This is a genomic window from Moorella mulderi DSM 14980 (genome assembly GCF_001594015.1).
Taxonomy (GTDB): domain Bacteria; phylum Bacillota; class DSM-521; order Neomoorellales; family Neomoorellaceae; genus Neomoorella; species Neomoorella mulderi.
This window is the reverse complement of the sequence record NZ_LTBC01000001.1, coordinates 287,295-343,674: the sequence shown is the minus strand read 5'-3', so window position 1 is coordinate 343,674 and position 56,380 is coordinate 287,295. Positions and strand designations below refer to the sequence as shown.

General features: G+C 57.9%; 62 protein-coding genes (2 of these 62 only partly in view). 54 read left to right on the top strand and 8 right to left on the bottom strand.

Annotated features, from left to right (window positions below; all coding sequences use genetic code 11):
* From MOMUL_RS01700 to MOMUL_RS01500, 42 genes are all read left to right on the top strand, one after another.
* Window positions 1-1,037, top strand: the 3' portion of a protein-coding gene (locus MOMUL_RS01700) for a lipid II:glycine glycyltransferase FemX (RefSeq protein ID WP_062280733.1). It extends 52 nt beyond the left edge of the window; 1,037 of the gene's 1,089 nt are visible here — the last part of the coding sequence; its start codon lies off the left edge, out of view; the stop codon is at window positions 1,035-1,037.
* Between the two features lie 36 nt (window positions 1,038-1,073).
* Window positions 1,074-2,312 carry an alanine racemase gene (gene alr / locus MOMUL_RS01695; RefSeq protein WP_062280730.1) on the top strand — a complete coding sequence of 413 codons (1,239 nt, stop codon included), beginning with the start codon at window positions 1,074-1,076 and terminating at the stop codon, window positions 2,310-2,312.
* Between the two features lie 110 nt (window positions 2,313-2,422).
* Window positions 2,423-2,803, top strand: coding sequence for a response regulator (locus MOMUL_RS01690; RefSeq protein ID WP_054937464.1), 381 nt, complete (start codon window positions 2,423-2,425; stop codon window positions 2,801-2,803).
* Window positions 2,804-2,922: 119 nt separating this feature from the next.
* On the top strand, window positions 2,923-3,597 hold the full coding sequence (locus MOMUL_RS01685) for a hypothetical protein (protein ID WP_062280727.1): 675 nt from the start codon (window positions 2,923-2,925) through the stop codon (window positions 3,595-3,597).
* Window positions 3,598-3,702: 105 nt separating this feature from the next.
* Complete coding sequence (locus tag MOMUL_RS01680) at window positions 3,703-4,575, top strand: class II fructose-1,6-bisphosphate aldolase (RefSeq protein WP_062280725.1); 873 nt, start codon at window positions 3,703-3,705, stop codon at window positions 4,573-4,575.
* 37 nt (window positions 4,576-4,612) lie between these two features.
* The gene (locus MOMUL_RS15510) at window positions 4,613-4,765 is read left to right on the top strand and encodes a DUF1540 domain-containing protein (protein WP_083476726.1); all 153 of its coding nucleotides are present in this window, start codon (window positions 4,613-4,615) and stop codon (window positions 4,763-4,765) included.
* 233 nt (window positions 4,766-4,998) lie between these two features.
* The gene (fsa, locus tag MOMUL_RS01675) at window positions 4,999-5,646 is read left to right on the top strand and encodes a fructose-6-phosphate aldolase (protein ID WP_054937467.1); all 648 of its coding nucleotides are present in this window, start codon (window positions 4,999-5,001) and stop codon (window positions 5,644-5,646) included.
* A 19-nt stretch (window positions 5,647-5,665) separates the two neighbouring features.
* Window positions 5,666-6,946 carry a transcription termination factor Rho gene (gene rho / locus MOMUL_RS01670; protein ID WP_062280721.1) on the top strand — a complete coding sequence of 427 codons (1,281 nt, stop codon included), beginning with the start codon at window positions 5,666-5,668 and terminating at the stop codon, window positions 6,944-6,946.
* A 217-nt stretch (window positions 6,947-7,163) separates the two neighbouring features.
* A complete protein-coding gene (locus tag MOMUL_RS01665; protein WP_062280718.1) occupies window positions 7,164-8,060 on the top strand; it encodes a peptidoglycan DD-metalloendopeptidase family protein in 897 nt (298 codons plus the stop codon).
* A gap of 130 nt (window positions 8,061-8,190) precedes the next feature.
* Window positions 8,191-8,391: a 50S ribosomal protein L31 gene (rpmE, locus tag MOMUL_RS01660; protein ID WP_054937470.1), complete on the top strand. Its 201-nt coding sequence runs from the start codon at window positions 8,191-8,193 to the stop codon at window positions 8,389-8,391.
* A gap of 55 nt (window positions 8,392-8,446) precedes the next feature.
* Window positions 8,447-9,304, top strand: a complete 858-nt coding sequence (locus MOMUL_RS01655; RefSeq protein WP_236712940.1) for a DUF1385 domain-containing protein — start codon at window positions 8,447-8,449, stop codon at window positions 9,302-9,304.
* Window positions 9,305-9,310: 6 nt separating this feature from the next.
* Window positions 9,311-10,381: a peptide chain release factor 1 gene (gene prfA, locus MOMUL_RS01650; RefSeq protein WP_054937471.1), complete on the top strand. Its 1,071-nt coding sequence runs from the start codon at window positions 9,311-9,313 to the stop codon at window positions 10,379-10,381.
* A 4-nt stretch (window positions 10,382-10,385) separates the two neighbouring features.
* Window positions 10,386-11,243: a peptide chain release factor N(5)-glutamine methyltransferase gene (prmC, locus tag MOMUL_RS01645; RefSeq protein ID WP_062280714.1), complete on the top strand. Its 858-nt coding sequence runs from the start codon at window positions 10,386-10,388 to the stop codon at window positions 11,241-11,243.
* Window positions 11,197-12,345, top strand: coding sequence for an L-threonylcarbamoyladenylate synthase (locus MOMUL_RS01640; RefSeq protein WP_084785394.1), 1,149 nt, complete (start codon window positions 11,197-11,199; stop codon window positions 12,343-12,345). Before prmC ends, MOMUL_RS01640 begins: the two co-directional genes overlap by 47 nt.
* Before the next feature lie 15 nt (window positions 12,346-12,360).
* A complete protein-coding gene (locus MOMUL_RS01635) occupies window positions 12,361-12,945 on the top strand; it encodes a manganese efflux pump MntP (protein ID WP_062280711.1) in 585 nt (194 codons plus the stop codon).
* Window positions 12,946-12,948: 3 nt separating this feature from the next.
* Window positions 12,949-13,506 carry a low molecular weight protein arginine phosphatase gene (locus MOMUL_RS01630; protein ID WP_062280708.1) on the top strand — a complete coding sequence of 186 codons (558 nt, stop codon included), beginning with the start codon at window positions 12,949-12,951 and terminating at the stop codon, window positions 13,504-13,506.
* 167 nt (window positions 13,507-13,673) lie between these two features.
* Window positions 13,674-14,156 carry a ribose 5-phosphate isomerase B gene (gene rpiB / locus MOMUL_RS01625; RefSeq protein WP_062280706.1) on the top strand — a complete coding sequence of 161 codons (483 nt, stop codon included), beginning with the start codon at window positions 13,674-13,676 and terminating at the stop codon, window positions 14,154-14,156.
* 1 nt (window position 14,157) lies between these two features.
* Window positions 14,158-14,721, top strand: coding sequence for a TIGR01440 family protein (locus MOMUL_RS01620; protein WP_062280703.1), 564 nt, complete (start codon window positions 14,158-14,160; stop codon window positions 14,719-14,721).
* Between the two features lie 120 nt (window positions 14,722-14,841).
* Window positions 14,842-16,092, top strand: a complete 1,251-nt coding sequence (gene glyA / locus MOMUL_RS01615; RefSeq protein WP_062280700.1) for a serine hydroxymethyltransferase — start codon at window positions 14,842-14,844, stop codon at window positions 16,090-16,092.
* Window positions 16,093-16,265: 173 nt separating this feature from the next.
* Window positions 16,266-16,673, top strand: a complete 408-nt coding sequence (locus tag MOMUL_RS01610; RefSeq protein WP_062280697.1) for a deoxycytidylate deaminase — start codon at window positions 16,266-16,268, stop codon at window positions 16,671-16,673.
* 30 nt (window positions 16,674-16,703) lie between these two features.
* The gene (locus MOMUL_RS01605) at window positions 16,704-17,012 is read left to right on the top strand and encodes a MazG-like family protein (RefSeq protein WP_054937478.1); all 309 of its coding nucleotides are present in this window, start codon (window positions 16,704-16,706) and stop codon (window positions 17,010-17,012) included.
* Between the two features lie 13 nt (window positions 17,013-17,025).
* Window positions 17,026-18,183, top strand: coding sequence for a non-hydrolyzing UDP-N-acetylglucosamine 2-epimerase (gene wecB, locus MOMUL_RS01600; protein ID WP_062280695.1), 1,158 nt, complete (start codon window positions 17,026-17,028; stop codon window positions 18,181-18,183).
* A 122-nt stretch (window positions 18,184-18,305) separates the two neighbouring features.
* Window positions 18,306-18,578, top strand: a complete 273-nt coding sequence (locus MOMUL_RS01595; protein WP_062280692.1) for an AtpZ/AtpI family protein — start codon at window positions 18,306-18,308, stop codon at window positions 18,576-18,578.
* Window positions 18,550-18,918: a hypothetical protein gene (locus tag MOMUL_RS01590; protein WP_062280689.1), complete on the top strand. Its 369-nt coding sequence runs from the start codon at window positions 18,550-18,552 to the stop codon at window positions 18,916-18,918. Before MOMUL_RS01595 ends, MOMUL_RS01590 begins: the two co-directional genes overlap by 29 nt.
* Window positions 18,919-18,922: 4 nt before the next feature.
* Complete coding sequence (gene atpB, locus MOMUL_RS01585) at window positions 18,923-19,606, top strand: F0F1 ATP synthase subunit A (protein ID WP_054937482.1); 684 nt, start codon at window positions 18,923-18,925, stop codon at window positions 19,604-19,606.
* A gap of 32 nt (window positions 19,607-19,638) precedes the next feature.
* Window positions 19,639-19,863 carry an ATP synthase F0 subunit C gene (gene atpE / locus MOMUL_RS01580; RefSeq protein WP_062280686.1) on the top strand — a complete coding sequence of 75 codons (225 nt, stop codon included), beginning with the start codon at window positions 19,639-19,641 and terminating at the stop codon, window positions 19,861-19,863.
* Between the two features lie 83 nt (window positions 19,864-19,946).
* A complete protein-coding gene (gene atpF, locus MOMUL_RS01575) occupies window positions 19,947-20,453 on the top strand; it encodes a F0F1 ATP synthase subunit B (RefSeq protein WP_054937484.1) in 507 nt (168 codons plus the stop codon).
* The gene (locus tag MOMUL_RS01570; RefSeq protein WP_062280682.1) at window positions 20,450-20,986 is read left to right on the top strand and encodes a F0F1 ATP synthase subunit delta; all 537 of its coding nucleotides are present in this window, start codon (window positions 20,450-20,452) and stop codon (window positions 20,984-20,986) included. Before atpF ends, MOMUL_RS01570 begins: the two co-directional genes overlap by 4 nt.
* 30 nt (window positions 20,987-21,016) lie before the next feature.
* On the top strand, window positions 21,017-22,540 hold the full coding sequence (gene atpA, locus MOMUL_RS01565) for a F0F1 ATP synthase subunit alpha (protein WP_062280680.1): 1,524 nt from the start codon (window positions 21,017-21,019) through the stop codon (window positions 22,538-22,540).
* 14 nt (window positions 22,541-22,554) lie between these two features.
* Window positions 22,555-23,403 carry an ATP synthase F1 subunit gamma gene (gene atpG, locus MOMUL_RS01560; RefSeq protein ID WP_062280677.1) on the top strand — a complete coding sequence of 283 codons (849 nt, stop codon included), beginning with the start codon at window positions 22,555-22,557 and terminating at the stop codon, window positions 23,401-23,403.
* Window positions 23,404-23,418: 15 nt separating this feature from the next.
* Window positions 23,419-24,807, top strand: coding sequence for a F0F1 ATP synthase subunit beta (atpD, locus tag MOMUL_RS01555; protein ID WP_062280674.1), 1,389 nt, complete (start codon window positions 23,419-23,421; stop codon window positions 24,805-24,807).
* Window positions 24,808-25,212 (top strand): F0F1 ATP synthase subunit epsilon, encoded by a 405-nt coding sequence (locus MOMUL_RS01550; RefSeq protein ID WP_062280671.1) that lies wholly within the window; start codon window positions 24,808-24,810, stop codon window positions 25,210-25,212.
* A 70-nt stretch (window positions 25,213-25,282) separates the two neighbouring features.
* Window positions 25,283-26,137, top strand: a complete 855-nt coding sequence (locus tag MOMUL_RS01545) for a YwmB family TATA-box binding protein (RefSeq protein WP_062280668.1) — start codon at window positions 25,283-25,285, stop codon at window positions 26,135-26,137.
* A 59-nt stretch (window positions 26,138-26,196) separates the two neighbouring features.
* Window positions 26,197-27,453: a UDP-N-acetylglucosamine 1-carboxyvinyltransferase gene (gene murA / locus MOMUL_RS01540; protein WP_062280665.1), complete on the top strand. Its 1,257-nt coding sequence runs from the start codon at window positions 26,197-26,199 to the stop codon at window positions 27,451-27,453.
* Between the two features lie 100 nt (window positions 27,454-27,553).
* Window positions 27,554-27,970 (top strand): DUF1640 domain-containing protein, encoded by a 417-nt coding sequence (locus tag MOMUL_RS01535; RefSeq protein WP_062280662.1) that lies wholly within the window; start codon window positions 27,554-27,556, stop codon window positions 27,968-27,970.
* A gap of 139 nt (window positions 27,971-28,109) precedes the next feature.
* Window positions 28,110-29,090 (top strand): stage II sporulation protein D, encoded by a 981-nt coding sequence (gene spoIID, locus MOMUL_RS01530; RefSeq protein ID WP_062280659.1) that lies wholly within the window; start codon window positions 28,110-28,112, stop codon window positions 29,088-29,090.
* A 59-nt stretch (window positions 29,091-29,149) separates the two neighbouring features.
* Window positions 29,150-29,890 carry a M23 family metallopeptidase gene (locus MOMUL_RS01525; protein ID WP_062280657.1) on the top strand — a complete coding sequence of 247 codons (741 nt, stop codon included), beginning with the start codon at window positions 29,150-29,152 and terminating at the stop codon, window positions 29,888-29,890.
* Window positions 29,891-29,952: 62 nt separating this feature from the next.
* On the top strand, window positions 29,953-30,210 hold the full coding sequence (gene spoIIID / locus MOMUL_RS01520; protein ID WP_054937494.1) for a sporulation transcriptional regulator SpoIIID: 258 nt from the start codon (window positions 29,953-29,955) through the stop codon (window positions 30,208-30,210).
* 77 nt (window positions 30,211-30,287) lie between these two features.
* Window positions 30,288-31,322 (top strand): rod shape-determining protein MreB, encoded by a 1,035-nt coding sequence (mreB, locus tag MOMUL_RS01515; RefSeq protein WP_062280654.1) that lies wholly within the window; start codon window positions 30,288-30,290, stop codon window positions 31,320-31,322.
* A gap of 180 nt (window positions 31,323-31,502) precedes the next feature.
* Window positions 31,503-32,678 (top strand): efflux RND transporter periplasmic adaptor subunit, encoded by a 1,176-nt coding sequence (locus MOMUL_RS01510; protein ID WP_062280650.1) that lies wholly within the window; start codon window positions 31,503-31,505, stop codon window positions 32,676-32,678.
* Window positions 32,675-35,797, top strand: a complete 3,123-nt coding sequence (locus tag MOMUL_RS01505) for an efflux RND transporter permease subunit (protein WP_062280647.1) — start codon at window positions 32,675-32,677, stop codon at window positions 35,795-35,797. Before MOMUL_RS01510 ends, MOMUL_RS01505 begins: the two co-directional genes overlap by 4 nt.
* Before the next feature lie 136 nt (window positions 35,798-35,933).
* On the top strand, window positions 35,934-36,515 hold the full coding sequence (locus MOMUL_RS01500; RefSeq protein ID WP_062280644.1) for a TetR/AcrR family transcriptional regulator: 582 nt from the start codon (window positions 35,934-35,936) through the stop codon (window positions 36,513-36,515).
* Between the two features lie 130 nt (window positions 36,516-36,645).
* Here the strand turns inward: MOMUL_RS01500 and MOMUL_RS01495 are convergent, their stop codons facing one another.
* A complete protein-coding gene (locus MOMUL_RS01495) occupies window positions 36,646-36,831 on the bottom strand; it encodes a hypothetical protein (protein WP_054937499.1) in 186 nt (61 codons plus the stop codon).
* 287 nt (window positions 36,832-37,118) lie between these two features.
* On the opposite strand from MOMUL_RS01495, the gene MOMUL_RS15505 reads away from it, so the two are divergent.
* The 7 genes from MOMUL_RS15505 to MOMUL_RS01460 all read left to right on the top strand — a co-directional run bounded on the left by MOMUL_RS15505 (window position 37,119) and on the right by MOMUL_RS01460 (window position 45,106).
* Window positions 37,119-37,751, top strand: coding sequence for a copper amine oxidase N-terminal domain-containing protein (locus MOMUL_RS15505; protein WP_062280641.1), 633 nt, complete (start codon window positions 37,119-37,121; stop codon window positions 37,749-37,751).
* Window positions 37,752-37,994: 243 nt separating this feature from the next.
* Window positions 37,995-38,957, top strand: coding sequence for an LCP family protein (locus MOMUL_RS01485; RefSeq protein WP_062280638.1), 963 nt, complete (start codon window positions 37,995-37,997; stop codon window positions 38,955-38,957).
* Window positions 38,958-39,053: 96 nt separating this feature from the next.
* Window positions 39,054-39,785 (top strand): WecB/TagA/CpsF family glycosyltransferase, encoded by a 732-nt coding sequence (locus MOMUL_RS01480; protein ID WP_062280635.1) that lies wholly within the window; start codon window positions 39,054-39,056, stop codon window positions 39,783-39,785.
* Window positions 39,786-40,027: 242 nt separating this feature from the next.
* Entirely contained in the window at window positions 40,028-43,723 is a 3,696-nt protein-coding gene (locus MOMUL_RS01475; protein ID WP_169802145.1) for a S8 family serine peptidase, read from the top strand.
* 64 nt (window positions 43,724-43,787) lie between these two features.
* Window positions 43,788-44,033, top strand: coding sequence for a toxin HicA (locus tag MOMUL_RS01470; protein ID WP_062280629.1), 246 nt, complete (start codon window positions 43,788-43,790; stop codon window positions 44,031-44,033).
* Complete coding sequence (locus MOMUL_RS01465; protein ID WP_062280626.1) at window positions 44,026-44,394, top strand: type II toxin-antitoxin system HicB family antitoxin; 369 nt, start codon at window positions 44,026-44,028, stop codon at window positions 44,392-44,394. The genes MOMUL_RS01470 and MOMUL_RS01465 overlap by 8 nt, the downstream gene beginning before the upstream one ends.
* A gap of 109 nt (window positions 44,395-44,503) precedes the next feature.
* Window positions 44,504-45,106 (top strand): Uma2 family endonuclease, encoded by a 603-nt coding sequence (locus MOMUL_RS01460; RefSeq protein WP_062280623.1) that lies wholly within the window; start codon window positions 44,504-44,506, stop codon window positions 45,104-45,106.
* Window positions 45,107-45,429: 323 nt separating this feature from the next.
* On the opposite strand, the gene MOMUL_RS01455 is transcribed toward MOMUL_RS01460, so the two are convergent.
* On the bottom strand, window positions 45,430-45,699 hold the full coding sequence (locus MOMUL_RS01455) for an AbrB/MazE/SpoVT family DNA-binding domain-containing protein (RefSeq protein ID WP_062281417.1): 270 nt from the start codon (window positions 45,697-45,699) through the stop codon (window positions 45,430-45,432).
* Window positions 45,700-45,719: 20 nt separating this feature from the next.
* Between MOMUL_RS01455 and MOMUL_RS01450 the strand changes: the two genes are divergently transcribed.
* Entirely contained in the window at window positions 45,720-46,016 is a 297-nt protein-coding gene (locus MOMUL_RS01450) for a DUF1670 domain-containing protein (protein ID WP_161484948.1), read from the top strand.
* A gap of 47 nt (window positions 46,017-46,063) precedes the next feature.
* Here the strand turns inward: MOMUL_RS01450 and MOMUL_RS01445 are convergent, their stop codons facing one another.
* The 5 genes from MOMUL_RS01445 to MOMUL_RS01425 form a co-directional block, all read right to left on the bottom strand.
* Entirely contained in the window at window positions 46,064-46,261 is a 198-nt protein-coding gene (locus MOMUL_RS01445; protein WP_062280618.1) for a hypothetical protein, read from the bottom strand.
* A gap of 93 nt (window positions 46,262-46,354) precedes the next feature.
* Complete coding sequence (locus MOMUL_RS01440; protein WP_062280616.1) at window positions 46,355-47,419, bottom strand: zf-HC2 domain-containing protein; 1,065 nt, start codon at window positions 47,417-47,419, stop codon at window positions 46,355-46,357.
* An 11-nt stretch (window positions 47,420-47,430) separates the two neighbouring features.
* Window positions 47,431-47,919 carry an RNA polymerase sigma factor gene (locus MOMUL_RS01435; protein WP_236712956.1) on the bottom strand — a complete coding sequence of 163 codons (489 nt, stop codon included), beginning with the start codon at window positions 47,917-47,919 and terminating at the stop codon, window positions 47,431-47,433.
* 319 nt (window positions 47,920-48,238) lie between these two features.
* Window positions 48,239-48,433: a hypothetical protein gene (locus MOMUL_RS01430; protein ID WP_062280613.1), complete on the bottom strand. Its 195-nt coding sequence runs from the start codon at window positions 48,431-48,433 to the stop codon at window positions 48,239-48,241.
* 2 nt (window positions 48,434-48,435) lie between these two features.
* Window positions 48,436-49,365 (bottom strand): Rpn family recombination-promoting nuclease/putative transposase, encoded by a 930-nt coding sequence (locus MOMUL_RS01425; protein WP_236712939.1) that lies wholly within the window; start codon window positions 49,363-49,365, stop codon window positions 48,436-48,438.
* Between the two features lie 303 nt (window positions 49,366-49,668).
* Between MOMUL_RS01425 and MOMUL_RS01420 the strand changes: the two genes are divergently transcribed.
* From MOMUL_RS01420 to MOMUL_RS01405, 4 genes are all read left to right on the top strand, one after another.
* The gene (locus tag MOMUL_RS01420; RefSeq protein WP_062280611.1) at window positions 49,669-50,727 is read left to right on the top strand and encodes a stalk domain-containing protein; all 1,059 of its coding nucleotides are present in this window, start codon (window positions 49,669-49,671) and stop codon (window positions 50,725-50,727) included.
* Window positions 50,728-51,066: 339 nt separating this feature from the next.
* Window positions 51,067-53,412, top strand: coding sequence for a copper amine oxidase N-terminal domain-containing protein (locus MOMUL_RS01415; RefSeq protein ID WP_062280608.1), 2,346 nt, complete (start codon window positions 51,067-51,069; stop codon window positions 53,410-53,412).
* A 79-nt stretch (window positions 53,413-53,491) separates the two neighbouring features.
* Window positions 53,492-54,619: a TolC family protein gene (locus MOMUL_RS01410; RefSeq protein WP_236712938.1), complete on the top strand. Its 1,128-nt coding sequence runs from the start codon at window positions 53,492-53,494 to the stop codon at window positions 54,617-54,619.
* 129 nt (window positions 54,620-54,748) lie between these two features.
* A complete protein-coding gene (locus MOMUL_RS01405) occupies window positions 54,749-56,314 on the top strand; it encodes an S-layer homology domain-containing protein (RefSeq protein ID WP_062280605.1) in 1,566 nt (521 codons plus the stop codon).
* 54 nt (window positions 56,315-56,368) lie between these two features.
* Here MOMUL_RS01405 and MOMUL_RS01400 read toward each other — a convergent pair whose 3' ends face one another.
* Window positions 56,369-56,380, bottom strand: the 3' end of a protein-coding gene (locus MOMUL_RS01400; protein ID WP_084785387.1) for an S-layer homology domain-containing protein. Its footprint extends 1,404 nt past the window's final position; 12 of the gene's 1,416 nt are visible here — the last part of the coding sequence; its start codon lies off the right edge, out of view; its stop codon occupies window positions 56,369-56,371.

The following is a 56,380-nucleotide window of genomic DNA, read 5'->3' as shown; positions in this document are numbered from 1 at the left end:
CTTTCATTGCCAGCCATCCCAAGGGCCATTTTCTCCAGTCTTATGGCTGGGGCGAGGTGAAGGCCACTACCGGATGGCAACCCTTACGGCTTGTCCTGGAGGAGGGGGGCAGCATCGTGGCTTGCGCCAGCCTCCTAAAAAGGCAGCTCCCTTATGTTGGCAAATCTATCCTCTATGCCCCCCGGGGACCGGTGGTGGACTTCCATGACGCTAACCTCTTCAGTGAACTCCTGGCCGCCATCGACGGCGTGGCGCGGCAGGAAGGGGCTATTTTACTAAAAATCGACCCCGATATCCCGGAAAGCGATACGGCCGTAAAGCAGCTGCTGCGGGAAAAGGGTTTCCGCCTGGCAAACAAAGGGGCGGGTTTTGAAGGCGTCCAGCCACGCCATGTCTTCCGCCTCGACTTAACCCCTTCCCCGGAAGAACTCCTGGCCAACATGCACAGCAAAACCCGCTATAATATCCGCCTGGCGCAAAAAAAGGGTGTGACCATCAAAGATGATTGTACCCTGGATGACCTGCCAGTTTTTTATGAGATTTTAAAAGAAACCACCCTCAGGGACCGCTTCCTGGTGCGCTCCTACAGTTATTTTGAAACCATGTGGCGGGAAATGGTAGAGCGCGGCTACGCCAGGCTCTTCCTGGCCTACTACCAGGGGGAGGCCATTGCCGGCGCCCTGGCCTTTATCATGGGTGATAAGGCCTGGTACCTTTACGGCGCATCCAGCAACCGCCACCGCAACGTCATGCCCAACTACCTCCTGCAGTGGGCCATGATCCTGTGGGCCAGGGAACAGGGGTGCACCATGTACGACTTCCGCGGCGTGCCGGGTGACCTGGACGAAAAGAACCCCCTCTACGGCCTCTATCGCTTTAAGAAGGGCTTCAACGGCACCTTTACCGAGTTTATCGGCGAGTACGACCGTGTTTATTCCCCCTTTTACTACTGGCTCTGGCAGGCGGCCCTGCCCCTCTATTCCCAAGGATTCCGCCGCCTCTTGTTTTGGAAGAAAAAAGCTGCTGCGGTAGAATGAAATTACTCCCTCAAGATAGGGTGGTGCCAATCCCCTGTGGACTTAGCAAAGCTAACCTGGCTGGCCGGTCCTCGCTGGATTGAGATCGAAGCTACGGCCCTGGAACACAACCTGCGGGCCGTCAAAGGCTTGCTCCAACCCCCGACCCGCCTCCTGGCCGTCATCAAGGCCGATGCCTACGGCACCGGCGCCGTCGAGGTAGCCCGGATCTTCCTGGCCGCAGGTGCAGACTACCTGGGGGTTACTACCCTGGCCGAAGGGCAGGAATTGCGCCAGGCAGGCATTAGGGCCCCCATCCTGTTAATGAGCCCCCTGCTTGCGGAAGAACTGCCGCAAGCCTTGACCAATGACCTCACCCTGACCATCAGCAGCCGTTCTGGCGCTGAGGCGGCAGCAGCCGCTGCAGCCATGGTGGGCCGCCAGGCCCGGGTGCACCTGAAGGTAGAGACCGGCCTGCAGCGCACCGGCCTGGAACCGGGAGAAGTGGTCCCCCTGGTAAGAGAAATACGGTGCTGGCCGGGGGTGCAACTGGAGGGCATCTACAGCCACCTGGCCGAAGCGGCCCACCCGGGGGCCGCCCGCAGGCAGATGGAATGTTTTCAAAGGGTTCTTATGGAACTGGAAGAGCAGCAGATATCCCTGCCTTTAAAGCATATCTGTAACAGCACCGGCCTGTTGCTCCACCCGGCAATGCACCTTGATATGGTGAGGGCCGGTACCCTTTTGTACGGCCAGTTCCCCTACCAGGCTCCCCGCCGGGGCCTGGAATTAAAGAACCCCTGGCAGTTTAAAGCCCGTATTCTATTTATCCATGATGTGGCGGCCGGTACCCCCGTTGGCTATGGTGGCGATTATGTAGTCAAAAAGGCCACCCGCCTGGCCGTCATCCCGGTGGGTTATGCTGATGGCTTTGCCCTGACACCCGTCAGCCGTCCCAAAGATCTAAACGACCTGGCCCGCCACCTGGTGAAGACCATCCTGGCCTACCTGGGCCGCGGGGTCGGGGAAGGAACGGCAGTCACCATCGCCGGGCAGAGGGCGCCGGTGGTAGGCCGGGTGGGCATGCAGCTCTCCATGGTCGACGTGGGTCACCTGCCGGAGGTAAAAGTAGGTCAGGAAGTGCAGCTTGACCTCCGGCGGCCGACAGCCAGCGCCCGCCTGCCCCGGGTCTATTGCCGGGAGGGACAACCCTACCTGGTGCGCACAACCTCCGGGGAGATGGTGCCGGTACTTTCTTCTGCCGGCCAAAATTTAGCTCCTGGAGCAGGAATTTAGCGATTGATAGCTAAATATTATGATAGCGAAGTAAGAGCGAAGCGATGAAGAAAGGGGGGCTCTGGAACCGCCGGGATCGGAGGTGAGCTGGTCTGGCAGAAAAAAAGGTAATGGTAATTGACGACCAGCCGGGTGTACGCCGTTTAATTTGCGAAGCCTTGAAACAGGCCGGTTATAACTTATGTGTGGCCACTGAAGGCAGGGAGGCCCTCGAAAAAATTGCCAGCGAAGCGCCAGACCTGGTGATCCTGGATATAAAAATGCCAGGCATGAGCGGAGTAGAATTTTTAAAGGAGTTGCGCAGGCGTTCTTTTGTCACACCGGTGATAATCATAACGGCATATGACGAACTGGATCTGGTAGAACAGGCCAGCAAATACGACGCCCGGTATTTCCTGCAAAAACCCTTTGATATCCAGCAGCTATACAGGCTGGTGCGGGGGGCATTGCAGCCGGGATACTGCCAGGTCCAGGCAGTGGGACAGGTATAAAAGTAAAGCTGTTGTTACGGGACGCACGGGGCTCTGCTGCTGGCAGGGCCTTTTAAATTTGCCCTGGAGCAGGAATTTCCCCGGTTACGGCGAATATGGAGGGGTGAGGAGGATTAAAGATGCTCATACCCACGTTGAATGTTGTGGTTTTACGCTGTCCAACCTGTGGCCGCCTGGAGTTTCGCGGCCTTTCCCTCTTTAATTTCGCCGGGAGCCGGACGTGGCAGGCAGAGTGCAGCTGCGGCACCACCCTTTTAACCATCAGCAGGAAAAAGGGCAAGAACTTCTGGCTCCAGTATCACTGCGGCATGTGTGATTGCCTTCATATCAGCCACTATACCCGCCAGGAACTGTGGTCGCGGGAACTCCTGACCCTGACCTGTAAGGAGACAGAGCTGGAGGTCGGCTTTATTGGTCCCCGGGAAAAGGTGCAGCGGGCGGTGCAGCGCCATGACCGCACCCTGGCCGAAGTGGCCCAGGACCTTGGTTTCGACGATTATTTTGAGGAACCGGACGTCATGTACCAGCTGCTGTCCCTTATTTACCAGCTGGCCGAAGACGGTCGCGTCAGTTGCGGGTGCGGTAACGAAAATATTGAAATAGAAATTTTTCCCGGCCATTTGCAGCTCCGCTGCGAGGCCTGCCGGGCGGAAAAAAACCTGCCGGCCGGTACCATGGCCGACCTGGAGCGGGTAGAGAACTTACAGGAAATCCGCCTGCCCGGTCACCTGGTGAGTAAAAATGAAACCTCTGCCAAACAGCGTTATCGCCGCCGCCAGAAGTCGCCGGTATAATGAACGGAAGTTAGAGGCAGGATAAAACTGGCGTTGCCAGTTTTAACAGCAAATTCCATCTCCCACTTCCTTCCGCGCACAATCCAAATTTAAGGAGTTGATTCTATGCCTTTAGTTACCCTGGCCGAGGTTCTTAAAGAAGCCGACGCCAAGGGCTATGCCGTTGGGGCCTTTAACTGTAATAATATGGAAATTGTCCAGGCCATCATCAATGCTGCCGAGGCAGAAGGGGCGCCGGTTATCATCCAGGCCAGCCAGGGGGCGATTAAATATGCCGGCCTGGAGTACATAACGGCCCTGGTGCGGACGGCAGCCGCAGGGACCTCTGTCCCGGTAGTCCTGCATCTTGACCATGGCACCGACTTCAACCAGGTCCTGCGCTGCCTGCGGGCCGGTTTTACCTCGGTCATGATCGACGGTTCCAAATACCCTCTGGAAGAAAACATTGCCCTGACCAGGCGCGTTGTGGAGATTGCCCATGCCATGGGCGCTTCTGTCGAGGGGGAACTTGGTAGAATCGGCGGCACCGAGGACCACATCAGCGTGTCCGAACGCGAGGCGACCATGACCGATCCCGAAGAGGCCAGGCGCTTTGCCGCCGAGACGGGCGTCGATGCCCTGGCCATAGCCATCGGTACGGCCCACGGCCGTTACAAGGGCACGCCCAAACTGGATTTTGACCGCCTGGCAGCCATTGACCGCCTAGTGCCCACCCCTATAGTCCTTCACGGTTCTTCCGGCGTTCCCGATGCCGATATCCGCCGCGCCGTGGAGCTGGGCGTCCGCAAGATTAACATCGATACCGATATCCGTATCGCCTTTGTCGAAGCTACCCGCCAGGCCCTGGCAGCCAACCCTGACGAAATCGACCCCCGTAAAGTGCTGGGGCCGGCCCGGGAAGCTGCCACCGGCATTATCCGTCATAAAATGCAGGTCTTTGGCTGTGCCGGTCGCTTGCATATTTCTCCCCCGTGGTGAAAACCTATAGGTGAACACCCAAAGGAGGTGGAGAAAGATGGCGGGCATAAAATGCGGCGTGGAAGAGTGTCATTTCTGGGACAACATGGCCTGTACTGCCGATTCCATTGAAGTCAGGTCCAGCGGCGATCGTAAAGTAACCACTTCTGATGGGACGGCTTGCCATACCTTCCGCCCCAAAAAGAAATAACCTTAGCGGGCTTTAAAAAGAGCCCCGCGGCCCCCTGCCGCCGGGCTCTTATCCTTATCTATACTTTTTTCAGCCGCCAGCAGGATTCTGGCGTTGCGTGGTGAATGATTTATTAAGGTTTTGCCTTTCTTTTTTCTACCAGATAACTTTCGTTTTTTATATCCCTTCACCTATGAGTTTCCAACCTCTCACTTCCCACATCTTACATCCATTTTACGGAGGTGCCTTAAGAAGTGCGTATTTTCATCGACTCAGCCAATATTGAAGAGATTAAAGCAGCCAATGATCTGGGTATAATTTCAGGTGTAACCACCAATCCTTCCCTGATTGCCAGGGAAGGACGTAATTTCCGCCAGGTTGTGGAAGAGATTGCTGCCATTGTGGACGGCCCCATCAGCGCGGAAGTAATCAGCACGGAAGCCGGGGCTATGATAGCCGAAGCCCTGGAGCTGGCAGCCATCCACCCCAATATCGTCATCAAGATCCCCATGCTTGCCGAGGGTCTTAAGGCCGTCAAAGAACTGGCGGCTCAAGGTATTAAAACCAACGTTACCCTGGTCTTTTCCGCCAACCAGGCACTCCTCGCCGCCCTGGCCGGGGCAACCTATGTGAGTCCCTTTGTGGGGCGCCTGGATGATATCAACCATGACGGCATGCAGGTCATTGCCGATATTGTTCCCATTTATGCCCAGTACGGCCTGGAAACCCAGGTTATTGCCGCCAGTATCCGCCATCCCCTCCATGTGCTCCAGGCCGCCCGCCTGGGTGCTGATATCGCCACCGTTCCCTATAAAGTTATCATGCAGATGGTAAAGCACCCCCTGACTGATGCCGGCCTGGCCAGGTTTCTGGCCGACTGGGAGAAAGTAAAGGATAAGTAATTATGGAGGTTATTCACATTTGAATACTGCCGAGTTAGAAAGCAAGACCTTGGTTGAGCTCTACCGGATAGCCCGGGAGCTCAATTTAAGCGGCTATTACCGCCTGCGCAAAAAAGAGCTGGTCTTTGAAATTGCCAAGGCCCTGGCCCAGAAGGAACAGCAGGAACAGGAAAAGGAGGAGCAACTGCAGGCCCAGGGCATCCTGGAAATCCTCCCGGATGGCTACGGCTTCTTACGCCCCTTCGGCTACATACCCAGCGGCGATGATATTTATATCTCCCCTTCCCAGATCCGCCGTTTTGACCTGCGCACGGGAGACAAGGTAGCCGGCCTGGTCCGCCCTCCCAAGGATAACGAGCGCTTTTTCGCCCTGCTGCGGGTGGAGAAGGTCAACGGGGAAAACCCGGAGACATCGCCGGAACGCCTGCACTTTGATGCCCTGACGCCCATTTACCCTTACGAACGTTATACCCTGGAGACGGATAACGGCGACCCCTCCACCCGGATTATCGACCTGATTGCTCCCCTGGGTAAAGGCCAGCGGGCCCTGATCGTTTCCCCTCCCAAGGCCGGCAAGACCGTGCTGCTGAAAAAAATCGCCAACGCCATCACTACCAACTATCCCGACGTTGAACTGATAATCTTATTAATCGACGAACGGCCCGAAGAAGTCACCGACATTGAACGCTCGGTGCGGGGTGAGGTGGTCAGCTCCACCTTTGACGAGCTGCCGGACAACCACGTCAAGGTGGCCGATATGGTCCTGGAACGGGCCAAACGCCTGGTGGAGCATAAAAAAGACGTCGTCGTCCTCCTGGACAGCATCACCCGCCTGGCCCGGGCCCACAACCTGGTCGTCCCTCCCAGCGGCCGCACCCTTTCCGGCGGCGTTGATCCCAGCGCCCTCTATAAACCCAAACGCTTTTTCGGTGCTGCCCGCAAGGTGGAAGAAGGGGGGAGTCTGACCATTGTGGCGACGGCCCTGATTGAAACCGGCAGCCGCATGGATGAAGTTATCTTTGAAGAATTTAAAGGAACGGGCAATATGGAACTCATCCTGGACCGGAAACTGGCCGAACGCCGCATTTTCCCGGCCATTGACGTCAAGCGCTCCGGTACGAGGCGGGAAGAATTGTTATTAAGCTCTGAGGAGCTGGAGCTGGTCTGGCATTTCCGGCGGGTAACCAGCGGCATGGGTCCGGTAGAAGTAGCCGAGGTGTTAATTGACTCCATGCAAAAGACCAAAAGCAACAAGGATCTCCTGCGCGCCCTGCCGGCCTTATTCCCCCGGGAGCATTAGTGAGGCTAGCAACTCCGTTAGCAAAATGCTAAAAATAGTATAAGGCCGGGTTTTGTTTGGAGCGAGCGAAAACAAAACCAGCAAAATAGACAGTTGGCAATTGCAAGACTAACCCCGTCCAGAACGGGGTATATTTTTGTTTACGTATGGCTAAAATAAAGGCTAAATGGGAAAAAAGGCAACTAATGCCAGAATGGCAAAGGATAGGAGTGAAAAAATGCTGTACAAAAAGATGGCGGTAAGTCTGGCCCTGGGGTTGGCCCTGCTCGTTAACAGCCTTTTTGCCTTCCCGGCGCAAGCGGCCGTCATCGAGGATTTGCAGCAGGTGGCGACCGTCCTCGCGCCGGCAACCTACCAGGAACTGGCTGCCCGGGTCAATAACTATACCCGCATCTACCGGGTAGAAGAAGGCGACACCCTGGAGCGTATTGCCCGCCGCTACCAGGCTGACCCCGAGCTGGTGGCGGTGATGAATTACCTGGAACCTGATGCCGTCCTGACACCGGGCCAGTTCTTGGTGCTGCCCCACGAAGAAGAGCGGAGCTATACGGTAGCTGCCGGGGACACCCTCTGGGATATTGCGCGGCGTTTTGGCACCAGCGTGGAAAGCCTGGCCGCTGCCAACGGTATTGTCGATGCCAGGCGGCTGCGGATTGGTATGGTTCTGACTATCCCCGGTTCGCCACGCGGGGTACCGGTCACCAGGGTAGAGCCTCTACCTGCTTCCCGTAGCTTAAGGCCGGTTTCCTTTCTCTGGCCCCTCATCGGCGCCATTACATCCGGCTTTGGCTGGCGGGATAATGAGTTCCACCACGGCCTGGATATTGCCGGCAAGGTGGGGGATTACATCCAGGCCGCCTGGTCCGGGGTGGTAACTTTTTCCGGCTGGGGTAACGGTATCTATGGTAACATGGTTAAACTCGACCATGGCAATGGGCTGGAGACTGTTTATGCCCATAACTCCCGCAATCTGGTCAAGGTGGGTGAGTACGTCCGGGCCGGTGAGCCCATTGCCGAAGTGGGCGGTACGGGCAATGCCACCGGTCCCCACGTTCATTTTGAAATCCGGGAAAAGGGCAAGGCCATCAACCCCGAACGATTCTTAAAGAGGTAAAAAGGGCCGGTACGCCGGCCTTTTTTTGATGGTAAGGGGATTTGCCCCCCGCCAATTTTTTTCTTTGCACTGGCGGCCCTTTCATGTTATACTGATATGAGTTTGATTTTCCCGCGGAGGTGAAGATGGCGTGAAACCCGATATTCATCCCAATTACGACAAAGCCCGGATTATCTGTGCCTGCGGTAATGTCATTGAGACACGTTCCACCAAAAAAGAGATCCGGGTAGAGATATGCTCTCAGTGCCATCCCTTTTACACCGGTACCCGGCAAAGGGTAGTCGAGCGTGGCGGGCGGATTGAGCGTTTCCGGCAAAAATATGGTCGCTAGGGCAAAAAGGCGGAGCCGCAGGCTCTGCTTTTTCCTATTGCCGGCGGCCCCCGAGGTGCAATACGGCGGCCAGGCCGTCATTGAGGGCGTGATGATGCGGGGGCCACACAAAACGGCAGTAGCCATCCGTAAAGCCAGCGGCGAGATCCTGGTCGAGGCCGAACCCAACAGTTCCATCACTGCCCGTTACCCTGTTTTAAAACTACCCCTGCTCCGCGGCGTTGTGGCCTTATTTGAGTCTTTAATCCTGGGTATCCGGTATCTAACCTTTTCGGCCAACCAGGCTATGGAGGGAGAAGAAGAGGAGTTAAGCACCAGGGACCTGGTCCTGACGGTAGCCATTGCCCTGGCGGCGGCCGTGGGTTTCTTTGTCCTCCTCCCGGCCGGGGCGGCCCTGCTCCTCCATAACCATTTATCTATCTTCTGGCAGAATGTAGTCGAGGGGCTGCTCAGGATGCTCCTCTTTTTAGGCTACGTGGCGGCCATTGGCCGGGTCAAAGACGTCCAGCGCGTCTTCCAGTACCACGGGGCCGAGCATAAAGTAATTAATGCCCTGGAGGCAGGGGAAGATTTAAGGGTGGAAACGGTGCGGCCCTATTCGACCCTGCACCCCCGGTGCGGTACCAGCTTCCTCCTGCTGGTCCTGGTATTAACCATCGTCTTTTTTTCCATCGTTGGCCGGGGTGGGATTACCTGGCGCCTGGCCTCCCGCCTGGTATTGCTGCCGGTAGTAGCTGGCCTGGCCTATGAACTGCTCAAATTCACCGGCCGTCATTTAAACGTACCCTGGGTCCGGGCCATAGCTGCCCCGGGCCTGTGGCTGCAAAAGCTTACTACACGGGAGCCCGACGACGGCATGCTGGAGGTAGCCCTGGCCGCCCTGGAAGCGGCGCGGGAGGAAGAAGCGAGGTGATGCCTTATGCTGGAGAAGCTGGAACAGCTCGAAGCTAAATATGAAGAACTGGGCCGGCTCATGGGCGACCCGGCAGTAATCGCCGACCCGGAGCAATTGCAGAAGCATGCCCGGGCCCACGCAGCCCTGGAAGAAATAGTTACGACCTTTCGCCAGTATCGCCGGGTCATGTCCGACCTGGAAGAAAGCCGGGCCATGTTGGAAGAAGAAAAGGATCCCGAGTTCCGCGACTTCCTAACAAATGAAATAAAACGCCTGGAAGAGGAAAGGGAGAACTTGGAACGGCAGTTAAAGATCCTGCTCCTGCCCAAAGATCCCAACGACGAAAAGAATATCATCATGGAGATCCGGGCCGGAGCCGGGGGTGATGAAGCGGCCCTTTTTGCCGGCGACCTTTTTCGCATGTACCAGCGCTATGCGGAAAAAAACCGCTGGCGGACGGAGATTATCAGCTCCCATCCCACGGAACTGGGGGGCTTCAAGGAAATTATTTTCCTGATTGAAGGCCAGGGAGTTTACAGCCGCCTGAAGTTTGAAAGCGGCGTCCACCGGGTGCAGCGCATCCCCACCACCGAGTCCGGGGGACGGATTCATACCTCCACAGCTACCGTAGCCGTCCTGCCCGAGGCGGAAGAAGTAGATGTGGAGATTAACCCCGAGGACCTGCGGATTGACATCTTTTGTTCCAGCGGGCCCGGGGGCCAGTCAGTCAACACCACCTACTCGGCGGTACGGATTACCCACCTGCCGACGGGCCTGGTGGTATCCTGCCAGGACGAGAAGTCGCAGCTGAAGAACAAGGAGAAGGCGCTGAAGGTCCTGCGGGCTCGCCTCCTGGATATGGCCCGGGCCGAGCAGGAGGGGGAGCTGGCGGCCGAACGGCGTTCCCAGGTGGGTAGCGGCGACCGCAGCGAGCGGATCCGCACCTACAATTTTCCCCAGAACCGGGTAACCGACCACCGGATCGGCCTGACCCTGCACCACCTGGATGCTATCCTGGATGGCGAACTGGACGAAATCATCGATGCCCTGGTGACCAGTGACCAGGCCGAGCGTTTAAAGAATATGGAGGCTTAAGGCGTTGGGATTGACCCTCCAGGAAGCCTTAAAAGAAGCAACCCGGAAACTCGCGGCGGCAGGGCTCCCCCGGCCCCGCCTGGAGGCGGAAGTCCTCCTGGCCTGGGCCGGCCGGTATACCCGCCCTGAGCTCCTGGCCCGGCTGGAGGAGGAACTGGAGCCTGCCGCTGCGGCCAGGTTCTGGCCGGCCGTGGAGCGCCGGGTGGCCGGGTACCCCCTCCAGTACCTTACCGGCCGCCAGGAATTCATGTCCCTGGAGTTTAAAGTTACCCCGGCGGTTTTAATCCCCCGCCAGGACACGGAAGTGGTGGTGGAAGCCGTCTTAAAGCGCCTCGAGCCTGACGGGAGCTATGTCATTGCCGATTGCGGCACGGGTAGCGGGGCCATAGCTTTAAGCCTGGCCTACTACCTGCCCAACGCCAAAGTTTACGCCACTGACATAAGCCCGGCAGCCCTGGAAGTAGCCCGGCAGAATGCCCGTGCTTTAGGCCTGGCAGGCCGGGTTACTTTCCTGCAGGGCGATTTTTTGGCGCCCCTTAAGGGTTTAAAGTTAGATGCCCTGGTGGCCAACCCTCCCTACATACCTGCGGCCGAACTGGACAGGTTGCCGCCGGAGGTCCGGGCCGAGCCGCGCCTGGCCCTGGACGGCGGCCCCGACGGTTTGCGCGCCTACCGGGTCCTGTTACCCGGGGCACCGGAAGTTTTAAAGGTAGGGGGGCTCCTGGCCCTGGAAATCGGGTATAATCAAGGCAGGGCCGTCCGGGACCTGGCAGCGGCCGCCGGGGCTTACCGGGATATGGCGGTGTTACCCGATTATGGCGGCCGCGATCGTTGTTTCCTGGCCTATCGCCGGGAAGAATAATAACAGGGATAAATACATAGAGGTGAAATGGGTGGCTGTGGGTAAACGGACGAAGTACTTAAAAATAGATCCCCTGGTACCGGAACTCCATAAAATTCGCCTGGCGGCCCGGATCCTTAACCGGGGCGGGGTGGTGGCCTTCCCCACGGAAACGGTCTACGGCCTGGGGGCCAATGCCCTGGATGGCCGGGCGGTGCGGCGCATCTTTCGCGCCAAGGGACGGCCGGCCGACAATCCCCTGATTGTCCATATTGCCAGTTTCCGGGATGTCCAGGACCTGGTGGCCTACCTGCCGCCCCGGGCGACCCTGCTCATGCAGCGCTTCTGGCCCGGGCCCCTGACCCTGGTCCTGCCGCGGGGCGACCTGATCCCGGATATCGTGACCGCCGGCCTGGATACGGTAGGCATCCGCATGCCTGCCCACCCGGTGGCCCAGGCCCTCATCCGGGTCGCCCGCCTGCCCATAGCAGCTCCCAGCGCCAATATCTCCGGCCGCCCCAGCCCTACCACCGGCCAGCACGTCCTGAAAGACCTGCGGGGCAAGATTGATGCCGTCGTCGATGGCGGGCCGGCTACCGTGGGGGTAGAATCAACGGTCCTGGACCTGACAACCCCGGTGCCCACCATTTTAAGACCGGGGGGAGTGACCTATGAAGATCTGAAAGCTGTCCTCGGCGAAGTAGCTATTGACCCGGCCGTCCGCGGCAGCCAGGTGGCGCAGCCGCGGGCGCCGGGGATGAAGTATAAACACTATGCCCCGCGGGGTGAAGTTTATCTCATTACCGGCGAACTGGACCGGGTGACGGCTAAAATCCGGGCCCTGGTGGCAGCCTGGCAGCAAAGGGGATGCCGGGTGGCCGTCCTGGCGACCAGGGAAACGGCCGCGGCTTACCAGCAGGAGCCCCGGCCCGATTACCTGGAGGTCCTGGGCAGCCGCTCCCAGCCGGCTACCATTGCCGCCAATCTTTTTAGTGCGCTGCGCAACTGTGACCGCCACCGGGCCGACATCATCCTGGCCGAAACCATAGCCGAAGAAGGCCTGGGCCTGGCCATCATGAACCGCCTGCGCAAGTCAGCAGCCAACCGCATCATCCATGCTTAAGATGGAGGCATTGACATGGAACCGTTAGGTCTCATCCTGGTAGCCATGGCCCTGGGGACCGATGCCTTTTCCCTGGCTACCGGCCTGGCCCTGGGGGGCCTCCGGGGCCGGCAGGCCCTGCTTTTTGCCGGCACCGTGGGTATTTTTCATATCATTATGCCACTGACGGGCCTCTACCTGGGCCTGTTGCTGGGCCGGCTCCTGGGGAAACTAGCGGCCATTATCGGCGCCCTGGTCCTGGCCGGCATGGGGGGGTTGATGCTCTGGGAGGCCCTCGCGACCCGGAGGGAAAGCGGTGGCCTGGCCGGGCAGGTGCTGCGGGCCGTACCAGGCCAGGGAGGCGGGATCGGCGGCCTGATGGCCATCCTGCTCATGGCCGGGAGCGTCAGCCTGGACGCCCTCAGCGTCGGTTTTGGCCTCGGTGCCATCAGCGTCAATGTCCCCCTGACGGTCCTGACCATGGGTTTTATTGCCGGGACCATGACGGTCCTGGGACTCTTGGCCGGCCGGCGCCTGGGCGCCTACCTGGGCAACAGGGCCGAGGTTATCGGCGGCTTAATTCTGGTCGGTATCGGGTTAAAAATGTTGATGGGGGTATAGGATATGCCCGGTATTCTTTTTGTCTGTACCGGTAACACCTGCCGCAGCAGCATGGCGGCGGCCATTGCCTCCCATATAAAGGAAGAGCGGGGCTTAGATATTGAAATTGCCTCGGCCGGCCTGGCAGCCAGGGAAGGGGACCCGGCAACACCGCAAGCCATCCAGGCGGTGGCGGCCATGGGAATTGATCTCCAGGACCACCGCGCCCGGCAGGTTACAGGCGCCCTGGTAGATGATGCCGGCCTGATTTTAACCATGACCAGGTCCCACAAGGAATATCTCCTGCAGCTTTACCCGGACGCCAGGGGAAAAACCTTTACCCTCAAAGAGTATGTCCGGGATGGGAAAGAAAAGCCCTCGCCAGGGGAGCCCCGGGAAGAGACGGGTGCAAGAGCGGCTGCCGGAAGGCCGCCTGTTGATGACGATATTCCCGATCCCTTTGGCCGGCCCCTGGAAGTATACCAGGCTACTGCCAGGGAACTGGCCGAACTTGTTGGACAGGCCCTGGAGAAATATGCACAAGACACCCATGCCGCTAATCCGGCACCATCAGAAGGATGAAAATAACGGGCTGGCATTTGTTTGGAGCGAGCAAAAACAATGCCAGCCTGGAGCGAAGTTATTTTCAGGGTAGAAAAAAATAGGTTTGGTAACTTGAGCAGGAATTAACGTTAACACGGCGAATAATTAAGTAGTATTTAATCTTTACACTAAGAGGTGCAGTGAGATTGCGCATCGCTTTGGGTAGTGATCACGGCGGTTTTCATCTTAAGGCAGCAATTAAGGAGTACCTGGACCGGCAGGGCATTGCCAACCATGACTTCGGCACCTATAGTGCTGAGGCAGTAGACTATCCTGACTATGCCCGGGAGGTAGCCGAAGCTGTGGCCAGCGGCGCCTACGACCGGGGTATCCTCTGCTGCGGCACGGGGATAGGCGTCTGCATAGCAGCCAATAAAGTCCCGGGTATCCGCGCCGCCCTTTGCCACGATACCTTTTCTGCCCGGGCGGCGCGGGAACATAATGACGCTAATATCCTGACCCTGGGAGAGCGGGTCATCGGCCCCGGCCTGGCCCTGGAAATTGTCGCCACCTGGCTGGCGGCCGAATTTAGCGGCGGCCGCCATGCCCGCCGGGTGGCCAAAATTAGCGCTATAGAGGCCAGTTACCGCCAGAAGGAAAAAAATAGGGCGGGCAGGGAGGACGCATAGAATGGTCGACTTAAGCACCATCACGGCGGCAGTTAAAGCAGCTGCTACCGAGCTTATTGAAGCTGCCGCTCTAAAGCCCGGCCAGATCCTAGTGGCCGGCTGCAGTACCAGCGAGATCACGGGCCAGAAAATTGGCACGGCCTCTTCCCTGGAAGTAGGCCAGGCCGTGGTAGAAGGCCTGCTCCAGGCCACCAGTGCCGCCCAGGTATACCTGGCGGCCCAGTGTTGCGAACATTTAAACAGGGCCCTGGTCATCGAGGCAGGTGCCGCCAGGCTTTACGACCTGCCGGTGGTAACAGTCGTCCCGGCGCTAAAGGCCGGCGGTTCCCTGGCTACGGCGGCTTTTTCCGCCCTGCACCGGCCGGTGGTGGTCGCCGGGCTCCAGGCCCATGCCGGACTGGACATCGGCGCCACCCTCATCGGCATGCACCTGCGGCCGGTAGCCGTCCCCGTCCGACTGCAGGTCAAAACCATCGGCAGCGCCCCCGTCACGGCGGCCCGGACGCGACCCCCCCTGATTGGTGGTGAACGGGCTGTATACGTATTTCAGCGGCAGCAAGATTGAAGGCAGGAGAAATAACCGGCTGCTGCAGCTTGAGGCGAGATAAGGATGAGGAGCCAGAACCAGGAAGTTAGAAGCTGGTAGAGGAAGAGTTTCCAGCAGCAAAAACAGGAGGGGAATTTAATGAACTTAGAAACCGTAGCTCGAGTGGACCCGGAACTGGTCGAGGCCGTCAAAGGCGAGTTGCAACGCCAGCGCACCCACCTGGAACTCATCGCCTCGGAGAACTTCGTCAGCCGGGCCGTCATGGAAGCCTACAGCTCGGTACTGACCAATAAATACGCCGAAGGATATCCGGGCAAACGCTATTACGGCGGCTGCGAGTGGGTCGATGTGGTCGAAAACCTGGCCCGGGAGCGGGCCAAAGCCCTCTTCGGCGCCGACCATGCCAACGTCCAGCCTCATTCCGGCAGCCAGGCCAATACCGCCGTCTATCTCGCCGTCCTTAACCCCGGCGATAAAGCCCTGGGGATGAACCTGGCCCACGGCGGTCACCTGACCCACGGCAGCCCGGTCAGCCTCTCCGGCCGGTATTATAGTTTTTCCTTTTACGGCGTCAACCCCGATACCGGCCGGATTGATTACGATGAAGTGGCCCGGATAGCCCGGGAAGTAAGGCCCAAGCTAATTGTCGCCGGGGCCAGCGCATACCCGCGGGTCATCGATTTTGCCCGCTTCCGGGAGATAGCCGACGAAGTCGGCGCCCTTCTCATGGTGGACATGGCCCACATCGCCGGCCTGGTGGCCGCCGGCATCCACCCCAGCCCCGTACCCTACGCCCATTTTGTGACCACTACCACCCATAAGACCATGCGGGGGCCGCGGGGAGGTATTATTTTTACCACCAGGGAATTCGCCAGGGAAATCGACAAGGCGGTCTTTCCCGGCATCCAGGGCGGGCCCCTGATGCACGTCATTGCCGCCAAGGCGGTGGCCTTGAAGGAAGCCATGCAACCGGAATTCAAGCGTTACCAGGAGAGAATTGTCACCAACGCCCGTACCCTGGCCGAAGCCCTGATTGGTTACGGTTTCCACCTGGTATCCGGCGGTACCGATAACCACCTCATCCTGGTGGACCTGCGCAATAAAGGCCTTACCGGTCGCGACGCCGAGGATATTTTAGGTTCCGTCCAGATCACCGTCAATAAAAACGCTATCCCCTTTGACCCGGAGAAGCCCAGCGTAACCAGCGGCATCCGCCTGGGCACAGCCGCCCTGACCTCCAGGGGTATGGACGCCGACGCCATGCGGATGGTAGCCCGGGCCATAGATCTCGCCCTCTCCTACGGCCCTGATGAAAAGAAACTGGATGCAGCCCGGGGCATTGTCGCCGAGCTCTGCCAGGCCTACCCCCTGTACCCGGAGCTTGGTTGAAATTAAAAAGCCCGCCTGGAGGTTAAAAACTCCGGGGCGGGCTTTAAAAAAGTCTGGCCGTCAAGGACAAATTATGCTAAAATAAGGCAGGATACGCGCAATTTAATTTTTTAAGTTTTGGCGGGAACTACCCGCTAAAATTTTGCTGTTATTTTACTCCACAGGTGAGTTTTATGCGTAAAGGCTGGGACGACTACTTCCTGGATATCGCCTTCCAGGTGGCCGGCCGGAGCACCTGCAACCGGCGGGCCGTCGGCGCCCTGGTAGTTAAGGACAAGCGCATTAAGGGTACCGGTTACAACGGCGCCCCCCACGGCCTGCCCCACTGCCTGGATGCCGGCTGCCTCATGGAAGGAGAGCACTGCCAGCGGACCATCCACGCCGAAATCAACGCCCTCCTGGAGTGTTCACCGGAAGAACGGGCCGGGGCGACCATGTACGTTACCGATTACCCCTGCGAGAGGTGTGCCCTGACCATTATCCAGGCCGGGATTAAAAGGCTCGTCTATGCCCGGCCCTACCCGGTCGCCCGCGACTGGCTGCGGGAAGCCGGGATCGAAATCGTCCACCTGCCCCGGTAAAGCGGCAATATCCTGCTGGAGGGAAAAAATTTGCAGCAAAAGATTATTGCCTTACCCAAACTCGACAACCTGACACCAACTATGGAGTCTACCGCCTTAAAGCTCATGGAAGAAGCCGGGGAACTGGCCCAGGCCATCGGCAAGCTCCGGGGTTTAAGCGGCGAGGAGGTCCAGGTGGACCATAACGCCGTCCTGGCGGCCATTACCCGCGAGTTGCTGGACGTGGCCCAGACGGCCGTTTCCCTCATGTTTGTCCTGGAAGACCAGTACGGCGTCGACATCCAGCAGGCCCTGGAGGAGCATATCAATAAACTCAGGGCGAAAAGGTATTTGAAATAAGAGGAGTTTTTCCATGCCGCCCTTAAAGGTACTCACCGTCTTTGGCACCCGTCCCGAGGCCATCAAAATGGCCCCGGTAGTAAAAGAACTAAACCGTTACCCGGAAGAATTCACCTGCCAGGTGGCCGTCACGGCCCAGCACCGGGAAATGCTGGACCAGGTCCTCCACCTCTTCCAGATCCAGCCCGACTATGACCTGGATATCATGCGGCCCCGCCAGACCCTGGAAGAAGTGACCACCAGGGCTTTAAATGGCCTGGCCGGGGTTTTAAAAACCTCCCGGCCGGACGTGGTCCTGGTTCACGGGGACACCACCACCACCTTCGTAGCGGCCCTGGCCGCCTTTTACCAGCAAATTTCCGTCGGTCATGTCGAGGCGGGCTTAAGGACGGGGGACCGCTACGCCCCCTTCCCGGAGGAGATGAACCGCCGCCTGGCCGGGGCCCTGGCCGACATTCATTTTGCCCCCACAGCCACTGCCCGGGATAACCTGTTGCGGGAAGGCATACCGGCGGAGCATATCTACGTCACCGGCAATACCGTTATTGATGCCTTAAAGGCTACCGTTCGCCCCGGCTACTGCTTTAGCGATCCCCGCCTGCAGGAGCTGGATTTTCAAAAGTGGCGGGTTATCCTGGTAACGGCCCACCGCCGGGAAAACTGGGGCGAACCCATGCGGGAAATATTCACGGCCCTGCGGGACCTGGTAAAGCGCTATGAGGATACAGTCGTCGTTTTCCCCGTCCATTACAACCCCCGGGTGCGGGAGCTGGCCGGGGAAATCCTCGGTAACCGGGAGCGTATTTACTTAATTGAACCCCTTGATTATGAGCCCTTTGTCAACCTCATGGCCCGTTCCTACCTGGTGTTGACGGATTCCGGCGGCCTCCAGGAAGAAGCGCCGGCCCTGGGTAAACCCGTGCTGGTCCTGCGGGAAGTCACCGAACGGCCGGAAGCCGTTGCTGCCGGTACCGTGCGCCTGGTGGGCACGGGCTACCAGGAGATCCTGGCAGCGGCCGGCGAACTCCTGGAAGACCGTGAGATTTACCTGCGGATGGCCCACGCCGTTAACCCTTATGGTGATGGCCAGGCCTCGCGGCGTATCCGGGGCGCCCTGCGCCATTATTTTGGCCTGACAATTGCCAGGCCACAGGAATTTACGCCCGCATAAAGTTTCCCTATGTGTTGGATTAAAAAATAAACATTTTTGCGGCAGGAATTTCATTAACAAAAGAGAATACTTTATAGCACTGGCAGGGTATAAAAATTTCCTCCAGGCACAATTTAACATCAATGGTAGCTAAAAAGCGTCATTTCTGGGATTACGCCAGGTATGCCAATATGGCCTTTTCCTTTGGGGTTACCATGATTGCCGGCATTCTCCTCGGCCTTTACGGTGGGGGATGGCTGGACCGGCGGTTGGGCACGTCGCCCCTTTTCATGCTGGCCGGCGTCCTCCTGGGGGTAGGGGTGGGTTTTCGCAGTGTCTTAAGCGAATTGCGTGTCCTGGAAAAGGAAGCACCAAAGATTAAAACCGATGCTCAAGATAAAACTCACCCGGACTGAAAAAGGGATGCTGGCCATGGCTGCCCTGGGAGCAGTAGCCGGCCTGAGCGGCGGTTATTACTCCTTTGTTGCCGGCCTGGGGTTTGCTTTGCCTGTTTCCCTGTTGTTACTCCGCTGGCAGGTGGCAGCAGTCGATAACCTGGACAACCTGCCGCCCCAGAAGGCCTTTAATCGTTTCTTCGGGCGTTCCCTCATGCGGTCGGGTCTGTCCCTGGCCCTTCTGGGCCTGGCCCTGGCCGGGGGAATAGAGTTTCTTTTTGGCGTGCTGGCAGGGCTGGTGCTCCAGGTCCTGGCCTATATGGGCAAGGCCATTCTCATTATCCTGGGAAAGGAGGGATAGAACAGTGGGACTGCAAGCCCTGGGCGAGATAATGGCCCATGTCCGGCCCCATGAAGTATTTTACCTGGGGCCCATCCCGGTCTACTCCACGGTGGTCAATACGTGGATTATCATGGCCCTCCTGGTCCTGGGGGTTTTCCTGGCTACCCGGAAATTAAACTTTATCCCCCGTGGTATCCAGCACATCTTTGAGATGCTACTGGAATTTTTCTACGGCCTCCTGGAGGAAACCATGGGCAAGGAAGGCCGGCGCTACCTGCCCCTGGTAGCCACCCTGTTTATTTTTATCCTTAGCCTTAATCTATCCTGGTTTATCCCCGGGATGAAGCCCCCGACCATGGACCTCTCCACCACGGCGGCCTTTGCCGTGGCGACCATCATCCTGGTCCAGCTTATCGGCATCCGGAAAAGGGGCCTGGTGGGCTACATCAAGCACTTTTTCCAGCCGGCACCCTTTCTCTTTCCCCTGAATGTAATTGAGGAACTGGTCAAGCCTGTTTCCCTGTCCCTGCGTCTATTCGGCAATATGTTCGGGGAAGAGATGGTGGTGACTATCTTGTTTATTATGCTACCCTTTTTATTACCGACGCCCATTATGATCCTGGGCGTCCTCATGGGCTTGATCCAGGCCTTTGTTTTTACCCTGCTGACAGTTACTTATATTGCCAATTTTATTCATGGGCATTAAATTATTTTTTAATAACTTAAAGGAGGATCTACATGACAGCACTAGGTTTTATCGGCGTCGGCCTGGCCATAGGCCTGGCAGCACTGGGTTCGGCCCTTGGCCAGGGTAATGCTTCCCGCGGAGCAATGGAAGGTATAGCCCGTCAGCCTGAGGCCAGCGGCGACATCCGCACCACCCTGCTCCTGGCCCTGGCCTTTATGGAGGCGCTGACGCTCTTTTCCTTCGTTATTGCCATCCTCATGTGGACCAAGCTTTAAAATGAAGCGGGCGGGTAAGGCGGGCCAAACCGTCTTATTCGCCCCTGTCCTGCTTTCAGGAACAACGAAAGGGGGGTGGCTACGTGCAGGGCATCTTTCAGGCCCTGAATTTCAGCGGTTGGACCTTTTTGTTTCAGGTCATCAACCTCCTGGTAGTCATGGGGGTTCTTTATATTCTCCTTTATAAACCCCTGGGCAAGATCCTGGCCGACCGCGAGGCCAAAATTGAGGGCAATTTAAAGGACGCGGCGGCGGCCAAAGAGAAGGCAGAGCAAATGCTGACTGAATACCAGCAGCAACTCCAGGGTGCCCGCCAGGAAGCCCAGGCAATACTAGACCGGGCCAACAGGATGGCCGAAGAAACCCGGGCGGAGATAGTTGCCAGGGCTAAAGAAGAAGCCAGCCGGGCTCTGGAACAGGCCCGGGCCGAGATTGAAGGCGAAAAGAGCAAAGCCCTGGCTGCCATTCGCAGTGAGGCAGCTACCCTGGCCGTCCTGGCGGCCGGCAAAGTTTTAGAGCGCACCTTAACGCCTGACGACCAGGAACGCCTGGCCCGGGAAGCGCTGGCCGAGGTGGAGCGGTTGCAATGAGCAGTCAGACTATCGCCAGGCGTTATGCCCGCGCCCTCTTTGAAATTGCCCGGCAGAAAGGCGACACGGAAGGCTTTGCCGCCGTCCTGGAAGCAGCCGGCCGGGCCCTGGCAGAGAATCCCGAACTGCGCCGGGTCCTTTATCACCAGCTCATTCCCGTCCGGGAGAAGCAAAGGATAATGGACACCCTCTTCCCGGACGTCGAACCATTATTAAAGAACTTTTTCCACCTGGTCCTGGCCAAAGGCCGGGAGCGGGCCCTGCCGGAGATAGCGGCCCAATTCCGGCGCCTGGTTGACCGGGAAAACAGGGTGCTGCCGGTGGAAGTGCAGGCAGCAGCACCTCTTTCCGAGGAGGTAACCGCCGCTTTGAAAGAAAGGCTGGCCCGGATAACGGGACAAAACGTCCGCCTGCAAACCAGAGTGGATCCGTCCCTCCTGGGCGGGATGGTCATCCGCCTGGGGGACAGGGTCCTGGACGCCAGCCTGAAGAAAAAGCTGGAACTTTTGGGCGAGCACTTGAAGGGCGCGTGAGCAGAAAGAGCAAAGGGGTGAAAAGCAGTCTTGAGCATCCGGCCCGATGAGATAACCAGTATTCTGAAGAACCAGATCGAACAGTACCAGCTGGAAGTAGAAGTGGCCGATACGGGCATCATCACCCAGGTGGGTGACGGCATCGCCCGCATCTACGGCCTGGAGCGGGCCATGGCCGGCGAGTTGCTGGAGTTTCCCGGCAATGTTTACGGCATGGTCCTGAACCTGGAGGAAGACAACGTCGGCGCCGTGGTCCTGGGCCCCTACACCCACATCAAAGAAGGGGACCAGGTCAAGCGCACCGGCCGCATCGTCGAGGTCCCGGTAGGGGAAGCCTTGATCGGCCGGGTAGTCAACGCCATGGGCCAGCCCATTGACGGCAAGGGTCCCATCAAGACGGAAAAGTTCCGGCCGGTGGAATCGCCGGCGCCGGGCGTTGTTTACCGCCAGCCGGTGAATACCCCCCTCCAGACGGGCTTGAAAGCCATAGATTCCATGATCCCCATCGGACGCGGCCAGCGGGAATTGATTATCGGCGACCGCCAGACGGGCAAGACGGCCATCGCCGTGGATACCATCATCAATCAAAAAGGGCAAAATGTTATCTGCATCTATGTGGCCATAGGCCAGAAGGCTTCCACCGTGGCGGGCGTTGTCCACCGCCTGGAGGAGGCCGGGGCCATGGATTATACCATTGTCGTCTCGGCCACGGCCAGCGAGCCGGCGCCCATGCTCTACATTGCCCCATATGCCGGCTGCGCCATGGGCGAGTATTTCATGTACGAGCAGCACCGGGACGTCCTCTGCATTTATGACGACCTGTCCAAGCACGCTGCCGCCTACCGTGAACTCTCCCTGCTACTCAGGCGGCCGCCGGGACGGGAGGCCTACCCGGGCGACGTCTTCTACCTCCATTCCCGCCTGCTGGAACGGGCGGCCCGCCTGAATGACGCCCTGGGGGGCGGGTCCCTGACGGCCCTGCCCGTCATTGAGACCCAGGCGGGGGACGTGTCGGCCTATATCCCCACCAACGTCATTTCCATCACCGACGGCCAGATCTACCTGGAGTCCGACCTTTTCTACGCCGGCCAGCGCCCGGCCGTCAACGTGGGCCTATCGGTATCCCGGGTGGGTGGTGCGGCCCAGATCAAAGCCATGAAACAGGTGGCCGGCCGCCTGCGCCTGGACCTGGCCCAGTACCGCGAGCTGGCGGCTTTCGCCCAGTTTGGCTCCGACCTGGATAAGACCACCCAGGCACGCCTGGCCCGGGGTGAGCGCATGATGGAGATTTTAAAGCAGGACCAGTACCAGCCCATGCCGGTGGAAGAGCAGGTAGCGGTCCTCTATGCGGCCGTTAACGGCTTCCTTGATGACCTGCCGGTAGAAAGGGTGCGGCCCTTTGAAAGGGAATTCTTACGCTTCCTGCACAGCGTGCACCCGGAGATTCTCGACGGCATCCGGGAGAAACGCCAGCTGGACGACACTCTCCAGGAACAGCTTAAGAAGAGCATCGAAGAATTCAAGAGCAGCTTTACCGCTGCCGGGAAAGCATAAGGTGGTGAGCCGGTATGCCCAACATGCGTGACCTGAAGCGCCGCATCCGCAGTATCAGGAGTACCCAGCATATTACCCGGGCCATGAAAATGGTGGCGGCAGCCAAACTGCGCAAGGCCCAGGCCCAGGTCACGGCAGCCCGGCCCTACGCCGAGAAACTTGAGGAAGTCATCGGCCGCCTGACCGGAGCCGTGGACCCGGAGACCCAGCCCCTGGCGGCTGCCCGGGAAGTCAAAAAAGCCGGCTACGTGTTGATTACCGGTGATCGCGGCCTGGCCGGCGGCTATAATGCCAACCTCATCCGCTTGACGGAAGAACGCCTGCAGGCGGAAGAGCGCCCGGTAGCCCTGGTAACTGTGGGCCGCAAAGGACGGGACTACTTTCGCCGCCGCCGGGTGGAGATAGTCCGCTCTTTTACCGATATTGGTGACGAACCGGACCTCATCCAGGCCCGGGAACTGGCCCGCCAGCTTGTAGAACTGTACCTGGAGGGGAGCCTGGACGAGGTTAACCTCATCTATACCCGTTTCTACTCCGCCCTCCGCCAGGTGCCAAGGATCGACCGCCTGCTGCCTATTCAAGCCAGCGGTGCCGGTGAGGAAGGCGGGGATTATATCTATGAACCTTCTCCCGCCGAGGTCTTAAAATCCCTGCTGCCCCGTTACTGCGAGATCAAGGTCTACCAGGCCCTCCTTGAGGCCAAGGCCAGCGAGCACGGGGCCAGGATGACGGCCATGGATAACGCCACCGAGAATGCAGCCGAAATGATCGATAAATTAACCCTATCCTTCAACCGCGCCCGCCAGGCGGCCATTACCAGGGAGATCGTGGAGGTAGTGGCCGGGGCCGACGCCCTGAAGTAAAGGAGGGGATATGGATTGAACGAAGGACAGGTAGTACAGGTAATCGGCCCGGTAGTTGACGTGGAATTTGCCAGCGACCAGCTGCCCGACCTGTATAACGCCATTACCATTAAGAATGACAAGATCAATATCACTATGGAAGCCATGCAGCACCTGGGTAACAACACCGTCCGCTGCGTGGCCCTGTCTTCCACCGACGGCCTGCAGCGGGGCATGAAGGCCGTGGATACCGGCGCCCCCATCACCATACCGGTAGGCCGGGCGACGTTAGGCCGGCTGTTTAACGTCCTGGGAGAACCCATTGATAACCAGGGACCGGTAGAAGCTACTGAACGGCTGCCCATCCACCGGCCGGCTCCTTCCTTTGAGGAACAGCAGCCGTCAACTGAAGTTCTGGAGACGGGCATTAAGGTAGTTGACCTGCTGGCCCCCTACGCCAAGGGCGGTAAAGTCGGCCTTTTTGGCGGTGCCGGCGTGGGCAAGACGGTCCTCATCATGGAGCTCATCCGCAATATTGCCTACGAGCACGGCGGCTTTTCCGTCTTTGCCGGTGTCGGTGAGCGCACCCGTGAAGGCAACGACCTCTACCTGGAAATGAAGGAATCCGGGGTCCTCGAGAAGACGGCCCTGGTCTTCGGCCAGATGAACGAACCCCCGGGAGCCCGCCTGCGGGTGGGCCTAACCGGACTGACCATGGCCGAGTATTTCCGGGACGCCGAAGGTCAGGACGTTCTCCTCTTCATCGATAATATTTTCCGTTTTGTCCAGGCCGGCTCCGAAGTATCGGCCCTCCTGGGACGCATGCCTTCGGCCGTGGGTTACCAGCCCACCCTGGCCACGGAGATGGGCGCCTTGCAAGAGCGCATCACTTCTACCAAAAAGGGATCCATAACTTCAGTCCAGGCCATTTATGTCCCGGCCGACGACCTGACCGACCCGGCGCCGGCGACCACCTTTGCCCACCTGGACGCCACCACGGTGCTCTCCCGGCAGATCGCCGAGCTGGGCATTTACCCGGCCGTGGACCCCCTGGATTCCACCTCCCGCATCCTCGACCCCAGGGTCCTGGGCGAGGAGCACTACCAGGTGGCCCGCGGCGTGCAGCGCATCCTGCAGCGCTACAAGGAACTCCAGGATATTATCGCCATCCTGGGCATGGATGAACTCTCGGAAGAAGACAAACTGATCGTGGCCCGGGCGCGCAAAATCCAGCGCTTCCTCTCCCAGCCCTTCCACGTGGCGGAGGCCTTTACCGGCCAGCCCGGCGTCTACGTGCCTTTAAAGGAAACCATCCGCGGCTTCAAGGAAATTTTGGAGGGCCGTCATGACAACCTGCCTGAGCAGGCCTTCTATATGGTCGGTACCATCGACGAAGCCGTAAAGAAGGGGCAGGAGTTGATGTAAATGGCCCCTCTAAAGCTGGAGGTTATTACGCCCGAGAGGGTGACTTTGAAGGCGGAAGCTGAGAGCGTTATCGCCCCGGGCGTCCTTGGCTACCTGGGCGTTTTGCCCGGCCATGCCCCCCTCATTACTCCCCTCAAGGCCGGGGTGGTAACCTACCGCCCGGAGGGCGGCGGGGAGGAGCGCCTGGCCGTGTCGGGCGGCTTCCTGGAAGCCGGGCCGGAGCATGTGGTCATCTTGGCGGATACGGCGGAAAAAGCCGACGAAATCGACGTGGAGCGGGCGCGCCAGGCGAAAGCGAGGGCGGAAAAGCGCCTCCGGGAACGGCCGCCCGGCCTGGATGTGGCCCGGGCCGAGGCCGCCCTGCAGCGGGCTACGGCTCGCCTCAAGGCCGCTGGCGCGGTATGAGAAATATTGTTTAATTTTCTGGCCCCCTGGCAAGAATAGGTATAATCCGTTTTGCAAGGGGGCATTTAATTTGCGCTGGTTCTCATTTAATTCCCTGCGCTTTAATTTTAAGATTTTCCTGTTAATCGTCCTCATCCTGAGTTTTGCTGGGGGCCTGGCCCTGGCCAGGCACATGCACCCCCTGGCGGCCCTGACTTCCCGCGTGGCAGGTAATCAGGCTGCCAGTACCGGTCAGGCCGTTAACAGGGACGACCCGGTACCCCACCTTTTATTTAACGCCTTTACCGCCAGCGGCGCCCGCCTGGAAACCATGGGCCTGGAAGCCTGGGGCAGCCTTAATTCTACTTTTATGGACGGCGAGGCCATCCACGACCTGGCCGGCAGGGTTGCTGCTGCCCTGGGGCTGGAGGGGACAGGCGGTTTTACCAGGCAGGATGACACCAGTTTCCATGCCCTTTACTGGGAAGGGGAACTGCAGCCGGGGGTGGTCCTGTACTTTTCCCTCCAGAGCCTGGCAGGGGCGGGGGAGGGCGGTGAGACCTACCTCCTCATCAACCTGGAAGGCCAGCCCCAGCAGGGTGAAGGGGAGATGCTGGCCTGGCAGGAAAGGGTGAGGGAGGCCTTCCAGCCCTGGCAGGTGGAGCCCCACCTTATCTACAGCCTGACCGGCGTTATCCCCGGGAAACTTACCCCGGCGGAGAGGGAGCAGCGGGCCAGGGCCGTCCTGGCCGCTCTGGCAGCCGAGAAGGTAGAGGGCGTGGAAGAGGAGGATCTCCTCTCCATCAGCGCTTATTCCCCCCGGTTACCCCGGTCCCTGGAAGTTGCCGGCCGGCCGGTAAATGCCAACGTGGCCCTGCGCTATCACGCCACCGATGGCAATACTTATTTACATTTAGGTTCTCCTCTTTTAGGTGGCGAGTATTAGCCGTTATATGTTATAATAAAATTTAAATAGAGATTTGCGGCCAAAGGGGCTAAGGGAAATTGGAGGCAATTGTCATCAAAGGCCGTTCACGCCTTAAGGGACGGATAGCCATCAGCGGCGCCAAAAATGCTGTACTACCCATTATTGCAGCCTGCCTGCTGACTGAAGATGAATGTTACCTGGAGGATATCCCCCGCCTGGCCGATGTTGATACCATGTGCGGGGTTATTGGCGAAATGGGGGCCGAAGTTTACCCCGACGGGGTGCGGGGTTTAAGGGTGGCGGCTGGATCTTTACAGGGAGTTGAGCCACCCTATGAATTTGTCCGCCGCATGCGTGCTTCCTTCCTGGTCATGGGGCCGCTCCTGGCCCGCCTGGGCCGGGTAAGGGTATCATTGCCCGGCGGTTGCGCCATTGGCGCCCGGCCCATTGACCTGCACCTTAAAGGGATGGCCGCTCTGGGGGCCAGTATTCATGTCAACAACGGCAACGTGGAGGCCGAGGCCGGGCGCCTGAAGGGAGCGTCCATTTACCTGGATTTTCCTAGCGTCGGGGCGACGGAAAACATTATGATGGCCGCCGCCCTGGCCGAAGGGACGACGACCATTGAAAACGCTGCTGGCGAGCCCGAGATTGTCGACCTGGCCAACTTCATCAACGCCATGGGTGGCCGCGTCAGCGGCGCCGGCACCAGGGTTATAAAGATCGAAGGTGTCAGGGAACTCCACGGCGCCCGCCATGCCGTCATCCCCGACCGGGTGGAGGCCGGTACCTTTATGATCGCCGCAGCAGCCACGGGGGGTGACGTGTTCCTGGAGAACGTCATTTCCACCCACCTTAAGGCTGTCATGGCCAAGCTGGCGGAAGCCGGAGCCTGTTTAAAGGAGGAGGACGGCGGCATCAGGGTTCAGGCGGAACTGCCTTTGAAGGCGGTGGACATCAAGACCATGCCTTACCCCGGCTTTCCCACGGACATGCAGGCCCAGTTCATGGCCCTCCTGACTACAGCCCGGGGTAGCAGCGTCGTGACAGAGACGGTCTTTGAAAACCGTTTCATGCATGTCAATGAGCTAAAGCGCATGGGAGCCAGCATCGTCATTGAGGGCCACTGCGCCGTTGTGAAAGGCAAAAAAAAGCTTACCGGTGCGCCGGTCAAGGCCACCGACCTGCGGGCCGGTGCCGCCCTGGTCATAGCCGGCCTTATGGCTGAGGGGGAGACGGTAATTTCCTGCGTCCATCACATTGACCGGGGCTATGAGGACCTGGTGGGTAAACTGCAGGCCCTGGGAGCGAAGATTAGCCGGGAAGAAAGGTAGAGATAGCCCGGCTCTGGCCCATCAAAGCAGAACAATCTTTTCAAGCTTATATGGGTAATGGTAAAATGTACTCAAGGGAGGGGAGAAAGGGGTGGCAGCGATGCCCGAGGAAATCAGGCAGGAAATAGAGCGGGGGAAGAGGGAAGTAGCGGCCGGTGCTGAGGAAAAGGCGGTTGATTTTGGCTTTTACCTGCTGGTTGACAGGATTGCCGATTTAAAAAGCGACCTGCAAAAGCAGATAATGGACGTAAAAGAAAGCCTGCGGCAAGAAATGAAGCAGGAAATAGGTGCTCTCAGGCAAGAAGTAAAGCAACAAACAGATGCCCTGCGGCAAGAAATGAAGCAGGAAACAGGCAGCCTGCGCCAGGAGATGGAATCCTTGCGCCGGGAAATAAAGCAAGACTACCAGTATTTTGATAACAAGCTGGACAACTACCGCTGGTGGAGTATAGGTACATTTTTTGCTGTCCTCGTGGGATCGCTGGCTATAGCGTTTACCATATATTTTGCAAGATAGGCATATTTACCGGGCCTGGCGCCGGATTGTCGTTTTTATGCTGACCGCCCTCCCCAGGGGCGGTCTTTTTTTGGTCAAGCCCTCATATACATGGACATAGCAGGTGGACAAAACCTCAAGCCACCGGAGGGGGAGCACCATGCGTAAAGTAATGGGCATTTTCATTATCCTCATTTTTGCGGCCGTAATTATCGTACCGGCCATGATTATCGAAGGTATCCGTCTTTTTCAGCCGCCGGTCCAGGTCCAGACGGGGCAGCAACTGGTACGGGTCTACTTTCACCAGAACGGTGACATCAAGATTCTGCCCCTGGAACAGTATATAACCGGAGTGGTGGCCGGGGAAATGCCGGCCAATTTTGAGCCGGAAGCCCTCAAAGCCCAGGCCGTGGCCGCTCGCACCTATACCCTCAAAAAGATAGAAGAAGCCAGAAACAAGCCCGACGACCGCCATCCCGGCGCCGATATCTGCACCGACCCGGCCCACTGCCAGGCCTTTGCCGATGACAGCCTTTTGCGGCAACGCTGGGGTTTCTTTAATTTCTGGCGCTATAAAAGCAAAATCCAGGAAGCCGTCCGGGCCACCCAGGGGATGGTCCTGACCTACCAGGGAAAGCTCATCGATCCTGTCTACCATGCCAACAGCGGCGGCCGCACGGAGAGCGCTGCTGCCGTCTGGGGCCGGGACCTGCCCTACCTCCAGAGCGTACCTTCCCCCTGGGATAAGGAAGCTCCCCGCTACCACGACACCATCTCCTTCACCCTGGAAGAACTGGACCGGAAGCTGGGGGTCAACCTTACATCCGTACCGGCGGCAGCCCTGGCTCCGTCCGGGGGGACGGCCATGAAGGTCCTGGAAAAGACCCCTACCGGCCGCGTCAAGACCATAAAAATCGGTAACAAGACCTTTGCTGCCACTGAGTTACGGCAGCTCCTGGGCCTCCCTTCAACCGATTTCACCTGGCAGGTCCAGGGGGACCGCATGATTTTCAATACTACCGGTTATGGCCACGGCGTGGGCATGAGCCAGTACGGCGCCGACGGTATGGCCAGAGAGGGCAAAAACTTCGCTGATATTCTTACTTACTACTACCGGGGCGTAAAGATTGAGAGCCGGTAAATGCTTATGTATAAAATGCCAGAAAAGGGGGCAGAATCCAGCTGAGGTGATGCAACCACATGCTGAAGATTCTGGCCTCATGGAAAAAACTTTTATCACGGCAACCGCTGTTTAGACCGGGAAGCCTGGAAAGGCTGCAGCGGGCGTTGAGGCGTCGTGGCCTCTACCTGGTCCTACTCGCTATTCTCTTTGGCGGCAGCTATTACCTGGTAACCAACGACGATGTTTTTAAAAAGCCCGCCATCCAGACCTTTACGCTGGCCGGCCAACCGGCCTCCCAGGAACTGCCTGTACCGCGGGAACCCCTGGCGGGTTCGACCACCGTACCACCTGAACTCCAGGAGCAACCTGGCGCCCAGGCTGCCCCGGCTACGGCAGCGGGACAGGCCGGCAAAGACGAGGCCCTGCCTTCCCTGGCTCTGCCCGTTAGCGGTAAAATGGGTAAGGGGTACGGCTTTACTTATATCCCGGCCTTTGACGACTACCGCTTTCACTCCGGAGTAGACCTGGAAGCCCCGGCAGGCAGCGAGGTTAAAGCCGCGGCTGCCGGGGTGGTGAAGCAGGTAGAGCACAGTGATGCCTGGCGTTACCGCCTGATCATTGACAATGGCAACGGCTACCAGACGGTCTATGCTCACTTAAGCAGCATCAAGGTAGCCAAGGGGGATAAGGTCCAGCCAGGCACCGTCCTGGGAGAGCTGGGTGATCCAGGTACGGCCGAAGCCGGGACACCGGCCCACCTGCACCTGGAATTACTAAAAAACGGCAAGGCCGTCGACCCCGTCCCGGCCCTGCAATAAGTTCTTTTTTCGGCAGCCTGCCAATAAAATTATAGCGGAGTTGAAATTGGGAGGCTGCCTCCATGCAGGATCATATCCAGGAAAGGGTACTGCAGATAGCCGCCTACATCGTGGAGCGTCGCTGTACGGTCCGCCAGGCGGCTACTGTTTTTCATGTCAGCAAAAGCACTGTCCACAAGGACGTCACTGAACGCCTGCCGCGCCTTAACGAGAACCTGGCCAGGGAGGTACGGGTAATACTTAACGCCAACAAAGCTGAACGTCACCTCCGGGGTGGGGAAGCTACCAGGAAAAAATATAAAGAAACGCAGGTTTCCTGAAAGGGCCGACAGGAATTCTTTCCTCTCCTGGAGAATTATTAACAAGATTGCCATGGGAGAGGAAGGGAGCAAGATTAATGTTTGGCCTGGGTTATCAGGATATCGGTATCGATCTGGGGACGGCCACTGTTCTGGTATATGTGCAGGGTAAGGGGATTGTCTTACGGGAGCCTTCGGTGGTAGCCCTTAACCGGGATAACGGCCAGATTTTTGCGGTTGGGGAAGAAGCACGGCGCATGCTGGGCCGGACACCGGGAAATATTATCGCCCTGCGCCCTTTAAGGGATGGGGTCATCGCCGACTACGACAGTACCGAAAAAATGCTGCGCTATTTTATAGAAAAAGCAATTGGTCGGCAGGGTTTTTTCCGGCCGCGGGTGATGGTCTGCATCCCCTCCGGGGTTACCGGCGTGGAGGAACGGGCGGTGCGCCAGGCGGCCCAGCAGGCCGGCGCCAGGCAGGCCTATGTCATTGAAGAGCCCCTGGCGGCGGCCCTGGGGGCCGGCCTGGATATTGCTGAACCCAGCGGCTCCATGGTGGTGGATATCGGTGGGGGGACGACCGACATCGCTGTCCTTTCCCTGGGGGGTATTGTGTGCAGCAATTCTTTAAGGGTGGCCGGGGACAAACTTGATGAAGCCATTGTCCGTTACATACGCCGTGAGCACAACCTGATGATTGGTGAGCGCAGCGCCGAGGAATTAAAGATCAATATTGGTACGGCCCATCCTTCGTCCCGGGCCGAAGCCAGTATGGATGTCCGCGGCCGCGACCTGGTAGCCGGCCTGCCCAAAACGGTAAACATTACTTCCAGGGAAATCTATACTGCCATCCAGGAGCCCCTGCAGCAGATAGTCGGTGCGGTGAAAGAGGTGCTGGAAAAAACGCCGCCGGAACTGGCGGCGGACCTGGTGAACAAAGGCATCGTCATGACCGGCGGGGGCAGCCTTCTTCATGGCCTGGACCTCCTGTTGAGTGAAGAAACGGGACTGCCGGTGCATGTGGCCGACGATCCCGTTTCCTGCGTCGCCCTGGGGACAGGCAAGGCCCTGACCATGCTGGATGTCTTGAAGCAGAACAACCCTTCAGAAGGCTGGCGCATGGGCCGGTAAGAATTTTGCTGGAAGAGGCAAGTAGGGGCAAAAACTACTTGCCTTTTCTTCTGTTACAGGAAAGTTAAATTATGTTAAATTGGCATGGCAAGTATTGATCATCTTACCAGCATCCTGCTATAATGGGTTCGAAAAAAATGACCGACCGTCCGGTCAATTAAGAGACAGGGGAGTGTAACCGTGAGGCTAAAAAGGAACTCTGCCGGTGTTATCCTGGCCCTTTTTCTCCTGGCTGTAACTTTAGGTGGCTGTGGTAAAAAGCCGGCAAGCCAGGTGGAAACACCCAGGGTAGCGGTGGAAGTGGCGCAGGTCAAGCGGGGCAGCATCGCCCAGCCGGTAAGGGTGACCGGCACCGTCCAGGCCGGGGCCACCGTCCAGGTAATGGCCGCCAGCCCGGGGAAGATAAAGGCTATTCTCGTGGATGTAGGGGATAAAGTGGTCCAGGGGCAAATAATAGCAGAATTAGAAAACAGCGACCTGGAAGCGCGCCTGCAGCAGGCAAGGGCGAACCTGGAGCAGGCGCGCCTCGGCCTGGACCAGGCTGACGCCCGGGTGAAGCAGGCGGAAGTCAGGGCGGGGCTGGATGAGACCAACCTGAAGCGCACCCAGACGCTGTTCGACCAGGGCGCGGCTTCCCAGCAGCAGCTGGATGCCGCCCGCACAGCCGCGGCCGTCAGCCAGGAAGACCTGGCTGTAGCCCGCGCCTCCCTGGCGGCCTCCCGCGCCCAGGTCGCCGCGGCCGAGGCGGCCGTACGCCAGGCCGAGGTAGCCCTGGAGAATACATACATCAAGGCGCCGGTGAGCGGAGAGGTGGCGGCGCGCCTGCTGGAACCCGGCGCCCTGGCCCAGGGAGCGGTAGTCACCCTGGTGACTTCCGGCGAGCGCCAGGTGGAGATAGGCGTTACCGAACAGGACGTCAACTACCTCCAGCCGGGCCGGGAGGTTGCCGTGGAGGTGCCGGCGGTAGCGGCAGAATCCCTGAAAGGGAGGGTCGCCAGCGTCAGCCCGGCGGCCGACGAACGTTCCCGCGTTTTTAAAGTCAAGGTCAGCCTTGTCAACGCCCCGCCGGGGGTCAAGCCGGGTATGGCCGCCACGGTTATCTACACCACCAGGCAGGTCAATAATGCCCTCCTGGTCCCCAAAAACGCCGTAGTCAAGCGCGGCTCCCAGGACATAGTCTACACAGTCGTTGAAGGCAAGGCGGCAGGCCGGGTAGTCACCACCGGTATAGCAGACGATAAAAACGTCGAGATCGTCAAGGGCCTGACTGACCAGGACAGTATTATCGTCAAAGGACAGGACTTCGTCAGTGAAGGCCAGCCGGTGGAAGTCGTGAACGGGGGTGCAGGGGCATGAACTGGCTTCAGGCACTGGTCAGGCGCCCGGTAGCGGTAACCGTGGCCGTCCTGGTAGCCATCCTCCTGGGGGCCGTGTCCCTGGCGCGCCTGCAGATAGACCTCCTGCCTGATTTGAACCTGCCCTACGCCGCGGTGATTACAACTTACAGGGGTGCCGGGCCGGAAGAAATCGAAAAGACTATTACCAGGCCCCTGGAAGACGTCCTGGGCACGGTTCAAGGAGTCAAAAATATCCAATCATACAGTATGTCCGGCACATCCTTGGTCCTGCTGGAGTTTAACTGGGGCCAGGATATGGATTTTGCGGCCCTGAATATGCGGGAGAAAGTCGACCAGGCTGAGCGCTTTTTACCCGATGCGGCAGATAAACCGGTGGTCATCAAGTTTGACCCTAACATGATGCCCGTGATGACCCTGGCCATGTACGGCGACATGGACGAGCAGCGGTTGAAAGACCTGGCGGAAAATACCATCAAGAGCCGTCTCGAGCGCCTGGACGGCGTCGCCTCGGTAAACATCACCGGCGGCCTGGAGCGCGAGATCCAGGTACTGGTAGACCCGGCCCGGCTGCAGCTCTACGGCCTGTCCATCAGCCAGGTGGTCCAGGCCCTGCAAGCGGAGAACAGCACCTTTTCCGCCGGCAAGGTCAGCGACGCCGGCAAAGACGTCCTGGTCCGGGTCGATGGCGAGTTTAAAGACCTGGACCAGGTCCGCCAGGTGACCCTGGCCACCGCTGCGGGGACGGTGCGCCTGGGCGATATAGCGGAAGTACGGGATTATCATGCCGAGCGGCAGAACTATGCCCTTTTCAACGGCCGGCCGGCCATCGGCCTGTCCATCCAGAAACAGACCAGCGGCAATACGGTACAGATCGCCCGTGCCGTTAAACAAACTATCAGGGAGCTGCAAAAGGAGCTGCCGCCGGGGGTAATCCTGGAGCCGGTAGTGGACCAGTCCCGCTACATCGAAAGCGCCATCAACGGCGTTTACCGGGATATGCTGTACGGCGGGCTGCTGGCCATGCTGATTATTTTCATTTTCCTGCGGAACTTCCGGGCTACCCTGGTCATCGGCCTCACCATTCCTATCTCGGTAATTACAACTTTTGTCCTCTTATATTTCGGCAAGATGACCCTCAATATGATGACCCTGGGCGGCCTCTCCCTGGGCATAGGCCGCATGGTCGACGACGCCATTGTAGTCTTTGACAACATCTACCGCCACCGCCAGGAGGGCCGGGAAGCCATGGCGGCGGCCGTATCAGGAACCCGGCAGGTGACCACGGCCGTGGTGGCCTCTACCCTGACCACCGTATCCGTCTTTTTGCCCATCGCCTTTATTGAGGGAATGGCGCGGGAGATCTTCGGCCCCCTGGCCTTGACGGTGGCCTTCTCCTTGATGGCATCCCTGGCTGTCTCCATGACCGTCACCCCGACTGTGGCGGCCCGCCTCCTGGCCGGCGCCTTGCCCCCGGAGGCCACGACAGCCCGCAATTTCTGGCAGAGCCTGGTTAACGGCCTCTGGCTGGCGCGTTTAAGCAACGCTTACAGCCGCTTCCTGAACTGGACCCTGCGGCACCGCAAGCTGACCGTAGCGGCGGTGGCCCTCATCTTTGCCGGCAGCCTGGCCCTGGTGCCGGCGGTGGGGGTGGAATTTATGCCGGTCACCGACGAAGGGACCATCAGCGTGTCTATCGAGCTCCCCAAAGGGACTGCCCTCGAGGCCACCGCCGCGGTAGCCGACCAGGTAGTAAGGCTTATCCAGCAGCAGCCGGAAGTCCAGAGCATCTACCAGCAGATCGGCAGTACCGGCGGCACGGCCAGCTTTATGAGCGGTGAGACGCCAGAGGCAGCCAGCCTGAATATCAACCTGGTACCGCTGGAGCAGCGCCGCCGGAGCTCGACCGAGGTGGCGGCGGCTATCCGGGCGCAGGTCCGGAAAATTGCGGGCGCCAGGATTAACGTCACTACCTCCTCCAGCTTCGGTGGGGCTATGAGCGGCGCGCCCGTGCAAGTAGACATCCACGGTTCCGACCTGGAGGTGCTAAAGGAGCTCGCCACCGAGGCGCAGCAGCTGGTGGCCGCCGTGCCGGGCGCAGTGGGCGTGGAAAACAGCCTGGCTAAAGGCCGGCCCCAGGTAGAGATCACCGTCGACCGGGAAAAGGCCGCCCTGTACCGGCTGGGAGCCGGGCAGGTCGGTGCGGTGGTGGCCACGGCCGTAGGCGGGACAGTAGCCACCCGCTACCGCACCGGCGGTGACGAATACGACGTCCGCGTCTTCCTCCCGGAAGCCAGCCGTCGCAATATTGCTGACCTAGAGAACCTCACTGTACTGTCCCCCCTGGGGGTGCAGGTGCCTTTAAAAGAGATCGCCAACCTCAAGCCGGACACTACCCCCAGCACCATCAACCGTTACAACCAGGACCGGGTGGCCAGTATCACCGCCAATTTAAGTGGCGCCCGGCCCCTGGCCGAAGTGTTGCGCGACGTACAGGCAAAGATGGAGCAGCTTAAGCTGCCGCCGGGCTACAGCGTCGAGTACACCGGCCAGAACAAGATGATGAACGAGACCTTCGGCCAGCTGGGGCTGGCCCTGCTCCTGGCCGTGGTCCTGGTGTACCTGGTCATGGCCGCCCAGTTTGAATCCTTCTTCCACCCCTTTATCATCATGTTTTCCATCCCGGTAGCGCTGACAGGGGTGGTACTGGCCCTGCTGGCCACGGGGAGAACTTTCAACGTCGTCGCCTTTATCGGGATCATCATGCTGGCCGGCATTGTTCTCTCCAACGCCATTGTCCTGGTGGACTACATCAACATCCTAAGACGGGAAGGCGTACCGCGGCAGGAGGCGATCCTGACAGCCGGCCGCACCCGCCTGCGGCCCATCCTGATGACGGCCCTGACCACAATCCTCGCCATGCTGCCCCTCGCTACCGGTCTCGGCGAAGGGGCCGAAATGGAAGCCGGCCTGGCTACGGCGGTTATCGGCGGTCTGATGGCTTCCACAGTGCTGACCCTGGTCCTGGTACCGGTGCTGTACACCCTCTTTGAGGACCTGGGCCAGCGCCTGGCCCGCTTGCTGTCGCCGGCGCGGCGCCGGCAGGGGGTAGGGGCATAGGTACGGAGGTTCCCCGGTACCCGGCGGCGGGGTAAACCGCCGCCGGCACCGCCCGCCTGCAGCCCGCCCGGGGAGGCCGGCGCCGGGAATGTAAATGGCAGGTATGGAAAGCAAGAGAAAGGGGGAGGGTAGAGGTATGACCCGCGCGACAGGCGACAAGCGCCAGCAGATCCTGGCCGCCGCCACCGAGATCTTCGCCGCCCGCGGCTTTTACCAGGCTAAAATAGCCGACATCGCCGCGGCCGCCGGGGTGGGGAAGGGAACCGTCTACGAGTATTTCCGCAGCAAAAAGGACCTCTTCCAGCAGCTACTGCTGCACCTTTTCAACGCCCACCTGGACCACCTGCTAAAAGTGGTCCAGGAACCGGACCTTGCTGGGTTCCTGGAGCGCCTTTTCAGGGAAAGCCTGAGCTACTTCCAGGCGCATCAGGAAATTGCCAGAATTCTTTTAAGTGACCACCCACCTATAGACGCTGCTACCCAGAGGTTGCTCTTCGCCGCCAAGCAGGAAAAACTCCAGCGCATGGCTGCATATCTCAAGGCAGCCGCCGAACGGGGGGAGATGCGCCCCGTGTCACCATGGATGGCTGCCAACCTGATCGCCGGCTTTATCGCCGCCCTGGGCCACCAGCTTTTCTTTGATAGCGATATGGATTTCGACCCGGCCGCCATCGCCAGCGAAGCTGCGGCGATGATTCTCCAGGGCATCGGCGGGTAGGGAAGCCGCGGCTGCTGGTGCTGCCGCTTAACCCGGCGCCCGCAATACCGGTCCCGGGGGCGCTGCCCTACCTGACCCCCGGGACCGCAAGAAAAAAAGCGCGGTTTAAACCCGCGCTTTTTTACTCCTCCTAGACCACATTTCGCTTGGGAAGCCTGGCCTGGGGCCTGCTTTTGCTTTTGCCCAGTTCAAGCTGCTCGTCAATGTCCATAATCCTGACGAGCAGGTGGGGCCGTTCCCTTTCCGAGGCGTAGGCCCACTGTTCCAAGAGCGCCTTGCGTTCGCGGAGGAGATTGCGCTGGATGTCCTTCAACATTTTTTATGCCTCCCTTCTTCGATATAAATAAGTAACGGGGGAATTGCAGGAAACTAGATTCTTTTGCTAAATAGTATCTCTCGTTACCCCCGTTCTTATTATACCATAAAGATAGGTACTTTGTGAATTATAGCTTGAAAAAAAATTGCAATTATTTCTCCTCGTCAGGACAAAAAATTTGCCAACAGGAATCTCGTCCTTTGTGTCGAAATACATCAAGATACGTTTTAGCACCATCCGATGCCCCAGGCAATCTGGCTTCTAAGATTAAGAGGAGGCCCGGTAGTATGAAGCAACCTTCTTTACGCAACTGGAAAATATTCCTGCCCCTGCCCCTGACCCTGATAATAGCCGCCGGCATTTATTTTGCCGGCCGGTCAGTCCAGGCCGGGGGACCGGAGCCGGGTAGCAGCCAGGACCCTCTGGTAACCAAATCTTATGTCGACAATTATATCGACAGCCGCACCCGGGAGTTACAAGGGCAGCTTGATAACATAAATAAGCAGATCGCTGAACTGGAAGCCAGGATAACTGCCCTGGAGCAGCGCCCGGTGATTAAGTTAACTATCGGCAGTAAGACGGCTTATGTGGGCAGCACCGCCAAACAGCTGCCGGTTGCTCCCTACCAGACAGGCAATGGCACCTCCATGGTCCCCTTCCGCTTTATCGGCGAGGCCCTGGGGGCTAAAGTTGATTATAACGAAGCAACGCAAACTGTCAGCTATACCACCGCGACCCATTCGGTTATCCTGAAAATCGGTACTACTACCGGTACATTTGATGGACGGAAAGATGACCTTCCTGCGCCGGCCACCCTGGTAAATGGGACGACCATGGTACCGGTGCGGGTCATCAGCCAGGGCCTGGGAGCCAGGGTGGACTGGGACCAGGCTACGCTGACCATCACCATCAGGCCATGACTGGTCTACCGGCCGGATACCTGTTGCCGGCCCCCTGGCTGCCTGTCAGGAGGAAAACTCCCAGCAGCAGCGGCAGGTAGCCCGGGGCGAGGAAGCAGGTTGATAATCTGTACAGGTACAGCAGAACTAGCAGAACTGCAAAGGGCGCGCCAGGCGCCCGTTCCCTTGTGAGGAAGAAAAATTTTTGCGGACAGGGGAACCAGGAGAGCTAATTTAGCGTCTATAAATTTGGGGGAAGAGCTCATGGTGGCGACACCAGACAGGCAAACTGAATTCTGGGGTGAAGGGGCGGCCCTAGCCAGGCGGAAGCGCCGCAGCTCCTTACCTTTAATTTTCGGTATAATCCTGCTGGCATTTTTTACCTTTGGTGCCTTTGCCTTTGCCGGCTACCGGCTGGCCAACCTGTGGCTGGCCGGTGGCCTGGCTACCGGCCAGGGAAATAAGGACGGCAGCGGGCTGGCCGAGGCGGCACCCGGCCAGCCCCAGACTATTCTCTTAATTGGTGTCGACCGGCGCCAGCCCCAGGAGCCTTCCCGGTCGGACACCATTATCCTGGCGGTGGTTGATCCAGCGAAACCCCAGGTCGATCTCCTTTCCATACCGCGGGACTCGCGGGTAAAAATACCCGGCCACGGCTATGATAAAATCAATGCCGCCCACGCCCTGGGCGGCCCCCAACTCCTGATGGACACCATCAACGATTTCCTGGGCACCCATATCGAGAAGTATGTTGAAGTCGACTTCCAGGGGTTTGAAAAGATCATTGACATCCTGGGCGGCGTTGACATCGACGTGGACAAGCGCATGTATTACCCGGAAGAGGGCATTAATCTCCGCCCGGGATTTCAGCACTTGAACGGCTACGACGCCCTGGGCTACGTGCGTTATCGCTACGACCCGGAAGGAGACATCACCAGGATCGGGCGCCAGCAGAAATTCCTGAAAGCCGTAGTCGACCAGACGTTAAGGCTGAGCACTATTCCCAAGATACCCCGGCTCGTCAGCGAAATAAGTAAAGAGGTCAAGACCAACCTCAGCCTCAAAGAAATGCTCTCCCTGGCCTTGAGCATGAAAGATCTAAACAGCAGCGCCATGACCGCGCACCTGGTACCGGGGGAAAGCAGGTACATCAACGGCGTCAGCTACTACCTGGTCGACCAGAAGAAGCTGGCGGAAACCCTGGCGGCTATTCCCAACCTGCGGTAAAGAAGCCCGGCCGGTACGCTTAGCCTGCACCGGCCGGGCAGAGGGACAGGAAGGCCGGCTTCCGAACCGGCCTCACGCGAAGGAGAAGGCAGTCTTATGTCAAGCTGCTATGTCCTGGGTAACCGGGTCGATCCCCTCACCCTGGCCGGGGCTGTGGCCAGGGTGACAGAGTTTATTAGGGCCGGTACCCCCCACCACGTGGTGACCCTTAATGCTGAAATCGCCTACCGGGCCTATTGTGAGCCTGAACTCCAGGCCCTCATCAACCGCGCGCACCTGGTGACGGCCGACGGCGCCGGCATCCTGTGGGCGGCCCGCAAGCTGGGAACGCCGCTGCCGGAACGGGTTACGGGCATTGACCTCCTCCAGGCCCTGGCGGTTGCAGGAGCTCGCCAGGGCTGGCGCTTTTACCTCTATGGCGCCGCTCCCGGCGTGGCTGAGGCGGCAGCTGCCAGATTGCAAAAGGAGCATCCCGGCCTGGTGGTGGCTGGCACCAGCCATGGTTACCTGTCATCCCGGGAAATACCGGGACTTATAGAGGCCATCAAAGCGGCGCGGCCCCATATTCTCCTCGTGGGCCTGGGCGCCCCCAAACAGGAATACTGGATTGCCAGCCACCTGGAAGAACTCCAGGTGCCGGTGGCCATGGGCGTGGGGGGTAGTTTCGATGTCCTGGCGGGACGGGTGCAACGGGCCCCGGCCTGGGTGCAGCGGCTGAACCTGGAGTGGCTGTACCGGGTGATTCAGGAGCCCGGGAGGGTCAAAAGAACGCTGGCCCTGCCGAAGTTTATGTTGGTTGTACTGCGGCAGGCCCATAAGAGGGACTGATTCCTATGCCCACTATATACGAGGGGACCAGCCTCAATCCCTGAAGCTGAAAACCCCTTACCCTCAGGCGAGCAGCGTACTGCTGTGTTTCCTGGCCCCGGCTGCAGCTTCAGGATGCAAGCTGCTAATAACAACACCAGCTTAACTGGCTACCATTGTGAGAAGTTTGAGGAAAGCTTGACATGAGGAGTATACTCATAGGCATGAGTTTACATAATATAAGAACCACTGCCAGGGTAACTATGCTTTCCGTGTTCCTGATGCTGGCAGTCCTCCTGGGACCTCCCCCCGGCTGGCACGGCCGGGGCTTCCTTACCGACCGCGCCGCCGATATCACCGGGGCCCGCCCCCTGGCGGCGCCGGGCCTGGTGGTGCCGGGCGGCCTTACCGGCAAAGGCGAGATTGTAGGTTTAGCCGACAGCGGCCTGGATGCAGGCAGCGTGAGCGATATTCATGCCGACCTGCAGAGCACCCCCGGCCAGATGCCCAAAGTGGTCATGCTCAAGAGTTGGGCCGGGAGGGAAAAGGCCGACGACCCTGCCGGCCACGGCACCCATCTGGCCGGTATTATCGCCGGTACAGGTGCGGCATCAAACGGCCAGTACCGCGGCATCGCCCCCGGGGCCAGCATCTATTTCCAGGGCATGTTAAACTCCAGGGGCGAACTGGCGCCCCCCGAAGACCTGACCCGCCTTTTCCGCCCTGCCTATGAGGCCGGCGTTCGCATTCACGTCGACGGCTGGGGCGGCGGTCCCAACGCCTACCGCGACGCTGCCGTCCAGATTGACAGCTTTGTCCGCCAGTACCCCGACTTCCTTCCCATCTTCGGCGCCGGCAACAGCGGGCCGGTCCAGGGGTCGCTTACTACCGAAGCCAACAGCAAAAACGCCCTGGTGGTAGGGGCGAGCGAGTCCGTGCGCCCCACCTTCAGCCCTGACGCCAATGATGCCCGCCGGCAGGCTGATTTCTCCAGCCGCGGCCCCACCGGTGACGGCCGTTATAAGCCCGATCTCCTGGCGCCGGGTACGGGTATTGTTGCCCCGCGCTCCCGCCTGGTAGAAGGCAATTTCCCTTCCGATGCCAGCTACAACGTCCAGAGCGGCACCAGCCAGGCGGCGGCTGTGACCGGCGGTGCTGCGGCCGTTTTGCGCCAGTACTTGAAAACGAAGGGCTTTGCCGAACCGTCGGCCGCCCTCCTCAAAGCCGCCCTGGTCAACGGCGCCTGGACGCCGCCGGAGGGGCCGACAGCCGCTTTTCCCGGCATCCTGGACCTGGCCGGTACGGTGCTGGCCCTGGAGGAACAGGCCATGCACCTGGTGGACGCCAGCCAGGGGCTGGTGGCGGGGCAGGAGATGACCTTCCGGGTCGAAGTGACTACCGCAGCGGCGCCCTTCAAGGCCACCCTGGCCTGGACCGACCCGGTGCCGCCGGCCGGGGCGGCAGCCGCCCTGGTCAACGACCTGGACCTGGTGGTAATTGCGCCCGACGGCCGGCAGTTTTTCGGTAATGATTATAGCGGTGCCGGCAAAGCCGATCACAGCAACAACCTGGAGAAAGTTTACATAAAAGACCCGTCCCCCGGCACTTATACCGTTAAAGTACGGGCCATAACCATCAACAAAAGCGCTCTGCCCGGGACCCGGCAGCCGGTCCAGGATTTTGCCCTGGCCTTCGGCCAGCTCCTGGAGCGAGGAGTAGTGGCCGGGGTTCCTGGCGCCAACCAGGTAACTTTAACTGAAGGCCGCACCATTACCGCCCCGCCGGGGGGCATTAAAAACTGCGTCGACGGCGTGGCGGCGCCGGCTGACGCTGCCCACATCCTCCCGGGCTCTGACGCTTACCTGGGGCCCCATACCCTGTACATCGTGGGCCGGCGCTGGCAGGCCGCCGGCGTCCAAGCCCTGGGAACCAGCGAGGGCGATTTATTCCTGGAGATTAACAGCCAGGCCCGGACCGGCGGCTACTACCTCAATCCTGCCGGCAGCCTGGCTGTCAACAACCGTCCCGGCGTAGCCGCGGACCTGCCGCCCGGCTTTTCCCTGGCCGCCACCCTCAATCCGGCTACCCAGACCCTGTGGCGGGTCCTTGCCGGCTACCAGGAAAAGGAAGGCATTCTCGCCCGCATTGACCTGGAAAAGCGAGAACTCTGGCTCCTGGGACGCGATGCACCCTATACCTTCAGTTCCCATGCAGCCGTTACCTTTGCCGACAAACTGGTAGACTCCAGCAGGGCCGACCTGCCTTACGGCGCCGCCTGGCGGGCCGAACCGGGGACCCTGGTGCCGGGTATGGCCGTGCGTCTGGTCCTCAACCCCGCAACGGGACTGGTGGAATACATCGCCGTGAAAAGGGAACTGGCCCTGGGAAAGGTAGCCAGAGTTGACGGCAGCAGCCTCACCCTGGCCACGGGCGCCACCTACACCCTCTTCCCCGGTGCGCCGGTCAAACGCGACGGCAAGCCGGTGCAGATGAACTCTATCCGCCCCGGCGACTGGGTGGCCCTGAACCTCATGCCAGGCAGCCGGGAGATAATCACCCTGGTGGCTTACACTACCGTCACCTACGGCCGCGTCCTTTATGTGAGCGGGGACAGGCGCAGCCTGTACCTCATGGATTTTGCCAATCAATTCCGCCTCTTCGAGTTGGACGACAGCACCCAGGTATTCCGGTGGGGGCTCCCGGTAAACGCCGCTACCCTGACCCCGGGCGACTGGGTACGCCTGACGGCAGCGCCCGGCCAGGGGAAGGCCTGGCGGGTTGACGTCGCCACTCCGGCCGGGGAAACCGTTAAAGTCCTGGCCGGCGTAGACGGGCAGAAGGGCAGTCTGCGCACCGCCGACGGCGGCAGCTACACTTTAAGCGACCGCACCCTGGTCACTCTAAACGGCTACCGGGTGGACGCCGCCGGCCTGCCGGCCTGGGTACCCGTGACCCTGACCCTCCTGGAAGGGCCGGAAGGGCCCATCCTGGCTCGGGTGGCGGCTGCGAGCTTTCCCGGCAGCCGGCCGCCAGAACTTGCCATCTCGGTCCTACCACGGGAAACCGGTGTCCTCCTTAAAGGGACCACTACCGCCAGTCGCCTGTACTTAAACTATGATGACGGCAGGCAGGAGATAATTCCGCCGGATGCCAGGGGGAATTTCCAGTGGCCACTAACAGGCGGGGAAAGAAGCGTACTCCTGGTGGCCCTGGACCAGGCGACGAGCGGCGTGGTAGGGCAGAAAATCAACCTGGACAATACGTTGGAAGAGGGCTTCTGGGACACCCGCGGCCACTGGGCGGAAGAGGACATCAAGAAAATGGCCGCCCGGGGCCTGCTGGAAGGCTATGAGGACGGCAGCTTCCGCCCGGACAGCCCGGTGCGGCGGGTGGAGCTGGTAGCGATGCTGGCCCGCCTGGCGGGCTGGGCGCCCGGCGGCGGGGAAACCCTGCCCTTCAGCGACGCGGACAGCATCCCGGAATGGGCGCGGGCGGCCGTGGCCGCGGCCCGGGCCCACGGCCTGGTTGCCGGTTACGAGGACGGCAGCTTCCGCCCGGACCGGCCCGTTAGCCGGGTGGAAGCGGCGGCCTTTTTCACCCGCTACCTGGAGATCACCGGCAAAAATACCGGCAGCGGCGGCGACTCGGCAAACGCGGCTACCTCTGCCGCAGGAACGGCCGCGCCGCTCTTGCAAGAATCCTCGTCCGCACAAGCGGGGTTCTTCCTGCCGGGCGTATCTGATGCGGCCAGCTCCCTCCCCGGCGCAGCAGACCCGGGCATCCCCACCCCAGCTTCCCTCCCCTTCCGCGACCGGGACGACGTCCCGGCATGGGGCCGGGAGGCCGTGGCCCGCGCCTATACAAAAGGCCTCATGCGCGGGGTGGCGCCGGACGTCTTCGCCCCCCTCTCCCCCCTCACCCGCGCCCAAGCGGCGGCTGTGCTGGCGCGGGTGAAATAAATATTCATTGCAGCATGCTATCTTATATGCTATCATAATTTAAGGACCGGAGGGATAATGCTTCATGGGCAAGCTTGAAAAATTGCTAGAAAAAATTAAAAGAAACCCCAAAACGGTCCGCTTTGACGAGATAGATAAGCTTCTGCAAAAAGCTGGTTTTATACGATCTCAGCCAGGTGGAGGATCAAGTCATTACATATACAGAAAGGGAAAATATAAGTTAGTAATACCTTATCGACAGCCATACGTATTACAAAGCTATGTAATAAGGGCTATTAAGCTTTTAGAGGGGGCAGATGAAGATGAGTAAAGATCTTCAATATTACTTGCAGTTGCCCTATAGAATAGTTCTTTATCCTTCGCCTGAAGGTGGTTATGCGGTAGAGATACCTGAGCTGCCAGGCTGTCTTTCCCAGGGGGAAACAAAAGAAGAAGCCCTGGCGATGATTGAAGATGCAAAACGTTGCTGGTTGATCGATGCCCTGGAACATGGGGATCCAATTCCAGAGCCAACATCCCATGAGGAATATAGCGGCCGCATATTAATCCGCACTACCAGGTCTTTACACCGGGCGCTGGTTGAGAAGGCCAGAGAGGAAAATACCAGTCTTAATCAATTCATCAATTACCAGTTGGCTCGTGGAATTGGCTATAAGCCTGAAAAGAGATAATGAGGAACGCCCTCGACCCGGCAGGTAAGATATAGGTGAATATCATGGAGAATCGGTTGCCGTTGCTATACATTGTGTGAAGGATTAAATAAAAAGGCAGGTGAAGAGGATGGAGATTGCTGCCACCGATGATAAACAGCAATATACTTATGATGACTATATTCGTCTGGATGATGATAATCGTTATGAGGTGGTTGAGGGGGAGCTGTTGTTGACACCATCACCAGGTTTTAAACACCAGGATGTTGTTAGGAAGCTCGCAGGTTTATTATCCGCCTGGATAGAAGGGCAAAACCTGGGAGTGGTAATCACGGCTCCCTTTGATGTCGTCCTTGCCCGGGATACCGTCCTCCAGCCTGATATTGTTTACCTGGCTAGAGAGAATTACCATCGCTTAACAAATGCCTGCCTCCAGGGAGCGCCCGACCTGGCGATAGAAGTAATATCACCCTCTACAATTCGCCTGGATCGCATACGCAAAAGCCGTCTCTACCTGAAATATGGCGTCAAAGAATATTGGCTTGTCGACCCCGAAGGCGGTACTGTAGAAATTTTTACAAATACCCCTGAGGGCTGGCGTCTGGCCGGAACTTATAGCCAGGAAGAGATTTTAAACTCCCCCCTGCTACCGGGGCTGGCAATAGATTTAACTGTCGTCTTTACCTACCCCCAGGGCTTGTCATCCTACATTTCACGGCCTTCCTCAGAATAAATAACAAGGGACCTTGCGGTCCCTAATTACGTTTCCAACCATAAGATGATTACCTGTTTCTTGCCGGCTTCGTCCCAGGCGGACAGTTGCTGCTCCAGGGCCTGCGCCTCTCGGGCGAGCTTTTTATCTGCCGCCACACAATTTTTGGTGGCAAAATAGCTTACATGGGTTATAATAAATAAAAAGTCTAAAATAATTAGTCATTATAAATGAAGCCTGTTGATTAACTAAGTCCTGCAAAACAATTTTCGCTTTATTATGCCATTGATCATGCCTGTTTAGCAATGCAAGAACAGCACTCGAATCTACCAATACAAGGGCCATTACTTTTGCTCCTTATCATCAGATGCAAGATAAAAATCATGGTGTTCGGCCAGGTCAGATGGGCCTTCCCCCATACCGATTAATTTAAAAATAGCGTCGTTAGAACTAGCTTTTTTAAATGGTGTTAATTTACGGAGAATAATTTCTTCACCATCGACATATACTGCTAACTGATCGCCCTCTTTTATTCCCAATAACTTTCTGGCCGGTGCTGGCAAGACCATTTCTCCTCGCGCTTTAACTTTAACTATTTCATAATGTTTAGCCATATTCATTTCTTCCTTTCACCTTGCTTAAGAAAAATTATATATCCGTGGAGATGGCCCTGGAGGGACTAACCACCCAGGAGATTGCCCGGCGGATCTACCACACCCCCGAAGCGGTGGACAACTACCTGCGGTTGTTTGACCGGGTGTTGCTCTTACGCTGCTACCACGTACCGGCTTCAGCCATGATGCGGATCACCGGTCACAGCCAAAGCTTGATGGAGGAGCACCTGGCCCTGGTGGAAAAGCACTTCCCCGATGAGGAGTCACTGGTCAGCTATATTGGTAAAAGGGGTATCAAGTTGGAAAAGAACAGTTAGGGATTAATGGGGTTATCTTAAAGTTATGTCTAAATCTGGATAGTAGATCATTTAGCAAGCTCCTCCAGGGCTTGTTTATTTCTCTTAATAAAGTCTGCAGCTAAATGCTCCCAGATAGCCGCCTCATTAGCAAGCGTAATTTTATAGCCTCTTTTTTCCAGAAGCTCGATTAAATAGGGAATAAGTTTAGATAAATCGTCATGCTCTATTTTACTAAGTGCTAATTTGATTTCTTCCACAGACATTGAATTACACCTCCCTCAAACCATTATATAGTATATAGCCGCCATCAGCAAATAACATCTTGAAGCCGGTAAATTAAGGGACCTTGCGGTCCCTTATTTCGTCTCCAGCCATAATATGATGGTGTGCTGTTTCGTTTCCTCTTCCCAGGTACTGAGCTGTTGTTCCAGGGCTTTAGCTTCCTTAGTGAGCTTCGCCCTCTCCTCCGGGTCGGCGGCGGCGTTCACCTGGGCCACCTTGGCCTGGTACTGCTCCAGGGTTGCGCTGAACTGCTGAGAGAGGTCCTGGGTGGTGGTATTTTTGGAGATCACCTGGCCCAGCTGGCTTAATCCAGCTACGAGGGCGGCGGCCTGGCTTTCTGCCACGGTGAACTTGTAGATTACCCGCTTCACCTGGCCGTTGTCCTGGTCGGCGATGACCTGGACGGTAGCGCCGCTGCTGGTGGCTAAACTTAAAGCCTTTGCCTTGGTCCCATTTATATCATCTACGGTAATTTTTATCATGGTACTGGTCGCCTGGCGCCCGGCGCTTAAAAAGGCCCGGGCGGTATATGGCTCCCCGCCGGCCAACCGGGTGGGTTGCTGGCCCGGCTTACCGCTGTCCGGGGTCACAGGCTGCCCCCCGCCATTGCCAGGCGCAGTTACCGGCAGCTGATTTTTGCCCGGCGCGTTGCCGCTGTCCGGCTGCTGCTTATCCGTCTTTACCGGCTGGCTGTACCCGCTGTCCGGCGGTAGATTTGTGCCTGGTTGTTCCACGTCTGGATGGGGATTATCAACAGCTAACTGCCGGCCATCGCTGTGCTGCACCCTGGCTACAGGTGCAGGCAAGTGCTGCCATAACCCCCGCGCGGCGTAGCCAATGGAACCGGCAGCCAGTACAGCCACGGCCGCGGCGGCAGCCGCCCAGCGCCGGATACCCTGCCAGGGCCGGACCCTCTGCCGGGCCGCCAGCCTGGCGTTAGCCGCCGTAGCAAAGCCCGGCGGCGCTGCCACCGGCGCCTCCAGCCCCCGCAGGGCCCGGGAAATATCCTGCCACCGCTTCCACTCCGCGCGGCAATCCGGGCATTCGCCCAGGTGCTGCCGGAAAACCTCTCTTTCCGCCGGGGAGAGCTCCCCGTCCAGGCAGGGCGAGAAGAGCCCACGCGCTTCACGACACTGCATAAACCCTCACCTCAAGGCCGCCTGTGTACAGGCGGCGTCTCCTCAGCCATCTGCATTACTTTCTCTCTCATGGCCTGCCGCGCCCGGTTCAGGCGCGATTTTACCGTCCCCGGGGGGCAGCCCAAAAGCGTCGCAATTTCTTCATAGCTGTAACCCTGCAGTTCCCGCAGCACCAGCACCGCCTGGTACTCCGCCGGCAGCTGCCTTAAGGCCCTGCGGACAAAGCCCTTCAGCTCCAGCTCCTCCACCATCTCCTGGGGGTCGCCCCCGGCGGCGGCCACCTCCCTGGTGACTTCGCCCTCCCCCGTGTCCAGGGGGGCGTCCAGGGAAACCGCCGGGTGGCGGGCCGTTTTCCGGCGCAGGTTTAAAAATAAATTTACGGTGATGCGGTGTAACCACGTGCCCGGGTCGGCCTCGTACCGGAACTTATCCAGCCCCAGGTAGGCCCGGACAAAAACCTCCTGGGCCAGATCCTGGGCATCGGTGTGATTGCCCGTCAGCTGGTAGCTCAGGTTATATACCTTATCCTGATAGGTCAGGACCAGTTCTTCAAAGGAAACAGCGCCATTTTTTTGCCAGGCGCTTTTTTACTCCCAAGGTTCAAGAAGAACACCCCTGGAGGCCCGGTATTACCCCGGACACTTATTAGACAACATTGAAGGACAAAAAGTTCCCATTTTGCATTCCTAGTATATAATAGCCGCGGGCCTCCTGCAACCTGGCAAATAATGTATTTAGCTTTTATTTCCTGTTAAATATAACTTAATTGCTGATCCGGACCCACGCCGTACCCTCTCCGCTTTCACTCCGTTTTATGAACTATTGCGTCATAAAGTTATATTTAAACAGGATTGCAGCCATTAAAACAGGGACCTCGCGGTCCCTCATAGTGACTAAAGCCAATACCTGTCTCTGACCCGCTTCATCCCACGCGGCCAGTTCCTGATCCAGGGCCTTCATCTCTCCGGTGAGCTTTTTCTTTTCCGCCGGGTCGGCGGCTTTGACCTGCGCCATCCTCAATTTTCCAGTTGCCTTCTCAGGGCATTTATCTCTTCCGGGCCAAGTCCGGTAGCCTTGATAATGGTGTCAATGTCTATGTTGAGCAGCAGCAAGTTTCTGGCTATTTCCTGTTGGGCTTCCAGCTTGCCTTCCAACTTACCCTCCAACTTACCCTCAATCTTGCCTTCCATCTTGCCTTTCAATAAAGCCTGCTGCTGCATCTCTGCCAGGGTTAATTCCAGGTTGTAAATCATCCGTTCCACCTCCCAGGGATTGCTCTCGTTCAGGAAGCCGTCGATTTTGGCGCTGAAATCTCCGGGCATTCTCGGCTTGACGACATTCTTCAGCCAGGTGATGAAATGGCGGAATTCATCAGGTGTTAGCCGCCTTAAAACACCCGCCAGCTTCTGCAGCCGTCCCACCAGCTCTTCCGGGCGCATCTTCTGGTCCAGGAGAAAGACACCGGCAATAAGGTTTGCCGCCCTGATAAGTTCTTCTTCGCTGTAACGGTTGACGTCAAAGAGAAGATAGCGGAAGTCCAGGAGATGCCCGCTGAAATCCTGGTAACTGTCCAGCATTTCTTTGAAGGAGAGCGCCGCCGTCCAGGAGCCGGCCCCGTTGTAGAGGACGGCCGGGATGATGGGCGGCAGGCGGAAAGTCTTGCTCTCCCGCTCACCCTGCGGGGTGTTGTTGTAGATTTCCCGCCAGATCTCTACCATGTAAAGCAATAGACGGAAGGGTATCAGGTAGTCTACCGTTGACTGCAGCTCCAGCAGGACGTAAAAGATGACGTTTTTATCCCTCTTTTTAAGCCTGTAGACGACATCGGCTTCTTTCTCGCTGAAATCCTGGAGGACGTAGGACTTGTTCACCAGGATGAGGTCGTCGGCATCAATGGTTTCTACCCATTTTTCCCGGACGAAGGTCTTTATGAGTTCCAGGAACACCCTTTTGTCGGATTATTATACCATATCTTTGGGGCAAAAGATACTTTCAGGAAACCCTTAAATAACAAGGGACCTTGCGGTCCCTCACTGCGTCTAAAAGCCGCCGGCCCCCACACCATACCTTCTCCGTTTTTACCCTGTTTTAAATTTTGCTGCTTATTTGTTTCGTTACGCCCGGCCATTCTTACTGGTCGCGGTGCTGTTCATTTACCGGACGCCAAAATTTTCCCGGGCAGGAGGAAAAATGGTGTTGGATGGAGAAATCTCTCAGATATGGCGAAAACCAAATTGGGGGGATGGTAATTGTTGAAAAAAGGTTTGCTGGCGGCGTTGCTCGCCCTGGCGCTGGTGGCGGCAGGGGGAACGGCTGAAGCGAGCGTGGGCAGGAAAACGCTCAACGTCGACTACAATAATGTCAAGCTCAACGTCAACGGGACCCTTGTCAACGTGCAGCCGGAGCAGGAACCCTTTATCGTCAACGGCGTGACCTTCGTGCCCCTGAGGCTGGTAGCCGAAGCATTGAATTCGAATGTGGACTGGCAGGCCGATACCAGCACCGTAATCATCAACAGCAAAACCTCGCCGGAAGTCATCAATCTTAAGATGCAGTTGATCGAGAAAGACAAGGAGATCCAGAGCCTGCAGCAGCAGGTGGCCCAATTGCAGCAGGAGCTGGCGGCTAAATCGGGCGCCAGCCTGGACGACCTGGAAGGCGACCTGAGGGATGCATACAAAAAGATCGGATATGTTTATCTTGACAATCTGAACCTCAGCGGCGATTCCGACAACGTCCGGGTTGAAGTGCTGGTAGACCTTGATGACTACGGTGACGAGTGGGCCGACCTGAGTAACAGTAAGATTGAGAGCTGGCTGGACGACGTGGTGGGGGCCATCCAGGACGAACTCTCGGAGGACACGGAAGTCAGCGGCGAGATCATTAACAGCTATAACGACGATGTCCTGGTGAAATTTAATAAAGACGGCGACGACGACCTGGAAATCGACTACCGGGACGAAGATTACCGTGATAGCAGTGATCCCGATGCGGCCATTGACGAGCTGGAAGGCAAGAGCTACTACGTGGAAGACATCAGGTTCGCCGTGAGCGATGCCAGCTATTCCGAGAGCAACGACAGGGCGACCGTCTACCTGAAGGCCAAAACCAGCGGCGCCGGCGACGCCTGGGATGAACTGAGTAGTAGCACAATCGAAAATGAAGTCCAGGATATTTGCGAAGACGTGGTCAATGTGTTCGACGACGCCGGCGTTAGCCTAAAGGAAGTGCGGGCGTATTTCTACGACAACAATTCCAGCCTGTTGGACAGCTTCACTTATAACGTAGACGACGAAACCCTGGACTGAAATCTGAAAAAGCGGAATTAAGGCGCGGTGGAAGCTGGGAAAACCCGGCGCAAAAAATTTCTCACGGCCGGGAACTTTTCGCCCGGCCTCGGTGTCTAATTAACTGGTTGGTCGAGGAAAAGCCGCCCAAACCAGCAGGAAAACTGGACGGCGGCGTAGAATATTCCTCACCTGGGCAATATTCCCCTATCCGCAGCATCAGCCGCAGCCTGAAGACGCAGAAAAGGTCGCGAAACTAGCATTAAAGGAGGGATGCGCCGGGCAGCAAGGGTCCCCGGGCCGGAAAGAGAATAGTAAGCCGCCCTACATACGGGCAAAAATCTCAAGGAGGGAAAATAGTTGTTAAAGACGAGGAAGAAATGGATTTCCATCCTGCTCACCCTGGCCATGCTGGTGGGCCTGATGGTACCCTTCGCCGGAACGGCAGGGGCCGTGGGTACGGTGTATACGACCTTGACGGCGCCGCCGGTGGAAGATGACAAGGAAGATATTGCTTTAGGTTCATTCCAGATTGAAATTGATCCTCTATATGTAAGCGGTAATGAGGTGCATGAAGCATTAGTAGAGTTGCCTTCAGATTATACTATTAATAGTGTTACGGTATATGGCGCAAATAATAGTGAGGAAATTCTTGATAGCGAAAATGAATCTGTTTCATCTGTTTCAGTTGATGTATATGGTGGCACCAGTAATAGTGACAAGGCTCAAGTTACTCTTTCCGATCTATCAGACAATTCCTTTAAGATAAGTATAAGTGCTCCAAGCGGATATTCCGGTTTCACCGGTAATAAATTCCGCGTGAAGCTCGCCTTTACGAGCGTTGATGTCCCCTCTGGAGCAAGCGGCGATGTGACTGCCACGATTAAAAATCTGCAGGGCCAGCTTGTAGACGGTAAGGTTGTAATAGCACACGTAGCTGGCGGCGGACTGACCGTTAGCGTGATTGACAGTCAGGATTTTGCAGATGAAGGTACTGTTAAAATCCGAGTCGAAGAAACTGTAGCCGGTAAATTAAAAGATGAGGATCAACTAAAAATCCAACTGCCTGATGGCTTTGAGTGGGCAGATGCAGATGTATCTAAAATTGTATTTGGAACACTTGTAGATACTTCAACTGATCCAGATACTGTTTTGAGCTCAACAGCGGCGAAAGATAAAATTGACATCGATTACACGACAGATTCCGATACACTCAAGATTTCGCTGGTAGATTCAGTATATAAATCAACAGAACGTTTAGGAATTGAAATTACAGCAAAAGTTAAGGTAGTAGACGAACAAGATGCTAAATATGGCGATGTTGTAGCGAAGCTAAAAGGCGACTACACCGTGAGCCCGAGTGAGATAGTAGTCGGTACGTATGGTGACTATGAGGCGGCTGTCAGTGCCGATGATCCGAGCATTGTTGCCTACGCAGGCATGGAAGATCAAGATATCAGCGACATCGTAATAAAGGAAGGAATTAAAGGTAGCCTTATTAACGGACGCTCTATCACTTTAACGCTGCCGGAAAATGCAAGATGGTATAGGATCCAGGATCAGAATGTTACTCCGGATACAACAAGAGATGCCGGCATTAAGACAGATGAAGACAATAATGTCCGCCTTGATTTTGTAGGCCTCCAGGGTACCGATAATCGCACCGTTAAATTTATTGTTTATGGCGATTCTACAACAGCAACAGACCCAGCAGAGATTACTATTGAGGATCTGGGTGTAGCCCTTAAAGCTGGAGTAACTGGTGACCTCAAGGTAACCGTCGGCGGCACTGCAGGTGTAAGCGGCGAGATCACGGTAGCCAAAGTGGTCAGCCCCGTAACGGTGACTGCCGAAAAGGCGAATGTCCAGCTCGGCAAATTTGAACAGCCTGCCGGCAAGATCGTAATTACTGAAGCCGCTGCTGGTGCAATCGATACTGACAATGGCAATTACGGGATTGAACTGCGCCTGCCCGACGGAATCAAGTTCAGCAGCAAACCTGATGTAACAGTCACGAAAGGCGACCTAGAAATCGATCAGGTATCGCTTGCCGCCGATGATACTGTCCTCAAGATCAGCTTCAAAGATGACAGCAACGAGGCGAGTACCATTGAGATCAGCGATATCTACTATGATGTCGACCGCACTTACGGTGAAGGTGACATCAAGGTAGAAGTAGGCGGTATGGCTATTGTTGATACCAATGTTGTATCTTACAATGAAGATCGCGATAACTATAATGATAGTGATACCTACAAAGTCTTCTTTGAAGACGACGATTACGCCGCTAAAGTCGCCAACGCCGTTTGCGTGACCCCGGCTCCTGTTGGGGCCAAGTATTCCGCTTCCTTCGTGATCGGCAGCACCACATACACCGTTAATGGCGTAGAGAATACCATGGACGTTGCCGCCTACACGAAGGACGGCCGTACCTACCTGCCGGTGCGCTACGTGGCCTACGCCCTGGGCATCACCCCGGAGAATATCCTCTGGGACGGCAAGACCGCTACCTTCATCGGTGAGGGCCGCGTGGTCCAGGTAACCCCTGGCAGCGCAGTGCTGACCATCAACGGCGCCCCCATTACCATGGACGTAACTACGGACCTGGTGAACGGTCGCGTGATGGTGCCCTTCCGCTGGGTAGCCCAGGCCTTCGGCGCTCAGGTGAACTACGACGAAGCCACCCAGACGGTGAGCATTAACTAAAAGCTGTTACAGTGAAAGGGTAGCTGGCGGAACCCGGATCCTGGTGGATCCGGGTTCCGGTTATAGAGGTGAATTGTAAATGCGCTTGAAAATGCGCGGGCTGCTGGCGCCCCTGGCGGCGGCCCTGATCTTCATCTACCTTTCTCTACCGGCCGCAGCCGCGGCGGGAAATGGGGAGAGCGGAGAAAAGCAGATCATTTCCCTGGAAAAGGCCGTAAGCATGGCCGTGCAGAACGATAAGGGTTTAAAAAGTGCCCTGCAGGAAATAGAGCGTACCAGGTCCCTGCGCGAGAGCGCCCAGGAGAATGTAAGCTTTACTCCGGTTGAGGGCGGCTATGGCGGCCCCTACGGACCCCAAATTGAAGCAAGCTGGATCCAGCTCTTAGGTGCGGACCTCAACTACCGCATGAGCCAGCGCACTTATCAGGCCAACCTGGACGCCCTGGCCCTGAAAGTATGCAAAGCCTACTGGGATGTGCAGGTGGCCCAGCAGAAGGTTGCGGTACAAGAAAAGGCCAAACAGCAGGCTCTCTTGAACCTGCAGAACACACGCGCCGCCGTGCAGGCCGGAACGGCCGCTTCTTCCTCCCTCGCTGTAGCCGAGAACCTCTGGCGGCAGGCGGAAGACGGCCTCACCGCCGCCAAGCACTCCCTTGACGATGCCTATGCATCCTTCAACAATCTGGTAGGACTGGATGCCGGCGCCAGGCCGCTCTTGAACGAGCAGCCGTCCTATTCCCCCCTGCAGGTGGCCAATCTGGAGTACGAAGTGCAGCGGGTTCTCGAAAACGACCCCAACGTTTGGAAGGCAAGGCAGAACATCGATATTAAGCGCTGGAGCGCGGAAATGATGTACAGCTCGGGATCTTATACCCCTTATGATGCCCGCCAGGCGGAGCTGAAGCAGGCCGAATACAACCTGGAAAACGTTAAGGAAGCAATGGCCAAAGCCACCCGCTCGCTTTACTACCAGGTAAAGAGCGTGGAAGAAAACTATGGCGCCGCCGTGGCGGCTCTGGAGGCGGCCCGGGAAAAGCTGCGGGTAGAGCAAGCAAAGGCAGCGGCGGGTATGAACACAAGGGCCGACGTGATGGCGGCCGAGGTGGATGTGGCCAAGGCCCAGGCGACAGTAGATGAGCTGGTGCGCAACCATGCCTACCTAAAGCTAGCCTTTGAAAAACCGTGGGCCATGTCCTCGGGCGGATGATCCTCTTGGAAACCTTGGCGCAAAGGTGGACAGGTGTAACCGCAGGGGCAACTCCCCTACGGTTTTTATTTTACCGCCGCTGCTTTAAAAAATGTTGGCGGAAATGCCGGAGGCAAAAGGAGGGGAAATATGCAGATCCGACTTTCAGTGCCACATTATAAAGTATTTCTTCTGGCAATCCTGATGGCGGTCGTCGTCCTGGTTTTCTTACCGCCGGGTACCGCCCTGGCCGACGACGAAGAAGAAAAGAGCTACAATGAACAGGTTATAGACGACCTAATGTATTACCAATACTCATTTGAGCAGGGAAACATCGATGTGGGCACTCTGCTTGACCACCTGCAGGACGCCCTGGATAAGCTCAATAAAAGCGACATCCGGGACGACATGCGGGAAGATATCCGCCAGGTCGTCAGGATAGTCGCCGCCAACATGGCCGAAATTCCGGCCGGCATTATCCCCGTTAGGACCACCAAAACAAAGGTGATCATTTCCCTGAGTGAGAAAACCCTGCCAGAGCACTACCGCAACGTAATTTTGAAGGCCGAAAAGCTTTACGACTGTCTTGCTGAGATCGGCCTGAACGACATGGTCCAGCTATTGCAGGAAAGCAGGCCTACCGACGTAATTGGGTTGACCGTGCCGGAAGGTTACTCTAGGGATAGCGTCCAGATAATTTTGCCTTCGATAAACGCTAACGACTTTGAGGGCCTTGAAGGTTACAGCCTGTTGGTAAAAGGTAACGAAGTTACTTTCAAAGTCCCTTTGAAGATTTTGCGCTCCAAGGAAGGGGGCGGCAGTTTAAACTTCACTTACAAATCCGTAGAGCCGGCGCCGCTGTCGATCCCCGGTCCCAACGCCTTGAAGAGCGCTGTGTACGATATTGATATTTACTGGCAGCGGCCGGACGGCTCCCGGGTGGATAAACAGACCAGCCAGGTAATGCTGACGCTGCCTTATCGGCAAGGGGAAGTTTCCGATCCCGCTTATCTCGGCGTCTTCACCTACAACGAAGCTCAAAGCGATTGGAATATCGTCCAGGGAGATTTTAGATCGCCAGGCCAGGTTGAGATTCCCCTGGTCAATCCCGGTAAATTTGCGGTCCTGGAGTATAAGAAAACCTTTGCCGACATTGCCGGCCACTGGGCGGAAAAAGATATCGTCTACATGGCTTCCAAGCAGATCGTCCAGGGACTGCTGGATGATCTTTTCCTGCCTGACAACCCTGCGACCCGGGCGCAGTTTGCGGCCATGGTTCTCAGGACCTTCGGCCGACCGGAAGCTGCACCGGAAAAACCTACCTTCGTCGACGTGACCCCCGGCAGCCAGTACTTCGGGGCGGTTGAAGGCGCTTACAGGGCCGGGCTGGTTGCCGGTATCGATAAGGACCATTTCGCGCCGGGCCTGAATATCACCCGCGAAGAGATGGCGGCGATGATCGCCAGAGGGCTGGGCGCGGAGTACAAAGCCGCGGTCGTTTTGAGCGGCGCCCTGGAGAAGTTGAAAGGATTTAAGGACTACGGCGACCTTTCTCCCTGGGCCCGGGAAAGCATGGCCCTGTGCTACCAACTGGGGATTATCAAGGGGACGCCCGAAGGGTTCATCCTGCCTAAAGCATATACCAGCCGCGCCGAGGCGACGGTCATGCTGCGGCGGGTCCTAAATATTCTGGAAGCAGGCAAATCCACCCTTTAAAACCTGGTAATAAGGAAAAAGCTGGCCGCAGGATCGGCGTCCTGCGGCCTATTTTTAAAGTATCTT

Coding starts and splice junctions, on each gene's coding strand:
- MOMUL_RS01690 (WP_054937464.1), top strand. CDS start 2,423: ATGGTAATTGACGACCAGCCGGGTGTACGCCGTTTAATTTGCGAAGCC.
- MOMUL_RS01410 (WP_236712938.1), top strand. CDS start 53,492: ATGCGCTTGAAAATGCGCGGGCTGCTGGCGCCCCTGGCGGCGGCCCTG.
- MOMUL_RS01685 (WP_062280727.1), top strand. CDS start 2,923: ATGCTCATACCCACGTTGAATGTTGTGGTTTTACGCTGTCCAACCTGT.
- MOMUL_RS01570 (WP_062280682.1), top strand. CDS start 20,450: ATGAGCAGTCAGACTATCGCCAGGCGTTATGCCCGCGCCCTCTTTGAA.
- atpG (WP_062280677.1), top strand. CDS start 22,555: ATGCCCAACATGCGTGACCTGAAGCGCCGCATCCGCAGTATCAGGAGT.
- MOMUL_RS01640 (WP_084785394.1), top strand. CDS start 11,197: ATGGCGGCCGCGATCGTTGTTTCCTGGCCTATCGCCGGGAAGAATAAT.
- MOMUL_RS01440 (WP_062280616.1), bottom strand. CDS start 47,419: ATGCAGTGTCGTGAAGCGCGTGGGCTCTTCTCGCCCTGCCTGGACGGG.
- wecB (WP_062280695.1), top strand. CDS start 17,026: ATGCCGCCCTTAAAGGTACTCACCGTCTTTGGCACCCGTCCCGAGGCC.
- MOMUL_RS15510 (WP_083476726.1), top strand. CDS start 4,613: ATGGCGGGCATAAAATGCGGCGTGGAAGAGTGTCATTTCTGGGACAAC.
- MOMUL_RS01405 (WP_062280605.1), top strand. CDS start 54,749: ATGCAGATCCGACTTTCAGTGCCACATTATAAAGTATTTCTTCTGGCA.
- glyA (WP_062280700.1), top strand. CDS start 14,842: ATGAACTTAGAAACCGTAGCTCGAGTGGACCCGGAACTGGTCGAGGCC.
- spoIID (WP_062280659.1), top strand. CDS start 28,110: ATGCGTAAAGTAATGGGCATTTTCATTATCCTCATTTTTGCGGCCGTA.
- atpE (WP_062280686.1), top strand. CDS start 19,639: ATGACAGCACTAGGTTTTATCGGCGTCGGCCTGGCCATAGGCCTGGCA.
- MOMUL_RS01480 (WP_062280635.1), top strand. CDS start 39,054: ATGTCAAGCTGCTATGTCCTGGGTAACCGGGTCGATCCCCTCACCCTG.
- MOMUL_RS01525 (WP_062280657.1), top strand. CDS start 29,150: ATGCTGAAGATTCTGGCCTCATGGAAAAAACTTTTATCACGGCAACCG.
- spoIIID (WP_054937494.1), top strand. CDS start 29,953: ATGCAGGATCATATCCAGGAAAGGGTACTGCAGATAGCCGCCTACATC.
- MOMUL_RS01610 (WP_062280697.1), top strand. CDS start 16,266: ATGCGTAAAGGCTGGGACGACTACTTCCTGGATATCGCCTTCCAGGTG.
- MOMUL_RS01550 (WP_062280671.1), top strand. CDS start 24,808: ATGGCCCCTCTAAAGCTGGAGGTTATTACGCCCGAGAGGGTGACTTTG.
- MOMUL_RS15505 (WP_062280641.1), top strand. CDS start 37,119: ATGAAGCAACCTTCTTTACGCAACTGGAAAATATTCCTGCCCCTGCCC.
- MOMUL_RS01485 (WP_062280638.1), top strand. CDS start 37,995: ATGGTGGCGACACCAGACAGGCAAACTGAATTCTGGGGTGAAGGGGCG.
- prfA (WP_054937471.1), top strand. CDS start 9,311: ATGCTGGAGAAGCTGGAACAGCTCGAAGCTAAATATGAAGAACTGGGC.
- MOMUL_RS01475 (WP_169802145.1), top strand. CDS start 40,028: ATGCTTTCCGTGTTCCTGATGCTGGCAGTCCTCCTGGGACCTCCCCCC.
- mreB (WP_062280654.1), top strand. CDS start 30,288: ATGTTTGGCCTGGGTTATCAGGATATCGGTATCGATCTGGGGACGGCC.
- MOMUL_RS01505 (WP_062280647.1), top strand. CDS start 32,675: ATGAACTGGCTTCAGGCACTGGTCAGGCGCCCGGTAGCGGTAACCGTG.
- MOMUL_RS01590 (WP_062280689.1), top strand. CDS start 18,550: ATGCTCAAGATAAAACTCACCCGGACTGAAAAAGGGATGCTGGCCATG.
- MOMUL_RS01460 (WP_062280623.1), top strand. CDS start 44,504: ATGGAGATTGCTGCCACCGATGATAAACAGCAATATACTTATGATGAC.
- MOMUL_RS01620 (WP_062280703.1), top strand. CDS start 14,158: ATGGTCGACTTAAGCACCATCACGGCGGCAGTTAAAGCAGCTGCTACC.
- MOMUL_RS01535 (WP_062280662.1), top strand. CDS start 27,554: ATGCCCGAGGAAATCAGGCAGGAAATAGAGCGGGGGAAGAGGGAAGTA.
- MOMUL_RS01445 (WP_062280618.1), bottom strand. CDS start 46,261: ATGTCTGTGGAAGAAATCAAATTAGCACTTAGTAAAATAGAGCATGAC.
- MOMUL_RS01630 (WP_062280708.1), top strand. CDS start 12,949: ATGCCCGGTATTCTTTTTGTCTGTACCGGTAACACCTGCCGCAGCAGC.
- MOMUL_RS01430 (WP_062280613.1), bottom strand. CDS start 48,433: ATGGCGCAGGTCAAAGCCGCCGACCCGGCGGAAAAGAAAAAGCTCACC.
- MOMUL_RS01665 (WP_062280718.1), top strand. CDS start 7,164: ATGCTGTACAAAAAGATGGCGGTAAGTCTGGCCCTGGGGTTGGCCCTG.
- MOMUL_RS01495 (WP_054937499.1), bottom strand. CDS start 36,831: ATGTTGAAGGACATCCAGCGCAATCTCCTCCGCGAACGCAAGGCGCTC.
- MOMUL_RS01595 (WP_062280692.1), top strand. CDS start 18,306: ATGGTAGCTAAAAAGCGTCATTTCTGGGATTACGCCAGGTATGCCAAT.
- MOMUL_RS01500 (WP_062280644.1), top strand. CDS start 35,934: ATGACCCGCGCGACAGGCGACAAGCGCCAGCAGATCCTGGCCGCCGCC.
- MOMUL_RS01470 (WP_062280629.1), top strand. CDS start 43,788: ATGGGCAAGCTTGAAAAATTGCTAGAAAAAATTAAAAGAAACCCCAAA.
- MOMUL_RS01680 (WP_062280725.1), top strand. CDS start 3,703: ATGCCTTTAGTTACCCTGGCCGAGGTTCTTAAAGAAGCCGACGCCAAG.
- MOMUL_RS01455 (WP_062281417.1), bottom strand. CDS start 45,699: ATGGCTAAACATTATGAAATAGTTAAAGTTAAAGCGCGAGGAGAAATG.
- MOMUL_RS01465 (WP_062280626.1), top strand. CDS start 44,026: ATGAGTAAAGATCTTCAATATTACTTGCAGTTGCCCTATAGAATAGTT.
- MOMUL_RS01635 (WP_062280711.1), top strand. CDS start 12,361: ATGGAACCGTTAGGTCTCATCCTGGTAGCCATGGCCCTGGGGACCGAT.